Genomic DNA, 56,205 nt, shown 5'->3' with positions numbered 1-56,205 from the left:
CGAGGCGGCGGACCAGCTGGTAGTCGGGCCCCGGGGCGTAGAAGCCGGTGCAGGAGACCGTCACCACGTGGGTGACGTCCTCGGGGGTCATCGACGCGGACGAGAGGGCGCGGCGGGCCGCCTCCGTGAAGAGCTCGGGAGCGCGCTCGGTGTAGACGGCGTTGCGCGCGGCCGTCCCCGGGTCGAGCACCAGGCCGCTCCCCGCGTCGTAGAAGACGCTCGCACCCTCCCGCTCGACCCGGTCGAGCTCGTCGACCACCGTGCTGCGGGTGTCGATCCCGGACGCGTCGAAGGCCGCGCCGATCAGGCGGGACCCGAGCCGGGTCATCGCGGGCTGGGACGCGAAGAGGTCGCGCACCTCGGACTGGCGCAGGACCGTGGTCGGCACCGCCGTCTCGATGCTGCGGATGTGGACACTCACCCGCAGGAACCTATCGCGGAATCCTGCGGGTGAGCGGTGCCCTGGAGCGTGATCAGAGGATCGGCTTCCCGCCGGTGACGGCGATCGTCGACCCGCTGATGTAGCTCGCCTCGTCGGAGGCGAGGAGGACGTAGGCGGGGGCCACCTCGGCCGGCTGCCCGGGGCGGCCCAGCGGGACCTGCTCGCCGAACTCGGCGACGGCCTCCTCCGGCATGGTCGAGGGGATCAGCGGCGTCCAGATCGGGCCGGGCGCGACCGAGTTGGCGCGGATGCCCTTCTCGCCGAGCGCCTGCGCGAACGAGGCGGTGAGGCTGAGGATCGCCGACTTCGTGGCGGCGTAGGGAAGCAGCTGGTACGACGGCTGGTCGGACTGCACCGAGCTCGTCGCGATGATCGACGCGCCCTCCTTCAGGTGGGGCAGCGCCGACTTCACGAGGTGGAAGTAGGCGCTGATGTTCGTCGCGATCGTGCGGTCCCACTCCTCGTCCGGGATGTCGGTGACGCTCTCGCGGCTCATCTGGAAGGCGGCGTTGCTGACGAGCACCTCGAGGTGGCCGAAGCGCTCGACGGTCTCGATGACGACGGCGCGGCAGTGCGCCGGGTCCTGCAGGTCGCCGGGGAGGAGCAGCGCCTCGCGGCCGGCCTCCCGGACCCACTTGGCGGTGTCCTCGGCGTCGTCGTGCTCGTCGAGGTACGAGATCGCGACGTCGGCGCCCTCGCGCGCGAACGCGATCGCGACGGCCTTGCCGATGCCGCTGTCGCCGCCCGTGATGAGGGCGACCTTGCCGCTGAGGCGGCCGGTGCCGCGGTAGGTGGTCTCGCCGTGGTCGGCCTTCGGCGTCAGCTCGGCCTCGGTGCCGGGCGGTGTCTGCTCGGGGGATTCCGGAGTCATGACTCTCCCTCTCGTGTCGTCGGTCGGTGCCTCCATGCAAGCGGGTGGGAGGGAGGGGGCGCAGGGGGTTGACGACCGGACCGCTCCGTCCTGTCGTCAAGCCCGCGACACCGAGGGCTCCCTGGGTCTTGACTGAGCGTGTCGCCCTTCTTCGGGGCGCTCGGCCAGGAGGTTCGACATGAGCACGACAGACAGGGATCCGGCTGACGGCGGACTGCCGCGACGGGCAGAGGGCTCGGCGGCGGGCGGCACGGCGCGCATCGACTCCGCGGGGGATACGGGAGCGGCTGCGGCGACGGACCGCTCCGTGACTCCGGACCGCTCCGCGACTCCGGACCGCTCCGCCTCCTCGGACCGCTCCGCGACTCCGGGCCGCTCCGCCTCGACGGACCGCTCCGCCTCCTCGGACCGCTCCGACTCGGCGCACTCGGCCCCCGAGCACCGCGCGCCCGTCGACCCCGACTCCGCCGAGGCGAAGCAGGCCCGTGCGGCCGCGCGCAAGGACATCCACCAGCGCGAGCGCGACCGCTTCGGCGGCTTCAAGATCGGCTGCGCCTTCTTCGGCTGGCTCGCCGCCACCGGACTCGCCGTCCTCCTGACCGCCCTCGTCACCGCGATCGGGGCCGCCGTCATCGGCACCCAGGACGTCACCGGCGACCTCGCGGCCGACCCCGCCGCGTTCGGCTGGGCGGGCGCGATCGCCCTGCTGGTCATCCTCCTCGTCGCCTACTACTGCGGCGGCTACGTGGCAGGCCGCATGGCCCGCTTCAGCGGAGCGAAGCAGGGCGTCGGAGTGTGGGCCTGGGCGGTCGTCGTCGCGATCGTCGTGGGGATCGTCTCGGCGATCACCGGCGGCAGCCAGGCGCTCTCCGCGGTGAGCGGCTTCCCGACGATCCCCCTGGACGCCGGCGACGCCACGGCCGCGGCGGTCGTGACGGCGCTCGCCGCCCTGGTCGTCGCGCTGGTCGGCGCCGTGCTCGGCGGTCTCGCCGGCATGCGCTTCCACCGCCGCGTCGACCGCGAGGGCCTCTCCGGCCTCTCCGTCTGACGCTCCCGTCCCTCCTCTCTCCGCGAGACGCCGCTCCGGTACGCCACGCACGCCGTGCAGCGCACCGGAGGGGCAGCTCCCGGAGGGGAGGTAGGGTCCTTCGCGTGACGGGGGAGCGAGGGACGCGGCTGGCGGGCGAGCTGCGGGAGTGGGACGCGGGCGCGCTCGCGGACCTGCGGGACGAGTACCTGGCGTTCCTCGAGCAGCGCGGCGAGTCGGCGCTCGAGCGCGACGGCGGCCCCGAGCACGTCACGGCGAGCTGCTTCGTGCTCTCGCCGAATCTGGCGCAGGTGCTGCTCTGCTTCCACCGCAAGGGCCGGTTCTGGGTGCAGCTCGGCGGTCATGTCGAGCCCGGTGACGACTCCACGGCCGACGCGGCCCTCCGCGAGGCGCAGGAGGAGAGCGGAGCGGCACGGCTGCAGCCGCTCGGCGTCCTGCCCCTCGACCTCGACCGGCACGCGCTCGGCGACGGCTTCGGCCGCTGCTCCCGCCACTGGGACGTGGGCTACGGTGCGATCGCCGATCCTGACGCTCCGGTGAGCGTCAGCGACGAGAGCGACGACGTGGCCTGGTGGCCGGTCGACGCGCTGCCCGCCGAGGTGCCGCCGGGGTTCGCCGAGCGGCTGGCCGGGGCGCTCGCCGCGGCGCGTCTCCTCCGCGGTGCGGGGTCGCTCGGCGGCTGATCGAGGCCCGCCTCCACCCACTCCGCGTCCCGGCAGCGCGCCTGCGACGAGTCCTCCCCGTGACTCCGGCGCCGTGCGGCACGATGGGGCGATGAGCAGCACCGCTGACCCCGTCGTCGTCCTCGCCGGTGCGAGCGGATTCCTCGGGACGGACCTCACCCGCCGCTTCACGGCAGACGGCTGGACGGTGCGGAGGATCGGCCGCTCCGGGCCGGACGCGCGCTGGGGCGACACCGCCGGCATCACCCGGGTCCTCGACGGTGCGCGCCTCCTGGTGAACCTGGCCGGCAAGAGCGTCGACTGCCGGTACACCGCGGCGAACCGCGCCGAGATCCTCCGCTCGCGCGTGGCGACCACCGCGGAGCTGCACCGCGCGGTCGCGGCGGCCGCGACTCCTCCTCCGGTCTGGATGAACGCGAGCACGGCCACGATCTACCGGCACGAGGAGGAGCGGGCGAACACCGAGGACGAGGGCGTGCTCGGCGAGGGCTTCTCGGTCGACGTGGCGCGGGCGTGGGAGTCGGAGTTCTTCGCCGGGGAGACGCCCGGCGTGCGGCGCGTGGCGCTGCGGATGTCCATCGTGCTCGGAGACGGTCCGGCGACGGCGATCCTGCTGCGGCTGGCGCGGCTCGGGCTCGGCGGTCCGCAGTTCGACGGGCCGTGGCCCTCGACGCGCGCGCGCCGCGAGGCCGGCGTGCACCACGAGCACCGGCGCACCCGCGGCCGTCAGCACTTCAGCTGGATCCACGTGGAGGACGTCCACCGGTCGATCCGCTTCCTCGAGGAGTCGACCCTCGACGGGCCGGTGAACCTCGCGTCGCCGAATCCGAGCGACAACACCGAGCTCTCCCGGCTGCTCCGCGCCGCCGTGGGCCGCCGGATCGGCGTGCCGGCCCCGCGCTTCGTCCTCGAGCCCGCGACGCTCCTGCTCCGCACCGAGTCCGAGCTCCTGCTCAAGTCCCGCTGGGTCGTGCCCGCCCGCCTCGAGGACGCCGGCTTCACCTTCGCGCACCCCCACCTCGCCGAGGCCCTCCGCACCCTGGCCTGACCCGCCCCCCGCGAGGCGACCGACCTCCGCCGCGAGCCCGTGTCGCGGAGGTCCGAGTCCGAGCGCGGATCCACCCCACCCCGGCCACCCTCGAGGCGTCGACCGGAACGCGTGCCGAGCGTGTCGGACGCGCCGATCGCTCCCCGAGACCCGGCCACTCTCCCAGCCGACTGCGCCACGCCGCGCGGGGAGCGGCGTGGCCGACAGCACGTCGGAGGTCGCGCTACTGCGCGACCTTCGCCGCGATGTCGCTCCGATACAGCCCGCCGTCGAGGTGGATCAGGTCGAGCGCGCGGTACGCCCGCTCCCGCGCCTCGGCGAAGTCGGCGCCGCGCGCGACGACGTTGAGCACGCGGCCGCCGGTGGCGACGAAGCTCCCGTCGACCAGCTGGGTCGCCGCGTGGGCGATGGTGACGCCGGGGACGTCCGCCGCCGCGTCGAGTCCGGTGATAGTCCGTCCGGTGACGGCGTTCTCGGGGTAGCCCTCGCTCGCGAGGACGACGGTGACGGCGACCTCGTCCGTGAACGCGGGCCACGGGACGGAGGCGAGCGCGCCGGTGGCCGCCGCGTGCAGCAGCGCGGACAGCGGGGAGGCGAGGCGGGGGAGTACGACCTGGGTCTCGGGGTCTCCGAAGCGGGCGTTGAACTCGATCACGCGCAGGCCCGCGTCGGTCACGATGAGGCCGCAGTAGAGGAGTCCGACGAAGGGGGTGCGCTCGCGCTCGAGCTGGCGGATGGTCGGGATGGCGACCGTGTCGATCACCTCGTCGACGAAGGCGCGCTCGCTCTCCCAGCGGTCGGCGAGCCAGGGGAGCGGGGAGTAGGCGCCCATGCCGCCGGTGTTCGGCCCCTCGTCGCCGTCGCCCAGGCGCTTGAAGTCCTGCGCGGGGGAGAGAGGGACGACGTCGTGGCCGTCGGAGAGGAGGAAGAGGGAGACCTCCTGGCCGGCGAGGAACTCCTCGATGAGGACGTCGCCGGACTGCAGCCAGAACTCGGCGTGCGCGATCGCGGCGCTGCGCGACTCCGTCACCAGGACGCCCTTGCCCGCGGCGAGGCCGTCGGCCTTGACGACCGAGGGGAGTCCGTACTCGTCGATGGCGCGGGTGGCGTCGACCAGGGTGGAGACGCGGGTCGCGCGGCCGGTGGGCACGCGGGCCATGTCCATCACGCGCTTCGCGAAGGTCTTCGAGCCCTCGAGTGCGGCGGCGGCCCGGTCGGGGCCGAAGGTGGGGATGCGGCGCTTGCGGAGCGCGTCGGCGACTCCGGCGACCAGGGGCGCCTCGGGGCCGATGACGACGAGCTCGATGCCCTGCTCCACCGCGAAGTCGCTGACCAGCCGGGGGCTGTTCGTGTCGAAGTGGATGACCTCGACGTCACGCGCGATGCCGGCGTTGCCGGGCGCCGCGATGATCTCGTGGTGCTCCTCCTCCGCGAGGAGAGCCGTGATGATGGCGTGCTCACGGGCACCCGAACCGAGGACGAGGATCTTCACCCTGACAGGATAGGGCGCCCCGCCCCGGGGCTGGTCCCTGTGACGTCCTCCTCCGCAGGGCGGCGCTGCGGACGCCGACACGCCGGGCGGAGCCGGCGGGAGGCCTCCGGGAGCGAGCGGCGGCGGCAGGATGGATGCATGGCCAAGGGCAGGATCGACGAGGCGAGCGGGCAGTCCGCGGTGCGGGCGGCGCTCGCCGGAGGAGCGGACCGGAACACGACGGCGACGGCGGTGCGGTTCCTCCTGCAGATCATCGAGACGAACGTCCCCGGACGCAGCGTCGAGGTGCGCGTTCCGCCGTTCGGCGCGGCCCAGTGCGTCGAGGGACCGGGCCACACCCGCGGGACTCCGCCGAACGTGATCGAGATGGACGCGGCGACCTGGCTGCCGCTCGCGACCGGCTCCCTGCCGTGGAGCGAGGGTCTCGCGAGCGGGCGGATCCACGCCTCCGGAGTGCGCGCGGACCTCACGCCGTTCCTCCCCATCCTGCGCGTCGGCTGAGCGTCGGCGAGTTAACTTCTCGTAAACGCGGCGGCGAGCCGTCGTCGGATCGTTTGACCTGGGGTCCGCCGTCGGGTTGTCTGGGAATAACCCCCTCACGCGGCACGAATCCTCTCCGGATCCACCGCTCGATGCTTGGAGTCCCCTTCACGATGCGCAGTACTTCCCCGGGCCGACGCGGCCTCACCCGACTCCTCTCCGCGACCGCCGTCGGCGCCGTCGCCGGAGCGGCCCTCCTCGGCGCCACGCCCGCCGCGGCGGCCGAGGGCGATGTCGCCATCGACATCCTCTCGATCAACGACTTCCACGGGCGGCTCGCCGCCGACCGCGCCGTCGCCGGAGCCGCCGTGCTCGCCGGTGCCGTCGACTCCTACCGCGCCGCCAACCCGAACACGCTGTTCGTCTCGGCCGGCGACAACATCGGCGCCTCGACCTTCGTGTCGAAGGTGCAGGGCGACATCCCCACGCTCGACTCGCTCAACGCGATGGGCCTCGACGTCAGCACGCTGGGCAACCACGAGTTCGACCAGGGCCGCGCCGACGTCGACGGCCGCGTCGTGGACGCTTCGGCGTTCCCGTACGTGAACGCGAACCTCTACGACACCGCGACCGGCGAGCGCGCCTACTCCCCGTACGTGATCACCGAGCAGGACGGCGTCTCCGTCGCCTTCATCGGCGCGATCACCGAGGACCTCGGCAAGCTCGTCAGCCCCGCCACGATCTCGACGCTCTCCATCGAGCCGATCGCCGAGAACGTCAACGAGGTCGCCGCGCAGCTCCAGGACGGCGACGCCGCCAACGACGAGGCCGACGTGGTCGTCCTGCTCCTGCACGAGGGAGCCGACGCCGACGCGGCCGAGCTGAACACTCCGGAGGCGGACCCCAAGTTCGGCGCGATCGTCAACGCGGTCGCCCCGAACGTCGACGCGATCGTCTCGGGCCACAGCCACCAGGAGTACGACGCGGGCATCGACGCGGGCCGGGCCTTCCCGACCGTCGTGTCGCAGACCGGCAGCTACGCCGAGAACATCGGCCGCATGTCCCTGACCGTCGACCCGGCGACCAAGCAGCTCACCTCGCTCACCAGCGAGGTCGTGCCGCTGACGAAGGTCGTCGACGACCCGACCTCCGACGACCCGGCCAAGACGATCGTCGTCGGCGCCTTCGAGCCCGACCCCGAGGTCGAGACCATCGTCGCCGACGCCCAGGCCGTCGCCGTCCGCGAGGGCAGCGTGAAGGTCGGCACCATCACCGAGGACATCTCGCGCGCCTACCGCCCGGACGGCACCACGACCAACCGCGGCTCGGAGTCGACCCTCGGCAACCTCGTCTCGGACGCCCAGCTGTGGGCCACCCGTGAGCTCGGCACGCAGATCGCCTTCTCGAACGCGGGCGGCCTGCGCGACGACCTGTCCTACACCGCGACTCCGGACCAGCCCGGCGACGCGGACGGCGTGGTCACCTACGCCGAGGCCTCCGACGCCCAGCCCTTCGCGAACACCCTGGTGACCCTGCAGCTGACCGGCGAGCAGATCTCCGACCTGCTCGAGGAGCAGTGGGTGGGCAGCTCCAGCCACCCGCAGCTGAACCTCTCCACCTCGAAGGACCTCACCTACGTCTTCGACGCGACGGCGCCCGAGGGCTCGCGCATCTCGCAGGTGTTCTTCCAGAACGAGCCGATCGACCCGGCCGCGACCTTCACCGTCGTGACCAGCAGCTTCCTCGCGAGCGGCGGCGACGGCTTCAGCACCTTCACCGAGGGCACCGGCACGGCCGACTCCGGCCGCATCGACCTGGACGCCTTCGTCGGCTACATCCAGGACCTCGGCACCGTCAGCCCCGACCCCGTGCAGCGCACGATCGGCCTGACCGACAACGTCCCGGACTCGGGCGAGTACGCGGTCGGCGACACCATGACCGTCGACCTCTCCTCGCTCCTGTTCAGCACCGGAGCCGCGGCCGACACCACCGTGACCGCGAGCGTCGACGGCACCGTCGTCGGCACCGCGACGATCGATCCGACCCGGGCCGTCACCGACGACTCGACCGGTCGCGCCTCGTTCTCGGTCCCGATCGACGAGAGTCTGGCGGGCGGCGCGCACACCGCGACGTTCGTGCTCGACACCACCGGCACCGAGATCAGCGTCGGCTTCGCCGTCGCGGCCGGTGCCGGAGCGGGCACCCCGACTCCCGGACCGACCACGGAGCCGACGCCTGCGCCGACCACGCCGCCCACCACGGGCCCCGCGCCGACGCCGACCACTGCTCCGGTCGCCGGCTCGCACCACCTCGCCGAGACCGGAGTGGACGCGACCCCCGCGTTCGCCGCCGGGATCGCCGCTCTGCTGCTCGGTCTGGGCATGACGGTCGCGCGCCTGCGCCGCCGCACCGCCGCGAAGTAGCCGCACCGCGCGCACGACGGGCCCTCGACTCCGGTCGGGGGCCCGTCGTCGTGTGCGGGGCGAGCCGATGGTCGACCCCCGGGAGCCGCGGCGGGGAGGCGCTCCCCGAGGAGCGGCACCAGCCCCCGGAGACGCGAGAACGCCGCCTCCCGGTCGGGAGACGGCGTCGGAACGCGATGAGGTGCTGTCGCGGAGCGGCGGGGCTCAGTGCTGCGCGGGGACCTGACGGTAGCCGTCGCGGCTGGCGACGAGCACCGTCGACACCGTGCCCCATGCGGCGAGGCCACTGAGGACGACGAGGATTGCGATGCTCATGAGTGTTCTGCCTTTCGTTGCGGCGGCTTCTGATCCATCCGCCGGGATGCTGTGTACAACGTCCAGTGTCCGGCCGCGTGTTCCGTAGGACAATCGAACTGTTCTTGCCCTGACGTGTAGTTTCTCTACATGGACGTGCGACGGCTGGAACTTCTCCGCGAGCTCTCGATGCGCCGCTCGATCACGGCCGTGGCGGAGGCGACGCACCGCACGCCCTCCGCGGTCTCGCAGCAGCTCAAGGTGCTCGAGCGCGAGGCCGGCGTGCCGCTGATCGAGCGCTCCGGCCGCGGCGTGGTGCTCACGGCGGCGGGACGCGAGCTCGCCCGGAGCGCCACCGAGATCGCGATCGCGCTCGAGCGGGCCGACGCCGTCTGGCAGACGTTCAAGAACAACCCGATCGGCGAGGTCACCATCGCGACCTTCCCCACTGCGGGCCAGATGCTCCTCCCGAACGCGCTGGTGGCGCTCCGGAGCGTCGAGGGGCTCGTCGTGCAGTGCGAGGACGCGGACCCCGGCACCGACGAGTTCGCCGACCTGACCGCCGACTTCGACATCGTGCTCGCCCACTCGCCCACCGGCAGAAGCGCCTGGGCCGGCCGCGGACTCGCGATGGCGGAGCTGATGATCGAGCCCCTCGACATCGGCCTGCCGGCCGGGCACCGCCTCGCGGACCGGGCGACGGTGTCGGCGGCGGATCTGGTCGGCGAGACCTGGATCGGCGTCCCGGACGGGTTCCCGTTCGAGCGCGTGATGCAGGACATCGAGACCGCGTCCGGCGAGGCGGTGCGGGTGGAGCAGCGCTTCGCGTCGACCCGCGTGACGGAGGCGTTCGTCGCGGCGGGCCTGGGCATCGCGGTGCTCCCGCGCTACACGGCGGGCGGCGCGGGAGTGGTGGTGAAGCCGCTCCGCGGGGTGAACTCCGTGCGGCACATCGTCGCGCTGATGCGGCCGGACCGGGCGGAGCGGCTCTCGGTCCGCACCGTCGTCCGCGAGCTGCGCGCGCAGGCGGGCCGGCTCGTGCACGCGCTCTGAGCGATCACGGTGCCGTGCCCTCGCCCGCGCGGGGGAGAATGGAGGCATGAGCGATCCCGCCCGCCCCGAGGTCACCCGCGAAGAGGTCGACGTCCGCCGCTCCCCGCGCGTCTGGCGCATCCTGACCCTCGGCGTCGGGCTCGGAGCGATCGCGGCCTTCGTGCTGACCTTCGCGCTGCCCGAGACGCAGGGCTTCTCCCGCGGGCAGGTCTTCGGCTTCAGCCTGCTGCTCTTCGTGACGCTGTTCGGCGCTCTCGCGGGGCTCGTCGTGGTGCTGCTCGACCGGGTCGTCGGCCGGAAGGTCGTCCGGACCACCGCCGAGCGGATCGTCGAGCGCGAGGACGCGGCCGAGGAGCCCGTGGCCGAGGAGGCCCTGCCCGACGTGCGCACGACGTCCGACGAGGACGACCCGCGGACGGGGTCCGACCGGGTCTAGCCGGCGGAGGCGGGCCGCATTGCGGCCGCGGCACTCCGCCCTGCGCTGAGTGTCCCGCCCGCGGCTCGCGCTCGCGGACGGGACCGCGGCGTCAGCGTCCCCGGCGCGACGAGGAGCGGCGGCTGCTGCTCGGGGTGGACGTCGGGCGCTTGGCGGCGGCGCGCTTGGCCTTCTGCGACTTCGAGATCTTCTTGGCCACGAAGGTGAGCAGGAACGGCAGGATTCGGTAGATCACGGGGGACTCCTCGGGTGCATGCGCGCGGGGCCGCGCACCCTCCGATCATGGAGCGGCGCACGGATCCGCGGCACCCGTTGCGCCGCGCCCGGCGCTGTGCAGAGCTCAGCTCAGCTGAGTGCGCTCCACCCAGTCGAGGTACTCCGGGGTGACGGTGCCCGTGACGTACTCGCCGGTGAAGCAGCTGGTCTCGAGGTCGGTGACGTCCGAGCCCTCGAGGATCGCCGCCTTCATGTCGGCGACCTCCTGGTAGATCAGCTGGTCGGCGCCGATCGCCTCCGAGATCTCGGGGATGCGGCGGTTGTGGGCCACGAGCTCCTGGCGCGAGGGCATGTTGATCCCGTACACGTGCGGGTAGCGCACGGGAGGCGCGGCGGACGCGAAGGTGACCGTGTTCGCGCCGGCCGCGCGGGCCATGTCGACGATCTCCTTGGAGGTGGTGCCGCGGACGATCGAGTCGTCGACGATCAGGACGTTCTTGCCCTTGAACTCGCTCGACATCGCGTTGAGCTTCTGACGCACCGACTTCTTGCGGACCGCCTGCCCGGGCATGATGAACGTCCGGCCGACGTAGCGGTTCTTGTAGAAGCCCTCGCGGTACTCGATCCCGAGCTTCTGCGCGACCTGCATCGCGGCGGGGCGGGAGGAGTCGGGGATCGGCATGACGACGTCGATCGCTCCGCCCGGGGTGTACTGCGCGATGGTGTCGGCGAGCCGGTCGCCCAGGCGCAGGCGCGCCTCGTAGACCGAGATGCCGGACATCACGGAGTCGGGGCGGGCGAGGTAGACGTACTCGAACGAGCACGGGATGAGTCGCGGATCCTTCGCGCACTGGCGGCTGGCCATCCGGCCGTCGGGGGTGATGAAGACCGCCTCGCCGGGAGCGACGTCGCGGACGATCTCGAAGCCCTGCGCCTCGAGCACGAGCGACTCTGAGGCGACGACCCAGTCGTCCGGCGCGCCGGTGTTGCTGCGGCGGCCGACGATGAGCGGGCGGATGCCGAAGGGGTCGCGGAACGCCAGCAGCCCGACGCCGGCGATCAGCGCGATGGTGGCGTAGGAGCCCTCGACGCGCTCGTGCACGCGGGCGACGGCGTCGAACACCTCGTCGGCGTCGAGGTCGCGGCCCGACATCGAGGCCTGCAGCTCGTTCGCCAGCACGTTGACCAGCAGCTCCGTGTCGGAGGTGGTGTTGAGGTGGCGGCGGTCGATGCGGAAGAGCTCCTCGGTGAGCTCGCGCGTGTTCGTGAGGTTGCCGTTGTGAACGAGGATGATGCCGTACGGCGCGTTCACGTAGAACGGCTGGGCCTCCTCCTCGCGCTCGGCGTTGCCCTTCGTCGCGTAGCGCACGTGGCCGAGGCCCATGGATCCGAGCAGCGAGCGCATGTCGCGGGTGCGAAACGCCTCGCGGACCTGTCCCGCGGCCTTCTTGATGTGCAGGGTGCTGCCGTCGGCGGTCGCGATGCCGGTCGAGTCCTGGCCGCGGTGCTGCAGGAGGGAGAGGCTGTCGTAGATGGACTGGTTGACCGGTCCGGAGGACACGATCCCAACGATTCCGCACATGCCGGAGGGGCTCCCAAGGGGATAGCAGGGGGGTTTGACGGTCCATCCTGGCACGCGGGGGACTCATCCCCTAATGGTTCGCCGTGGGCGGATCCGTGGTCGCGGGGGTGCTCAGGGCGGCGTCGACCGGCGGATCGGCCGGGCGGTCGGTCGGGGAGCCGCGCGGCCGCTCAGCTGCTCGGAGCCGTCCAGGCTCCGGCGAGGCTGCGGTCCAGGACGCGGCGCCAGCCCTGCGGAGCCGCGGACTCGCGGCTGGTCGTGCCCGCCATCCAGAGCAGGGCCATCAGGTCGTCGTGGGTGAAGTCGGGGGAGAGGGATCCGTCGCGGTGGGCGGCCTCGACGAGATCCCGGCCGAGCTCGATCGAGCGGTCGCAGGCCTCGATGAGGGCGACTGCGTCGGGGAAGCGGCGCAGCATCGCGTCGTTGAGGGCGGGGTCCTCCAGCTGGAGGTCGATCATCCCGGAGACGAAGCGCTCCAGGCGTCCGCGGGAGGACCGCTCGGCGAGAGCGCGCTCGGTCAGGCCCTTCAGCTTCTCGCCGGCGACGGCCGGGACGACGGCGTCGATGAGCTCCTCACGGGAGCCGACGCGGTTGTAGAGGGTGCCGATGCTCACGCCGGCGTGACGGGCGATGTCCTCGAGGGGGGCGGCGAGGCCGCGGGAGCCGAAGACCTCGAGGGCGGCGGCGTGCAGCTTCTCGACGTTCCGCTGCGCGTCCCGGCGCAGGACCTTCTGCTCGTCCACGCGATCCTCCCGATGATCTTGAGGTGCCACTCAACTTATGGTCCAATGAGTCTTGAGGCTGACCTCAACTTAGCAGCCCCGCTCATCGCGCCCCGGGGCGCACGACGACAGGACCTCCCATGCCCCTTCTCACCGTCGTCGGCGCGGGCCCCGGCCTCGGCCTCGAGATCGCCCGCGTCTTCGGCCGGGCCGGCTTCACCGTCGCCCTCGTCTCGCGGAACCAGGAGAAGCTGGACGGCCTGGCCGCCCGCCTCGCCGAAGAGGGCATCGAGGCGACGGGGTTCGCCGCCGACATCGCGCAGCCCGAGACCCTCACCGCCGCGCTGCGGGCGATCCGTGCCGACCTCGGTCCGATCGACGTCCTCGAGTTCTCCCCCGCCGACTCCGCTCTCACCCCGGTCGGCGTCCTGGACGTCACGCCCGAGAACCTGCAGCCGCAGATCGACTTCTACCTCGGCGGCGCGCTCCGCGCCGTCGGCGAGGTGGTTCCGGGCATGATCGCCGCCGGCAGCGGGACGATCCTCGTCACCACCGGCGGCGGCTCCGTCGCCCCGCACGCGGCGCTGGCGAACATCAACATCGCCGCCGCGGGCCTGCGGAACTGGGTCCTCAACCTCCACTCCGCGCTCGAGCCCCGGGGCGTCTACGCCGCCCACGTGGCGATCACCGCGCTCATCGACGGCGGCCACCCGGACGCGGCGGCCGAGGTCATCGCCCGGTCCTACCTCGACCTCCACCGCAGCCGCGACCGCGCCGAGCTGCACTACGTGGCCTGGGACGCGTGACCGCGGGCGCGGAGCGGGAGCCGCCGGTGCGGCGGACCCGGATCCGCGCCGCGGCGGGAGAGGGCAGTCGGTAGGGTCGTCGCGTGAGTGATGAGACGAGCAGCTACGCCCGCGCAGGAGTCGACACGGCGGCGGGGGACCTCGCCGTCGAGCTGATGAAGTCGGCGGTGTCGGCGACGCACGACAGCCGGGTCCTCGGCGGGGTCGGCGGCTTCGCGGGCCTCTACGACGTCTCCTTCCTCCGCGACTTCCGAGCCCCCCTCCTCGCGACCTCGACCGACGGCGTCGGCACCAAGGTCGCGCTCGCCCAGGCGATCGACAAGCACGACACCATCGGGCAGGACCTCGTCGGCATGGTCGTCGACGACATCGTCGTGGTCGGCGCCCGCCCCTTCTTCATGACCGACTACATCGCGTGCGGCAAGGTCGTCCCGGCCCGCATCGCCGACATCGTCGCCGGCATCGCGCGCGCCTGCTCCGAGACGGGCACCGCGCTCGTCGGCGGCGAGACGGCCGAGCACCCGGGCCTGCTCGGACCCGACGACTACGACGTGGCGGGCGCGGCGGTCGGCGCGATCGAGGCCGACCAGGTGCGCGGCGCCGACCGCGTGCGCGACGGCGACGTCGTGGTGGCGATGGCCTCCTCCGGACTGCACTCGAACGGCTACTCGCTCGTGCGCCACATCCTCGCCGAGCGCGGCATCGGCTTCACCGACCGCTCCGAGGAGCTGGGCGGCGTGGTCGGCGAGGTGCTGCTGGAGCCGACCCGCCTCTACACCCGGCCCCTCCTCGACCTGCTCGACGACGTCGAGCTCGGCCCGGCCGTCCACTCCATCAGCCACGTCACCGGCGGCGGGATCGCGGCGAACCTCGCGCGGGTGCTGCCGCGCGGCTCCTGGGTCGAGGTCGAGCGGGCGAGCTGGAGCCCGTCCGACGTGTTCCGCGCGCTCGCCGGGATGTCCGGCGCGACGCTCGAGAGCACCGAGGGCACCTGGAACCTCGGCATCGGCATGTTCGCCGTGGTCGCGGCGGAGGCGGCCGACGGCGTGATCGCACGCCTCGAGCGCTCGGGCGTCCCGTCGTGGGTCGCGGGCCGCGTCTCGACGGCCGCGCGCGGGTTCGAGGGCTTCGAGCAGGGCGCGAAGGGCGTCGACGGCGGAGCGGTCCGCCTGGTCGGGTCCTACGCGGGCTGATCCCCGGAGGCGCCGCGGATCAGCGCGGTACGGCGTGCGCGCGCTCCCAGGAGTGCTCGTGCCGGGTCAGCAGCCACGAGCCCGCCGCGCAGAGGGCGCAGGCGGCCGCGGTGGCGAGCAGGGCGGTCGCCCAGGTCGGGGCGTCGCGGCTGACGAGCAGGTTCGCGGAGGCGACCAGCACGCCGAGGCCGGCGCCCGCGCTGGTGCCGAGCACGAACGGGCCGTCGCGGCGGCTCGCGACGCGCACCGCGACCATGCCGGCGACCGCTCCCGCGCCTCCGACGACTCCGATGCCCGCGCCGGAGGCCGCTCCCATGAGCAGGCCGAAGCTCACCAGCCCGGGCGGTCCGTCGGCGGCGAGGACGCCGGGCAGGTAGAGGACCAGGGCGACGGCGGCGCCGACCGCGCCGCCCACCAGGATCGCGCCGACCAGCAGGGCGGCGGTGACGTAGCCGACCCGCGCGACAGGCCGCGCGGATCCTCCGGGTTCGAACATTCGCGGCTCCATCGACGCGGCCCGCGGGGCAGCGGGCGGTCCTCGGACAGTACGCCCGAACGCCCCTCGGCGGAACCGTCGTCGGGGATCGGCGGGGCTAGCGCCGGAGGGTCTCGCTCGGGAGCTCGCCGAACCGCGTCGCGTAGTGCTGGGCGAAGCGGCCGCCGCTGATGAACCCCCAGCGTGCGGCGACGTCGCCGACCACCAGCGAGCCGATCGATCCGGCCGAGAGCTCCTCGTGCGCGCGCTCGAGGCGGACGTCGCGCAGGTAGTGCCGCGGGGTCTCGCCGAAGGCGCGCTGGAACGCCAGCTGCACGCCGCGGACCGTGAGCCCGGCCGCGTCGGCGATGTCGGCCACTCCGAGGGGCAGATCGGCGTTGGCCTGCACGAACTCCACGGCCCGGCGGAGGCGCCGCGCGCTGACCGAGGGCGGCACGGCCGGCAGCGGGGCGATGCGGTGGGCGAAGGTCTGCAGGGCGGCGAGCGCGGCGATGCGGGCGACGCCGTCGCGCTGCAGCACGGTGGGCGTGTGCGCGGAGGCGAGGGTGTCGCGCAGGAGCCGGATCGCCGCCCACCAGGCGGTCGTGTCGCGCGCCACAGGGGCGAACCGCAGCGGGCCGGGCTCGGTGCCGTGCAGCTCCGCGGCGATCGCCTCGAGGTGGGCGGCCTCGAAGTGCACGAGCGCGTCGCGGTACTCGAGGGCCTCGAAGCCGAAGGGCCGGCCGCTCGGGAACATGGCCGGGCGGCCGACGACGAGGCGGTGCTCGTCGCGCCCCAGATCGAGGGAGGCGCGCCCGGCGGTCAGCCAGAGGGCGACGTAGACGTCGCTCGGGGCCACCGTGCCGCGCACGCGGCCCAGGAAGGAGGCGGAGTGGAGGCTGACGGGCCCGGGCCCGGTCGTCGTGTAGCGGAACGCGAACGGCACGACCGAGCGTTCGGCCCGGAAGCCGGAGCCGTTGTACGAGCCGGCGTAGAAGTCGCGCGCCTCGTCGAGGTCGTTCCCGCGACGCTCCGACTGCCACACGGGCAGCCGTGCGGACGGGGAAGTGCTCATCCAGTCAGTGTCCCAGGGGGCACCGACATTCTGCACTCAGTGGCGGAAAGCGGGAGAACGTGCTCAGCCGAGCGACCCGCGCTCCAGGTCGGGTCCCTCACCCGCCGGATCCCCGTCCGCACGCGAAACGGGGCCGCCCCGAGGGAGCGGCCCCGATTCACGGGAGGAGTCACGCACGCTTCTGGTGCGGCTCCTCGACGAGGTCCGTGTCGTCGCCGTCGTCCTCGGCGTCGATCCACTTCGAGTAGTCCGGCTCGTCCGGGTGGCTGAGCTCGCGCTCGAGCGCGCTGTAATCGACCGCCGGGCTGAACGACTTCAGCTCACGGGCGATCTTGGTGTTCTTCGCCTTCTGACGGCCGCGCCCCATGGGTGACCCCCTCACGATGACAGGCCAGACGGGCAGTGAGCCGGCTGGGGAAAAGAGCAGACAGGGAAAGTTGAAATCTACGCGGTAGTTTAGCAGACGGGGGACACGCCACCCCGGGCCTCGATCTGCCGGACGGCCGCCCATCCTCGACCGCGTCAGGAGCACCGTGGACAGCGTCGCCCCACCGCGTCCCGTCGTGGTGATCGGCGCGGGCCAGGCGGGTCTGTCCGTGGCCTACTACCTGCGCCGTCTCGGCCTCGTCCCCGGGCGCGACCTGATCGTCCTCGACCGCGGTTCGGAGCCCGGCGGGGCCTGGCAGTTCCGCTGGGAGGCCCTGCGGCTCGGCTCCGCGCACCGCGTGCACGATCTCCCGGGCATGGAGCGGATGGGGCTGTCGTTCCGCACGGCCGATCACCGGCGACCGGCACGGGACGTGGTCCGCGAGTACTACGGGCGCTACGAGGAGGAGCTCGGTCTCGAGATCCGCCGTCCGGAGTCGGTGCGGCGCGTCACGAGTGCGACGCCGCACGACACGGGGTCGCCGCTCGTCGTCGAGTCCGACCGCGCGGTCGAGCGCGCGAGCCTGCTCGTCAACGCGACCGGCACCTGGGGATCGCCCTTCGTACCGCACTACCCCGGGCGCGACCGCTTCCGCGGCGTGCAGATCGACCCGACCGAGTACGTCCGCGCCGAGGACTTCGCCGGGAAGCAGGTGCTCGTGGTCGGCGGCGGCACCTCGGCGATCGGCTTCCTGCTGGAGCTCGAGCGGGTGGCGCGCTCACTGACGTGGGCGACGCGGCGACCGGTGGTCTACCACGACGGCGAGCAGCTGGCGATGGAGTCGGCGGTGGAGGCGGTGGCCGAGCAGGACCGCGCCGCCCGCGCCGGGCTGCCCCTCCCGAGCATCGTCGGCGGCACGGGCGTGCAGCGCACCCGCCGGGTGGTCGCCGGGATCGAGCGCGGGCTCCTGCACGAGCGGGGGATGTTCTCGTCGATCGAGGAGGAGGGCGTGCGCTGGCCGGACGGCTCCTTCACGCGCGCCGACGCGATCATCTGGGCGACGGGCTTCCGGCCGGAGCTGCGCCACCTCGCTCCGCTCGGGCTGCGCGAGCGCGAGGGCGGCATCGCGGTCGCCGACGGAGCCTCGCTGACGGATCAGCGCGTCTTCTTCGCCGGCTACGGCCCGACGGCCTCGACCATCGGGGCGAACCGCTCGGGCCGGCGCATCGCGCGCGCGGTCGTGGCGCGCCTGCCCTGAGCGCGCCTGCCCTGAGCCGGCCTGATCTGAGCCGGTCCGCCCTGAGCGGCGCGGCGCCTCAGATCCTGCCGTCCCAGTCCACCGGCACCACGGAGCCGCGGTAGCGGATCCCGTCCACGCGGATCGGCCCGGCGAGCGCGGGCGAGAGCGGCGCGACGACCAGGGTGTCGCCTCCGGGAGCGAGCCCCAGCGCCGCCGACAGCACGGCGACGGAGGCGGCCGCCGACCAGGCCTGCGGTCGGCAGGCCGCCGGGTACGGCACCGGCGCGTGCACCTCGGCGGCGGGGTCGCCCGAGTGCAGCTCGGGCATCCGGTAGCCGAAGCCCTCGGCCGCGGCGATCAGTCCGCGCGAGAGGGTCGTCGCCTCCGCCCCGAAGCCCTCCCGGGCGAGCCCGGTGACGGCGATCGCGGTGTCGTGGGCCCAGACGGAGCCGCCGTGGTACGACAGCGGCCAGTAGCCGCCCGAGCCGGTGTCCAGGGTGCGCAGGCCGAAGCCCGAGTCGAGCCCGGGGGAGACCAGCAGCTCGGCGACCCGGGCGGCGTGCTCGGGGGAGAGGATGCCGGTGCCGAGGAGGTGGCCGAGGTTGCTGGTGATCGTGTCGACCGGGCGCCCGGCCGCGTCGAGCGCGATCGCCGGGTAGCCGCCGTCGGCGTCGTCGATCCAGAACGCCTCCGCGAAGCGCGCCTTCAGCGTCGACGCCGCCTCGCGCCACTCCGAGCCGTCACGGCCGAGGTGCTCGAGCAGCGCCGCTCCGCCGACCATGGCCTCGTGGGCGTAGGCCTGCACCTCGCAGAGCGCGATCGGACCCTCCGCGAGCGTGCCGTCGCGCCACTGGATCGAGTCGCCCGAGTCCTTCCAGCCCTGGTTGGCGAGGCCGTGCCCCGTGGTGTCGACGTACTCGAGGAACCCGTCGCCGTCGGAGTCGCCGTCGTCGCGGAGCCAGCGCAGCGCCGCCTCCAGAGCGGGCAGCAGCTCCTCGACCTCGTCGTCCGGGAGCCCCCAGCGCCAGGCGTCGTGGAGGAGGCAGACCCAGAGCGCGGTGGCGTCGACCGTGCCGAAGTAGAGCGGGGGCAGCGAGACGCCCTCGCCGGGGATCTCGAGGGTCGTGGCGCGCAGCTCGTGCATGATCCTGCCCGGCTGCTCGGCGGTGTCCGCGACGTGGCGGGTGCCCTGCAGGCCTGCCAGGACGCGGAGGGTGGAGGCGGCGATCCCGGTCCCGAGGGGGAGGAGCATCCGCGCCGCCCAGATCGAGTCGCGGCCGAAGAGGGTGAAGAACCACGGCGCTCCCGCGGCGAGGAAGGGCTCGCCGGGGCGCTCCACGGTGACCATGCGCAGGGCGTCGAGGTCGTCGAGCGCGGCGCGGCACCAGGAGGCGAGGCGGGAGTCGCCGGTCTCGAGCGCGGTCCCCGCCCATTCGGCCGGTCCGGACGCGGCGGCGACCACGGCGGAGGCGTCCTCCGCGGCGACGCTCCACACGACCTCGACGCTCCCGCGGGCCGGGACCACGACGCTCCAGGTGAGCACCGTGCCCGAGATCGAGGCGCCGGGCGCGCGCAGCTCGGCGCGGACCGGGCCGTGGGTCCAGTCGAGGCCGCCGTCCACCAGAGCGGTCGCGAAGGAGGGCTCGTCGCGGAGCCCCGCCTTCACCACGTGCACGAGCGAGAAGTCGGGGTCGAGGGTCAGCTCGACGGTGGTCGCGACCTCGTCGGGCAGCGCCGACTCGAGGCGGATGCTCTCGCGGACGCCGCCGGCGGAGACCTCCCGCGAGCGGACCACGCGGATCCGCGGGTCCGCGGCGGCGTCGTCGAGATGGCGGGCGAGCGCGGTGAAGCGGGCGGAGGAGGCGCCGTCGCGGCCGGTCGCGATCGCCTCGAGCGCCGCGCCGCCCACCCGGAGGGAGGCGCCCGCGAGCACGCGCACGTCGCCGAGGTAGAGCCCGTGCACGGGGCGGGAGCCGACCTCGCCCGCCTCGTCCGACCACAGCTGCACGGGTGCGCGGAGCAGGACGAGGGAGTCGTGGAGGAGGGGCTGGCGGGGCGGGGTCTGTCGGTCGTCGCGCTCGGTCGTCACGGTCGACTCCTCACTGGATCGTCGGTGCTGGGGGCGTGCCGCCGATCGTCCTCTGCCGGCCCCGGGAGTGCCGGAGCGTGGCGGACGGTTGACAGCGGCGTCGTCGGAGGTAACCTTACCGAAGGATTTGATCGATCAAACCGGTGGATCCGGCCAGGTTGGAACGATCAAGAGCACGTCGAGGAGGACGCATGGCACTGCCGACCGTCGAGGACGTCGCCCGTGCCGCCGGCGTCTCGCGCCAGACCGTGTCGAACGTGCTCAACAGCCCGCACATCGTCCGCGACAGCACCCGCGAGCGCGTCGAGAAGGCGATCGGCGACCTCAACTACCGGCCGCACGCCTCGGCCCGCCGCCTCCGCACCCGCAAGTCCGGCACCATCGGCGTCCGGATGGACCGCGTGCTCGACGGCATCTCCGGCAGCCTGCTCGACCGCTTCCTCCACGCCGTCACCGAGCAGGCCGACGCGCGCGGCATGCGCATCCTCCTCTACACGGCGAAGAGCCCGGAGGAGGAGATCGAGCGGATCGGGCGCCTCCGCGACGGAGCCGACGTCGACGCCTTCGTGCTCACCTCCACCTTCTACGGCGACCCCCGGACCGCCTGGCTGATCGAGCAGGCCGTGCCCTTCGTCACCTTCGGCCGCCCCTGGGGCGTCGACGACCGCAACGACCCGCAGCACCTCTGGGTCGACGTCGACGGCGCCGCCGGGCTCGCCCAGGCCACGGCGCACCTCGCCGACAGCGGCTGCTCCCGCATCGGCTTCCTCGGCTGGCCGAGCGGATCCGCGACCGGCGACGACCGCCGCAGCGGCTGGGAGCGGGTGCACCGCGAGCGGTTCCGCGACGCGCCACTGCTCGCCGCCTCCTCCGAGGACGACGTCCAGCAGGCCCGGATCGCGGCCATCGAGTTCCTCCGCTCGACCCCGGAGCTCGACGGGCTGGTCTGCGTCTCCGACTCGCTCGCGCTCGGCGCCTCGATGGCAGCCGTGGCCGTCGGCCGGCCCTCCCTCCCGATCGTCGGCTTCGACAACACCCCCGTCGCCGCGGCCGTCGGCCTGCCGAGCATCGAGCAGGACCTCGACGCGGTGGCCGCGGGCGCGCTCGAGCTCCTGCTGGGCGAGCGCGGCGACGACGTCGTCCACCGCTCGCTCGCTCCGGGCGAGGCCCACCGTCTGATCGAGCCCCACCTCGTGCTCCGCACACCCCTCCACCACCCCGCCGACTGAGGCGCCGTCACTCCGACCGGCGCCCCTCCCCACGAAAGGCCAGACCATGACCCCCACCCACCGCGCGGCACGCTGGGGTGCCGCGATCCTCGCCGGAGGCCTGCTGCTTCCGCTCGCCGCCTGCTCGAGCGGCTCCGACTCCGGTGGCGCGGGCGGCGACTCCGCCCTCACCGTGATGATCGGCTCGTCCGGCGACGCCGAGACGACCGCCGTCACCGACGCCGTGAACGCCTGGGGCGAGCAGAACAGCACGACGGTCGACGTGGTCGCCGCCAGTGACCTGACGCAGCAGCTCGGCCAGGGCTTCTCCGGCGGCAACCCGCCCGACCTCTTCTACATGAGCTGGGACCAGTTCCAGACCTACGCGAGCAACCGCTACCTCGAGCCGTACGCCCAGGACGCCGGGAACGCCGACGCCTTCTACCCGGCGCTGCGCGACGCGTTCAGCTACGACGACCGGTTTTACTGCGAGCCCAAGGACTTCTCCACGCTCGGCCTCGTGATCAACACGGACCTCTGGGCGGCGGCCGGCCTCACCGACGCGGACGTCCCCACCGACTGGGCCTCGCTCGAGTCGGCGGCGACGAAGCTGACCGCGAACGGAGTGACCGGGCTCTCCTTCGGCGCCGAGTACGCGCGCATCGGCACCTTCATGAACCAGGCCGGCGGATCGCTCCTCTCGGAGGACGGCACCACCGTCACCGCGGACACCCCCGAGAACGTCGCGGGCCTGACCGAGGTGAAGACGCTGCTCACCGACGGCGTGCTGAAGTTCCCGGCCGCGCTCGACTCCGGCTGGTCCGGCGAGGCGTTCGGCAAGGGCGCGGCGGCGATGGTCATCGAGGGCCCGTGGATCAACGGAGCGCTCGCGGCCGACTACCCCGACGTGAACTACCGCGTCGCCGAGCTCCCCGCCGGCCCCGGCGGGAAGTCGACCTTCACCTTCAGCAACTGCTGGGGCATCCCCGTCGGCAGCGCCACGGCCGAGAAGACGGAGTCGCTCGTGTCGGCCCTGACCTCGGACGAGCAGCAGCTCGCCTTCTCGGACGCCTTCGGAGTCATCCCCTCCACCGAGACCGGAGCCGCCGAGTACGCGACGAAGTACCCCGAGAACGCCGCCTTCGTCTCCGGCAACGACTACGCGGTGAGCCCCGTGGCCTTCGCCGGCGCGGCGACCGTCATCACCGACTTCAACTCGGCGCTCGAGGGCCTCGCGACCGGCGACCCGGAGTCGATCCTCGGCGACCTGCAGACCAACCTGCAGGACGCGCTCGACACCGCGAACGCGAAGTAGCCCGGCCGGGAGGCGGCGGACCCGACCGCCGCCTCCCCGTGCCCGACCGGCACGCCCCACCCCGCGCACGTGAGTCGAAGGAGACGCATCGATGAGCACCACCGCCGCCCCCCGGAGCCGCCGCTCCGGCATCCGCGGGCACGAGGCCCGCTACGGCTGGCTCTTCACCCTCCCGGCGATCGTCGTGATCGGCGTGTTCCTCGTCGTCCCGATCGGCCTCGCCCTCTGGGTCAGCGTCAGCAACTGGAACGGGCTCGGCTCGCCCCTCGGGCCGACCGCGCAGTTCGTCGGAGCCGACAACTACCGCGCGGTGCTCACCGACTCCGGCCTGGCGCAGAAGGACTTCGGCACCGCGATCCGAAACAACGTCTACTACGTGCTGCTCGTGGTGCCGCTGCAGACCGCGCTCGCACTCTTCCTCGCCGTGCAGGTGAACCGGCGGATCCTGCGGGGCCGGGGCTTCTTCCGCACCGCCTTCTACTTCCCCTCCGTCACCTCCTCGATCGCGATCACCGTGATCTTCCTGTTCCTCTTCTCCGCCTCGGGCGTCGTCAACGCGGTGCTCGGCTGGTTCGGCGCCGACGGGCCGACCTGGATGGCCGACCCGACCGGTGTCCTGCACTCGCTCCTGGGCGCCGTCGGCGTCGACGGCTCCGGGCCGCTGGCCGCGGGCGCCCCGCTCGGCCTCACCTGGTGGGACTGGCTGTCCGGCCCGTCCGTCGCGATGTGCGTGCTGATCACGATGGCGATCTTCACCACCTCGGGCACGTTCATGCTGCTGTTCCTCGCGGCGCTGCAGAACATCGGCGCCGAGATCGACGAGGCGGCGCTCATGGACGGCGCCGGCCCGCTCCGGAAGTTCTTCTCGGTCACTCTGCCGATGCTCAAGCCCACGCTCTTCACCGTGCTGACCCTCGGACTGATCGGCACCTGGCAGGTGTTCGACCAGATCTACCTCACCGGAGGAGGGGCGCCGGGCAAGACGCTGCTCACCCCGGCGTACCTCGCCTACGAGTCCTCGTTCACGGATCTCCGCTGGGGTCAGGGCGCCGCGATCGCCTTCATCCTCTTCTTCATCATCGTCGTGCTGACGCTCCTGCAGCGGGCGCTCCTCCGCGAGAAGGGGGAGCCGCGTCGGCGCCCCCGCCGCGCCGCCCGCGCCGACGCCGCGACGACCCTCACCACGGGAGGCATCCGATGAGCACGCTGACCGAGCCCGGCACCCGCGCCCCCGAGAGCCCCGAGCCCGCCGCACCGGTGCCGCACCGCCGCATCCGCCTGGGCGCCCGCGGCCGCGCGTCGCTGATCGGCGGCTACCTGCTGCTGATCGCGCTGGCGCTGGTGTACATCTACCCGTTCCTGATCTCGGTCGCGTCGTCGTTCAAGTCGGACGCCGACGCCACCGCGAACCCGCTGTCGCTGCTGCCCGCGACCTGGTCGTTCGCCTCCTACGAGCGGCTGTTCACCGACGTCCCGCTGCCGCTGTGGACGCTCAACTCGGTGATCGTCACCGTGTTCGTCACCGTCGGCCGGGTCTTCTTCGACTCGCTGGCCGGCTACGCGCTGTCGCGGCTGCGCTTCCGCGGACGGGGCCTGCTGTTCGCGCTGTTCATCGGAGTGATGAGCGTGCCCGCGGTGGTGCTGCTGATCCCGCGGTTCCTGATCCTCAAGCAGCTCGGCCTCTACGACAGCTACGCGGGGATGATCGTCCCGCTGATCGTGGACGCGGCGGGGATCTTCATCATGAAGCAGTTCTTCGACTCGATCCCGCTCTCCATCGAGGAGGCCGCGCGGATCGACGGGGCCGGAGTGTTCCGGACCTTCCGCTCGATCGTGGTGCCGATGGCGCGTCCGGCGATCGTGACGCTGTTCATCCTGTCGTTCCAGGGCTCGTGGAACGAGTTCTCGCACTTCGTGGTGTCTCGGCAGTCGCCGGAGCTCAACACGCTGACGACCGGAGTCGCGTCGCTCGTGTCGGGGCAGCTGGGCACCGGCAACCAGTACCCGCTGCAGCTCGCGGCCGCGGTGCTGATGTCGATCCCGGTGGCCGTCCTGTTCTTCGTCTTCCAGCGGCGGATCATGAACACGACCGAGGGCGCGGAGAAGGGCTGACGCGGGGGCTCCGGCTCCTGCTGAGCGAGCATCGCGCGTGGGTGACCGGTTCCTGCTGATCGAGCAGCGCACAGGGCGCGTATCGAGATCCGTGTCCGTGCGACGGGCCTCGATACGCCCCTGCGGGGCTGCTCGACCAGCATGCGGGAGTGCCGCCGCTACTTCGCGAGGAACTCCAGGACGACGCGGTTCCACTCCTCCGGGTGGCTCACGGTCACTCCGTGCGGGGCGCCGTGGACGACGTGCAGCTCGGAGCCGGGGATCGCCGCGTGGGTGCGGGCGCCGGAGCCCTCGAACGGAACCGTGCCGTCGCCGTCGCCGTGGATGACGAGCGCGGGCACCGACACGTTGGGCAGGTCCTCGCGGAAGTCGGTGGTCGCGAACGCCGTCATGCAGGCGAGGGCCGCGTGCTTGGCCGACTGCTTCGCCAGAGCGATCGCCTCCTGGCGCTGCTCCTCCGTCACCTTCAGCACGCCGTCGACCGAGAAGAAGTCGGTGGTGAACTGGTCGTAGAAGTCGTCCTCGCTCTTCGTGAGGCCCGCGGTCATCTGCGCGGCCTGCGCCTTCTCGAGCGGGCCGTCCGGGTTGTCGTCCGTCTTCATCAGGTACGGCGGGACGGCCGAGGCGAAGACGACGCTGTGCAGGCGATCGGCGCCGTACTTCGTGAAGTAGCGGGCGACCTCGCCGCCGCCCATCGAGAAGCCGACCAGGGTGACGTCCTGCAGGTCGAGCTCGGTGAGGAGGGTGTGCAGGTCCTCGGTGAGCGTGTCGTAGCTGTAGCCGGTGAGCGGCTTGTCGCTGCGCCCGAAGCCGCGGCGGTCGTAGGTGACGACGCGGTAGCCGGCCTCGGCGAACGCGGGGACCTGCTCCTTCCACGACTCGCCCGAGAGGGGCCAGCCGTGGATGAGGACCACGGGGCGGCCCGATCCGCCGGTGTCGTCGACGTGCAGGTCCGTGTCCTTGAAGAGTCCGTGGTGGGCGGTGATCTCGGCCATGGCGAGTGCTCCTTCCGGCGCCGACGATCGGCGTCACTTGATGTTCGAGGACGTCCCTGCGAGCGGATGGCCGGGGCGGGGAGGGTTGACAGCTCCTGTCACTCCGCGACGACGGCCGCGGCGAGGCCCCGCAGCGCGGTGTGCAGCCCGGGGCTCATGGGCAGCCCGGCGTCGAGCACCGCGTTCGCGGCGGCGACCAGCACCGGTGCCGCGGGGGAGGAGACCACGGTGAGGCCGGCGGGCGGATCCGCGTCGCCCGGGGGCCGCACGACCAGGACGAGCCGGGAGCTGGGAGCGCTCGTGCTGATCGTCGCTCCCGATCGGGCGGGCAGCACCGCGAGGGTGCCGCGGCCGACGAACTCGCGCTCCTCCCGACTGGTGACGGTGAACGCGCCCTCGAGCGGGAGCAGGAGCACCACCGACCCCGGGTCGGCGCGGGGGCTCGGGCGGAAGTCGATCGTGCCGGCCGTGTGCCAGATCCGCCGGAGGAGCACGCCCTCGGCGGCGGCCTCCTGACCGGTGACGGCGAAGGCGGGGTCGGGCCCGGCCTCGGCGTGGCGGGCCCGCAGCCAGTACCGGGCGGAGTCGCCGCGGAGGGGCATCGGGCGGATCAGCGGATCGGACACGGCGGCTCCCGAGGAACGCGGACCTGAATCGGCCGAGACAGTGAGGAACCATCATCCTAGGAGCGGCGGGAGGCGTCGTCCCCGGAGTGGCGCGTCCTCACATGCGGATGCCGCCCCGGCCGCGCTGAGCGCGACGCCGGAGCGGCATCCGAAGAGTGGTGCGGACTACTGGAATCCGCCGCCGCGGTCCTCCGGGTCCTCGATCGGGTCGGAGTCGGGCGTGTCGATCGAGTAGGTCACGTGGACCGCCTCGCCGACCTCCTTGGCGGAGACGGCGTTGTAGACGAGGTGCGTCTCCTGGCCGTCGACGGCGGCGTAGACGTCGACCTCCTTCTCGTAGCCCCCCTCGGTGCTGACGCGGTTCTCGGTCTGGCCGTCGAACGGCCCACCCTGGAAGAAGGCGAGGTAGCTCTCGCCCTCGGCGAGTGCGCGGATGTCGTTGCTCATGCCCCCAGGTCTACCACTCGGCGCCTCCCCGCCGCTCGGCCTTGCGCTCGGCGGGCGGAGGAGGGCCGGGGCGGCGGCGGCCTTGCCTCGAGGCGGCGGCACTGCTCGACGGGATCGCTCCGCACGCGCCGTCAGGGCACGTGCCGCTGCGTGATCGAGGCCGTCGGCCCGCTCAGCGCGATCTCGGCGAGCGCGCCGTTGACCAGGGGCATCTGCGGCGGCTGGTGCCCGGTGTCGACGTCGAGGATCACCGGCACGCCGAGATCGCCGAGAGCGCGCCGCACCGCGTCCTCCTGGCTCAGCTCCGGCAGGGACGCGCCCGCGGTCCGGCCGATCAGGACGCCGGTCGCCTGCTCGAACCAGCCCGCGAGGCGGAGGGAGGTGAGCATCCGGAGCACCGAGACGGAGTCGGACCCGGCCGCCTCCAGATAGACGACGGTGCCCTCCGGCGCGTGCCGGCGAGCGAAGCCCGGAATGTCGCCGTAGGGCGTGCCCGCGAGCAGGGACACCGTCTCGAGGCATCCGCCGATCAAGCGGCCGGACATCGCCGCGTCCGCTGCCCCGTCGAGCGAGCGCCAGCGGGTCGGCTCCTCGTAGGCCCGATCGCGGTCGAGCGGCTCGTCCGCCCACGCACCCCACGGACGGCTCCGGCGTCGCGGCGCGGCGTGCTGCGTGAACGCGGCCCCGGGCTCGAGGCCGGCGACCTCCGTCCAGCGGTGGAACCCGACCGGCAGCTCCCACGGCTCGTCCATCAGATTGGCGCCGTGGATCGTCGCGAGCCCGGTCGTCGTCGTCAGGGGCAGGAGCAGCGTCGAGACGTCCGACCAGCCGACGAACCAGGGCCGGGCCTCCGCGAGGGCGTGCCAGTCGAGCCTCTCCAGCAGCTCGACGGCGAGCTCGCCGCCCCATGGAGGAAGGACCGCGTCCCCGCTCCGGAAGGCGTCGTGCAGGTCGGCGGCCCGATCCGCGGCGGACGCCGGAACGAGTCCGCCGAGGAGGGCGTGCGGCCGGACCCGGACGTCGTATCCCGCCGAGCCGAGTCGGCGCGCGGCGTCCTGCAGCCGGTCGTGCAGGTACGCGGGGACTCCCATCGAGGGCGCGGGCACCTCCACCCGGCCTCCGACGCGGAGGGGTGCGGGGTACGTGATGCTCGCCATCCGACGACGCTAATGCCCCTCGCGGCGACCGGCTTCGGATGCCCGGTCCGGCGAGTACCTCCGCGCCCTTCCTGCCCCGACTCGCGGGCGGCCGCTGAGCGCGATCGCGAGAGGGGTCGGCGCGAGTGCCGCGCCGCCCACCCGCCCACTCGTGCGCAGCGCCGCCCGCCGGGAAGAAAGATGGGGCCAGGAGGCGCACCGGAACGTGACGTCCCGGTCTCGCGCAGGCGTCTCGGCTCCGCTGCTGCCTGCGGCGATCAGCGCCACGCGGCGCCTTCAGCTCGTGAGGCGGCCGATCTCATCGTCGGAGAGGAGGCGGTCGGAGTAGAGCACGATGCGAGCCGCGGGGTCGGGGCTGTGCGCGTCGGGGCCCTCCCACCTCCGGTCGAGACCGAGTCGAGCGACCGTGCGGTGCGATCGCTCGTTGTGTTCCGCGACGACCGCGGTCACGGGGAGCTCGGGTCGGAGCCGCCGCGCCCGCGCGATGCCTGCGGAGGCGACCTCCTGGGCGTACCCCCTGCCCCAGTGGTCCGGATGGACGGTGAACGCGACGTTCCAGGCCGTGTCGGCGAGGAGGGTGCAGCCGCCGATCCCGATCGCACCGTCCGCGCCGCCCTCGGGACTCCGCAGCCGGACGACCCAGCTGCTGAGGTCGTCCCGTTCCCGCTGCGCCGTCCGGTGGGCGAGCACCGCCCGGGTCTGCTCGACGGAGCCGTGTCGGAGGAGGGGGTCGCCCGCCGCGATCCGCTCGTCGGAGTACAGCCGCCACAGCTCGTCCAGATCGCTCTCGGCGGGACGGAACAGCCGGAGCCGCTCGGTCGTCTCGTCGGGGCGATCACCGGCGCCGATGCTGCTGCCGCTCGCTCGAGGCGGGACTCGGGGCCATCGGGGCGGTCGCCGAGGAGTGAGGCGAGCGCGGTGACCGCGCCTGGACGTCCACCCGCTCAGCCCGTGATCAGGCCGGTGAGGCGGTCGGCGGCGGCTCCGACGGTCGAGACCGCATTGACCGTGACGAGGCAGGCGATTCCCCAGAACCAGGTGCGACCGGGTGCCCCGGCGCTGCGCCGCTCGAAGGCGAGCCACCAGGCGCCGACCACCGAGACGCACGCCGCGACCACCGAGCCGAGCGCCATGCGGACGTACTCCTCGGGACCGGGGGAGGACCAGGCCGTGGTCGCGAGGACGATGAGCAGCGGGACCACGATCATGCCCAGCGCGCCGAGCAGCACCGCGTGGAGGTGACTGCGGGGAGGGGCCCCGGCCGTCGTCGTCGCGGTCCGCGTCCGTGTCGTGTCCATGCCGCGTCCCCCGTCGCCGCGGTCCGGTCCGCGCTGCCCCGACGCTATCCGCTCGCCGTCCCGCCGTCACCCAGCACCTCGAAGTGGGCCGCGTGCCCGGGTGGGGTCAGCACCGCGCCGCCCCGGCCGAACGCCGAGAACGTAGGATGTCCGGGATGACGATCGGACGCCGCCTCTTCCTCTCGGGAGCCGCCACGGGAGTCGGGCTCCTGGCCCTCGCGGGCTGCACGCCGTCGCGTCCGACGCCGACCCGCTCGGTCACGAAGGCCCCCGTGCCCACGCCGAGCACCACCGCCGTCCCCGCGCCGGCCGCCTTCGTGCGCTCCGCCTGGGCCGAGGATCCGTACGCGCTCGGCTCCGTCTCGTACCTGCCCGTCGGCGCGACACCGCAGCACCGCACCGACCTGGGCACCGCGGTCCTCGACCGCGTCTTCCTCGCGGGCGAGGCCACCGACACGGAGGCGCCCGGCACACTCCAGGGCGCCTGGAGCTCCGGGGTCCGCGCGGCCGCCGAGATCAGCGCCGTCGCCGACGAGGGCGAGCGGATCGCGATCGTCGGGGCCGGCCTCGCCGGAGCGGTCGCCGCGCGGCGCCTGTCCGACGCGGGCTTCGACGTCACCGTGGTCGAGGCGCGCGAGCGCACCGGCGGCCGCATCGCCACCGCGACTCCGGACGGCTGGCCGATCGCCGTCGAGACCGGAGCCTGGGCCCTCACCGGCGCGGGAGCCGCCCTGCGCGAGAGCATCGCGGACGCGGGCGTCGTCACGACCGCGGTCGACCTCGCCGACGTCCGCTCGAGCGACGCCGGCGGCGCGGCCCTCGACACCGGCACCACGGGCGCCGACGCCCTGACCCGTGCTCTCGAGTGGGGAGCGGAGCAGCCGGAGGACCTGGCGCTCGCCGAGTCGTTCGCCGGCTCCGGAGCGCCCGACCCCGCCGAGGCCGAGCCGGGCTCCGGCGACGGCGACGCCGCCCGCGTGGCGGCGCACCTCGCCGGGACGACCGCACTGCGCACCGGCGCCGCTCCCGAGGAGCTCTCCTCCTGGTACGGACTGGGAGACGCCTCCGCCGCCACGACCGCGGAGGAGCTGAGCGACGACTCCGGCGACGCGCTGCTGACCGACGGGCTCGCGCCCCTGGTCGACACCTTGCTCGCTGACGTCGAGGTCTCGCTGCGCGCCGTGGTGAGCGGCATCGGCTACACGGAGACCGGCGTCAGCATCCGCCTGGGCACCGGCGAGTCGTTCACAGCCGACCGGGTGCTGGTCACCGTGCCGATCGGGGTGCTCCAGACGGACGCGATCGCCTTCGACCCGCCGCTCCCGTTCGCGCAGCGCGCGGCCGTCGCGGCCCTCGGCTCCGGTGTCGTCGAGACGCTGTGGCTGCGCTTCGACGAGGCGTTCTGGGAGGCCGACGCCCCCGCGCGCTGGTCGCTCGTCGGCTCCGAGGCGGGCATCACCGAGTGGCTCAACCTCCAGCCGTCGACCGGCGAGGCGGTGCTCGTCGGGCTGGTCGGAGCGGATCAGGCCCTCTCGCTGCAGGACCTCAGCGACGACGAGCTGGTCACCCTCGCGCAGACGGCGCTCGAGCCGTTCGCCGTCGTCCCCGGCTGACGAGCTCGCGGAGCCGCGCCAGCGGCCCCCGCCACTCCGACGCGTGCGCCGCCCCGAGCGGCCGCACCCGGCTGAGCGCGAGGACGAACGCGGCGATGCCGGAGATCAGGCTCAGCACGATCACGTCGTAGAGCACGAACATCACGGGTCCGTCGACCTGGCCGGGGTCGAGGAAGAAGTACGGGTACCAGCCGATGAGGGCCCCGCGGACCAGGGTGATGACGCCCCAGACGATCGGGAAGCCGAGCACGGTCAGCGCCCCGCGCCAGGCGACCGGGCGGCGGCCGGGTCCGAGGATCCAGTCGAGGATCGCGAGCGTCGGGATCACGAAGTGCAGGAGCGCGCTCGACCAGGGCACGTCGACCCGCACGCCGCGGTTGTTGGCCTCGACCGCGATCAGCCCGAAGACGATCCCCGACACGACCATGTAGGTGAGCACGAGCGCCCGCACCGTGCTGAGCCAGCGCGGCTCCCGCTCGCGCGCAAGGGCGACCAGGCCGGACAGGCCCAGCACCACGACCCCGGCCATGTTCGACTGCGTCGTGAAGTAGGCGAAGAAGTTGTCGATCTGGAACGCGCGGAAGCCCAGGGTGTAGAAGAAGTCGCCGACGAGTCCGACCGCGCCCAGCCCGGCGAGGGCCAGGCGGAGGATCGCGAACGCCTTCCGCACACCCGCTCCGATCCGTCGCCGCTGGGCCCGGAGGGCCGGACTTCCGGACGATTCTACGGTCGCCGCGCTCGGAGCTCCCCGAGCGCGCGGCTCCGCCGGACGGGGGAGGCGGGCCCCGCGGAGGCGATCTAGCGTGAGGGATGGCGCGCGCACAGCACGGGAAGGGTTCGGGTCGGATCTCGTCGGAGGAGGCGTCCCGGCGCTGGAACGCGGTCACGGGTCCGCTGTTCCTCGCGGCGGGAGCGGTCTTCGCGGTCCTCGGGAATCCGGTCTGGCCGGTGTTCCTCGTCCTGGGGATCACGTTCCTCGGGCTGCCGGCCCCGGGAGGCCGACGAGCCGGAGCGGAGCGCAGGAGCCGGACCGCGATCGGTGACGCGCGCTTCGCGACGCGGACACTCGCCGGTCGCGTTGCCGGGATAGCGTGCGTGTCATGCCCTTCACGCCGAGCCACGCCGTCGTCGCGCTCGCGTTCTCGAACGGCCGGATCCCCGCCGCGGCCGTGGCCATCGGCGCGATGGTCCCGGACATCGGCATGTACCTCCCGATCGCCGTCGCCCGCGAGTCCACCCACTCCCTCCTCGGCGTCGTCACCGTCGACCTGCTGCTCGGGATGCTCGGCCTCGCGCTGTGGAGCGCGGTCGTCGCTCCGGCCTGGCGCGACCTCGCGCCCGCGCTGGTCCGCTCGCGCCTGCGTCCCCGGCGCTCGCCTCCCCGCGGGGCCGCCGCATGGATCCGCGTGCTCGTCTTCGCGGCCGCCGGCATCGCGATCGGAGCCGCCAGCCACGTGATGTGGGACGGCTTCACCCACCGGGGCGGCCTCTTCGTCTCGGCGATCCCGCTGCTGCAGAAGGAGCTCGGGCCCTTCCCCGGCTTCCGATGGGCGCAGTACGCGAGCGGTGTGCTCGGGCTGCTCGGGCTCGGGATCGGCGCGGTGGTCTGGTACATCGGTCGCCGTCCCCGGAAGCTCCGCTCCGACGGCCGGCAGCCGGTGCGCATCGCGGCCGCGGCCGTGGTGCTCGCGGCCGCGGTGGTTCCCGCCGGGATCGTGCTGGCGGGTGCGGGCATCGATCCGCTCGACGCCGCCTACCGGGCGCACGTGGTGCGGGCGGCGATCCTGCTCGTGGGCGGCGGCGCGGCGGCCGCGGTCGCCGTCGCGGCGGTCTGGTGGCTCACCGGCCGAGGGGTGCGCGGGGCCGTCGTCTGAGACGGCGGAGGACGAGCCTGTCGTCTCAAGGGAGCACGGGCATCCGTCGCGAGGAGGATGCGCCGGTGCATAGCCCACCGATAGCGTCGGACACGGCCCGTTGGGGCGGGCCGCCTTCGGGGGAAGGCACTAAGGGGAAATCGGGGGCTCGCGGCACACGCCGCGGGCCCTCTACCCGTTTCCGGGCCGCTGCCGGCAGCTCCCGTCGCCTCAGCGCCGCTTCGAGCGCGGCCGGTTCTGCGCGGCCGGGCGCTGCGGGATGCGCGGAGCGCCCTCGCCGGCGGCACCCTGGGGGAGCGAGGACGCGGGCGGGATCGGGCGGCGGGTCACCGGGCGCACCGGCTCGCCGCGGCGCGTCTGGCCGGGGATCGGCCGGGAGCGGCGCCCGTAGATGAGCTCGGACGAGTCGAGCAGCCACGGGACCAGCGCCACCGTCACTCCGTGCACCAGCAGGAGCTTCTGGCGGATCCGCCGCGACTTGTGGTTGTGGAGGAACGCCTCCCACCAGTGCCCGACGATGTACTGCGGCATGTAGACGGTGGTGATCTCGGAGCCGTGCTCGAGGCGGTGGGCCTTGATGTACTTGATCAGCGGGTACGAGATGTCGCGGTAGGGCGAGGCCACGCAGCGCAGCGGCACCTCGATGTCCATCTGCGCCCAGTCGGCCTTCAGCTGCGCGGTCTGCGCGTCGTCGATGGAGGAGTGCACCGCCTCCAGCGTCTCGTGCCGCGCCGCGATGGCGTAGTCGAGCGCCTTCAGCGTGGGCTTGTTCATCCGGCCCACCAGCACGATCGCGTGGTCGCCGTTGGCGCCGAAGGTCGTGGTCGGGTCGACCTCGATCTCCTTCTCGACGTCGCGGTAGTAGCGGTAGACGCCGGCCATCAGGACGCCGAGGATCGGCATCACCAGGTAGACGAGCCAGGCGCCGTGGGTGAACTTCGTGATCGTGACGACGACGAGCACCGCGAACGTCAGCGTCGCGCCGAACAGGTTGATGGCCAGGCTCGTGTAGACGGTGCGCGAGCCCTCGCCGTTGCGGATCATCCGCACCCAGTGCTTGACCATGCCCGACTGCCCGAGCGTGAACGAGACGAAGACGCCGATGATGTACAGCTGCACGAGGCTCGTGAGCGAGGCCTGGTAGACGAGCAGGATGATCGCGGCGACGAGCGCCAGGATGATCACTCCGTTGGAGTAGATGAGGCGGTCGCCGCGGGTGTTCAGCGACTTGGGCGCGTAGCCGTCGCGGGCCAGCACGGAGCCCAGCAGCGGGAAGCCGTTGAACGCGGTGTTCGCCGCGAGGAGCAGGACGGCGGCCGTCGCGGCCTGGATGATGAAGAACAGGATCGTGTTGTTGCCGAACGTGGCGGCGGCGACCTGCGCGATCACGGAGCGCTGCGGGGTCGTGGCGCAGTCGGCGAAGCCGACCAGGTGGCAGGCGTTCTCGGCGTAGTGGACGTTCGAGAGCAGGGCGAGGGCGGTCAGGCCGACGAAGAGCACGATCGCGATCGTGCCCATCGCGACGAGGGTGCGCTGGGCGTTCTTGACCTTCGGGGCGCGGAACGCGGGCACGCCGTTCGAGATCGCCTCGACGCCTGTGAGCGCCGCGCAGCCGCTGGCGAAGGAGCGCAGCAGCAGGAGGACGACGGCCGCCTGCGTGAGCTGCTCGCCCTGCACGGTGAAGCCCGCCGACTCCGCGACCGGGGTGTCGCCGAAGGCGGTGCGGACCAGGCCGACGACGACCATGACGAAGACGCTCGCGACGAAGAGGTACGTCGGGACGGCGAAGGCGCGGCTCGACTCCGAGACGCCGCGGAGGTTCACGGCCGCCAGCAGCACCACGAAGAGGATGGCCAGCTCGACCCGCAGCGGCGCCAGCTCGGGTACTGCGGAGATGATGTTGTCGACTCCGGAGGCGACCGACACGGCCACGGTGAGCACGTAGTCCACGAGGAGGGCGGCGGCGACCGTGAGGCCCGCGGTCTCGCCCAGGTTGGTGCGGGCGACCTCGTAGTCGCCGCCGCCGGACGGGTAGGCCCGGATCAGCTGGCGGTAGCTCAGCACCACCACGACGAGGAGGACGACCACGCACGCGGCCACCCAGGGGGCGAAGGTGAGGAAGGAGAGTCCGCCGAGCAGCAGGATCATCAGCAGCTCCTGCGGCGCGTAGGCCACGGAGGAGAGCGGGTCGCTGGCGAAGATGGGGAGCGCGAGCCGCTTCTGCAGCAGCTGTCCCTCGAGCTTGTCGCTGGGGAGCGGCTCGCCGATGAAGAAGTGCTTGGCGGTGCGCAGCTCGGTCGCGTCGGCCGATGATCCGTCCGCGGCGGACGGGGGGCCCTCGTGTGTCACGAGCGATGACACTACTCCGTACGAGGGGGCAGTCAAGACGGCCGGGAGCGGGCCGAGCGGAGGCTGATCCCGCGCTGTGACCGGGAGTTTCCCGGTGCGGCGGGGAGCGGCGGCCGGCGTGCTCGCGGCCGACGCCCCGAGCGGGGGGTCAGCGGCCGTCGCGGGTCGCGGCTCCGATCAGGCCGGTGAGGCTGTCGCGGAGCGCGATGAGCTCCTCGAGGGGGACGTCGAGCCGCTCCACGATCTGAGGAGGAACCTGCAGGGCCTGCTCGCGGAGGGCCGCTCCGGAGGGGGTCAGCGCGACGTCGAGGCGGCGCTCGTCGTCGCTGCTCCGGGCGCGCGTGACGTGGCCGCTCGCCTCCAGGCGCTTCACGAGCGGGCTGAGCGTGGCCGGCTCGAGGCGCAGCGCGGAGCCGAGGTCGGCGAGCGAGCGGGGGCTCCGCTCCCAGAGCGCGAGCATCACGAGGTACTGCGGGTGCGTGAGCCCGAGCGGCTCGAGCACGGGGCGGTACAGCCCGATGACGGTGCGCGCCGCGACGGCGAGGGAGAAGCAGACCTGGTTCTGGAGGGCGAGCGGGTCGGTTTCCACGGCGTCATCCTCTCATCGTGCCCTGATGGTTAGTACACTAAGGATATGACGCGGAAGAAGACCGGCTCCCTCTACCAGCGCTTCAACGCGCGGCTGTTCCCCTGGATCGGCCCGCCGCCGCTCGGCCCGTACGACCAGCCCGAGCAGGAGGCGCCCGCGGGGCAGGCATGCCCGCTCTGCGGCCGGCCGATGTCCGAGCACGTCATCGATCGCTCCGGTCCGCGCACCCAGCTGTACTGCCCGAGCGACCCCTCCTGAGTCGCACGCCCCCGTTCGGGGGTCGGGGGCTTCGGGCGGCGGGGGCGGATGATGAGCGCATGTCCCGTCTGAGCCCCACCGCCGCCCGCGTCGTCCAGTACAGCCGTTTCGGCGACGCGGACGTCCTCGAGATCGCCGAGGTCGAGCGGCCGAAGCCCGGGGCGGGCGAGGTGCTGGTCGAGGTGCTCTCCGCCGGGGTGAACCACATGGAGGCGTTCATCCGGCAGGGCCAGTTCGACTCCGACCACTCCGCGGCCTTCCCGATGCGCCAGGGCACCGACTTCTCGGGCGTCGTCGTCGCCCTCGGTGAGGGCGTCACCGACATCAAGCTCCGCAGCGACGTGGTCGGCCACGCGCTCGTCGGCTCCCACGCGACCCACGTCGTGGTGCCGCGCCGCAACCTCGTCGCCAAGCCCGCCTCCGTGAGCTGGGAGGTCGGCGGCGCGCTGTTCCTCGCCGGAGTGACCGCGTGGCGCGCGCTGGAGGCCACGCATGTGGGACCCGACGACACCGTCCTCGTCTCCGCGGCGGCCGGAGGAGTCGGCAGCCTCGAGATCCAGCTGGCGAAGCTCCGCGGCGCGACGGTGATCGGCACCTGCGGCGAGCGCAACTTCGACTACCTCCGCCAGATCGGCGTGAAGCCGGTGGTCTACGGCGACGGGATCGCCGACCGCATCCGGGCCGCGGCGCCCGGCGGGGTCACGGTGTTCCTCGACAACTTCGGCGGGGAGAACGACGCCCTCGCCGACGAGCTCGGCATCGCGGCGGGCCGCTTCCACTCCAGCGACGACCGCAAGGAGATCGAGCTGCGCGCCGTCTGGCCCGACGCCGAGACCGCCCAGCGCGACACCGAGATCCTCGGCGAGCTGGTCGGCCTCGTCGGCGAGCAGAAGCTGCGGGTGCTCGTCTCGGGCTTCTACCCCTTCGACCAGGTGCAGGACGCCTTCGACGACCTCGAGAAGCGCCACTCGCGCGGCAAGATCGTCCTCGGCATGAACCCGGTGGACCCGGCGAAGGTCACCAAGGCGCGCGACATCCACGAGGCCGGCCGCTAGCCGCACCCTCCCGGCGGCTGTCCGGGCTGCTCTCCGGGCGGCCACAATGGGGCCGTGGCGCGCGGACGCCCGGGAGGAGTGACGCGATGGAGGAGCCCGTCGTCGCGATCGTCTGGATCGTCTCGTTCGTGGTGGTGACCGTCCTGGTCACCGGGCTGTCGGGGCGGGTGAACTGGTCCGCTCCCGTGGCGCTCGTCGCCGTCGGGGCTCTCGCCTCCTTCGTCCCCGGGATCCCGGAGGTGGTGGTCGAGCCGGACGTGGTGCTGTTCGGGATCCTGCCGCCGCTGCTCTACGCGGCGGCGATCCGCACCTCCGTCCTCGACGTCCGCGCTCGCGGCGACAGCATCCTCCTGCTGTCGGTCGGGCTCGTCGTCTTCACGGTCGCGGTGGTCGGCGCGGTGGCCTGGATGGTCGTCCCGGCGATCACGGTCGCCGCGGCCCTCGCGTTCGGCGCGATCGTGGCGCCCACGGACGCGGTGGCGGTCACGGCGATCGCGGGGCGGCTCCGCCTGCCGCGGCGCATGCTCACGGTGCTCGAGGGCGAGAGCCTCCTCAACGACGCGACCGCGCTGGTGGCGCTGAACGCCTCCCTCCTGGCGATCGTCAGCACGGTCACTCCCGGGCGCATCGCGCTCGACTTCGTGCTGGCCGTGGCGGTGGGCGGCGGGGTCGGGATCGGCATCGCCGTGCTGCTCGGGTTCGTGCGCAAGCAGGTGCAGTCGTCCGTCCTGGACACGAGCCTCTCGCTGGTGACGCCCTACGTCGCGTTCATCCCGGCGCAGCTGCTGCACGGCTCCGGGGTGCTGGCGGTCGTGGTCGCGGGGCTCTACCTGGGCTACCGGGCGCCGGTCATCCAGTCCGCGCAGGCGCGGATCGCGGAGTCGCTCAACTGGCGGACGATCCAGTTCCTGCTCGAGAACGCGGTGTTCCTCTTCATCGGGCTGAGCCTGTCGTCGGTGGTGGAGGCGACGGCCGACTCGGGCATCGGGGTCTGGCAGACGGTCGGCATCGGCGCGGCCGTGCTCGCGGCGCTGGTCGGGAGCCGCGTGGCCTGGATGTGCATGACGACGCTGCTGTTCCGGCACGGTCCGCGCCGGCTGCAGCAGCGCGGGTGGACCTGGCCGACCGCGATCGGGGTGTCGTTCGCGGGCATCCGCGGCGTGGTCACCCTCGCCGCCGCGTTCCTCCTGCCCGCGGAGACGCCGCAGCGCGCGTTCCTGCAGTTCCTCGCCTTCATCGTGGTGGCGGGGACGCTCGTCGAGGGGCTCGCGCTCCCGCGGCTCGTCCGCGCCCTGAAGCTGCCGGCCCCGAACGAGATGCAGGAGCACGTCGAGAAGCAGATGCTGCTCGCCGAGGCGCAGGCCGCCGGGCTCGCCCGGCTCGACGCGGAGCCGCAGGACGGAGTGGAGGACCGCGTGCTCGACCGGCTGCGGCGGAACGCGACGTTCCTCGCTGACGCCCTGGAGAACCCGCCGGAGGGCGAGGGCGTGGAGCCGCTCCCGCAGGCCTACAACCGGCTCCGGCGCGTGATGATCGCGGCCGAGCGGGAGGCGGTGCTCCGCGCGCGCTCCGAGGGGCGGTACCAGGAGCCGGCGGTGGTGAGCGCTCTGGCGTTCCTCGACGTGGAGGAGGAGGCGCTGGCGGTCGGGCGGCAGTAGCGCCGGGAGGGCGGGGACCCCGGGCGGGATTCCCGCCCTCCCGGCGGTGCGGTGTCCGGGCTCAGCCCAGGGTGGAGCGGACCGAGGCGCGGGCCTCGTCGAGCGCGGCGCGCAGGGCGTCGACGCTCGCGGTCGTCACGGATCCCGAGGAGGCGGCGGTGCGCAGCTCCGCGCGCAGCTCGTCGCGGAACTCGGTGAGCAGCACCTCGGCGTCGCGCAGAGCGATCCGCGAGGCGGTGCGCGCGTCGGCCGAGGCCGGTGCGGCCTGCTCCGGCGCGGGCTGCTCGGAGGGGGTGCCGGACGTGTCCTGCGGGCGCGGCTCCTCGGCGGAGTGCTCCGGTCGGCGTCCGGGCTCCCGCGAGTCGCGCGCAGCGCTGGCCAGGTCGGCGCGGAGGCTCTTCATCGCCTCCGCGACGCCGAGGCGGACCTCGTCGGCGAGCCGGCGGACGGAGTCGGTGAGCTCCTCCTCGATGTCGCCCAGGTCGGTCGCGCGGTTCGCGAGCTCGGCGCGGCCGGCGTCGGTGATGGAGTAGACGGTCTTGCGGCCGTCGGCCTCCTTCGTGACGAGTCCCTCCTCCTCGAGCTTCGCGAGGCGTGGGTAGACCGTGCCGGCGCTGGGCGCGTAGGTGCCGCCGAAGCGCTCGCTGAGCGCCTGGATCAGCTCGTAGCCGTGGCGCGGCGACTCGGCGAGGAGGTTGAGCAGGTAGAGGCGCAGGCGGCCGTGCGCGAAGACGGGGCTCACAGCGAGCTCCCGTCCATCGGGCGGCGGCCGTCGGCGGGGCCGGCGCCGGGGGAGCCCCAGCCCTCGCCCACCGAGGCGGAGGACGCGGCGACGGACCGGCGGACGACGACCACGTCTCCCGAGACGGAGTTGGCGGCGACGTCGACCCACTTCGAGTCGAGCGAGCCCGTGGTCGAGGTGAAGCCCCGGCCGAAGGTGCCCTTGACGACGGAGCCGTCGAGCTGGAGCGTGCCCGAGACGGTGTTGATGCGGTAGCGGGCGCCGAGGCCCTCGTCGACGCGGATCGTGAGGTCGCCGCTGACGGTGTTGGCCTGGATCCGGTCGGGGGTGCCCTCGGCGTCGACGAACACGCTGCCCGAGACGCCGTCGACGGTGAAGCGGGTGAGCTCGCCGGTCGCGGTGACGTCGCCGGAGACGGTGCGCGCGGTGACGCGGCCGGTGTGGCTGCGGACCGAGAGCTCGCCGTGGACGGTGTTCACCTCGATGTCGCCGTGCAGGCCGTCGACGACGATGTCGCCGCCGACCGTCGAGACGCGGGCGTCGCTGTGGAGGCCCGAGACCAGGCCGTCGGCCGAGACGGTGTCGAACTTGAGGTCGACGCCGCGGGGGACGAGGAGGCTGATGTCGGCGCGGTCGCCGCGGCGGCCGAGGCCCTTCACGACGTCGACGATGGTGTCCCAGCGGAGCTGGACGTGGTCGATCTCGAGGCGGTCGCCGTCCATCGAGACCTTGAGCGGGCGGCCGTCGACGCTGTGGACCTCCACGCGGGCGGTCGGCTCGTCGTGGGCGATGACGTCGATCTGGCCGCCGACGAGGGCGACCTTGACCGAGCGGACGACGTCGAGGTCGATGACCTTCGTCTCGCCGGCCTGTACGAGCCATTTCTCGAGGGACATGAGCTCCTCCTCCTGCACCGGGGTGCCTTTCTGAAACGCGATACATCGCGAGTGGACGAGAGTCACGATATATCTCGATCGTAACGGTCGGCAACGGCGCTCGGCCGGTTCCCAGCGTCGAGCGGTCGGGACCGGGGGCGGGGCCGCGGCGCGGCGAGGCCGGGGGCCGGAGCCGGCGCCGCCGTCGAGGGGGTGAGGGCGCGGCGGGCGCCGTGGTAGACCGGGCGCATGGACCCGATAGCGGCACTCGAGGAGATCGCGGCACTGCTCGAGCGGGAGCGGGCCTCCCGCTACCGGGCGAAGGCGTTCCGCCGGGCGGCCGCGGTGCTGGAGGGGATGGCGTCCGCCGAGCGGGACGACCTCGCCCTCGTGCGGCGGGCCTCCGGGATCGGCGACACGACCTTCACGGTGATCGAGCAGGCGCGGTCGGGCCGGGTGCCCGACTACCTCGCGGAGCTGCGCGGCTCGGCTCCTCCGCCCGCGAGCGCCTTGCGGGGACGGCTGCGCGGCGATCTCCACAGCCACAGCGAGTGGTCCGACGGGGCGACGCCCGTCCTCGCGATGGCGGACGCGGCCCGCGCGCTCGGCCACGAGTACCTGGCGCTCACCGACCACTCGCCGCGGCTCCGGGTCGCCCACGGTCTCAGCGCGGAGCGGCTGGAGGAGCAGCTCGCCCATCTCGCGGGCCTCGACACCGGGCCCCTGCGGCTGCTCAGCGGGATCGAGGTGGACGTCCTCGAGGACGGCGCGCTCGACCAGACGGACGAACTGCTGGACCGCCTCGACGTGGTCGTCGCGAGCGCCCACTCGAAGCTGCGGCTGCCCTCCCGCGAGATGACGGCCCGGCTGGTCGCGGCGGCCTCGGATCCGCGGACCGACGTCCTCGGCCATGTCACGGGGCGGCTGGTGTCGGGCGAGCGCGGCACCCGCCCGCCGTCGACCTTCGACGCCCGGGCCGTGTTCCGGGCGTGCGCCGACCACTCCACCGCGGTCGAGATCAACGCCCGCCCCGAGCGCGAGGACCCGCCGGACGAGCTGATCGCGGTCGCGCTCGAGGAGGGCTGCCTGTTCTCGATCGACAGCGACGCGCACGCTCCGGGCCAGCTGGGCCTGCTCGACTACGGAGCCGAGCGGGCGGAGCGGCTCGGCGTCCCGGAGGAGCGGATCGTGACCACCTGGCCGGTCGAGCGGCTCCTGGAGTGGACCCGCGGCTGAGGATCCTCGCGCGTTGCGCAAACGAACTGCGGCCATCACCCCCTTGACAGGAGGCCGTACCGCGGGAGGAGATCCGACGCAAGTGGCGAAATCCCAGCCGCCCACGCGGCATGCTCGGTACCGGTCCGCTCCTCCTGGGCCGCTCCAGCGGTCGGGAGTCGCGCTCCGTCGCACTCTCCGCTCCGACAGACCAGGTGAACCATGGCCACGCAGACCGCTCTCGACGCCGTGCGCGCCGCTCCCACTCTGCTCGAGGCCGTCCGGATGGCGGACGAGCTGACGGTCGCCGCGGTGAGCGACGGTGGTGGCCGCGCGGTGCGCCTGCTCACCCGCGCAGCCCTGGACCCCTCGGACCAGCTCACTGCGATCGCGGCCGTGCACTCGCTCGCGCAGGTCTTCGACGAGGAGGCCGACCTCGCGCTGCTGATGCTGCTCGAGGACGAGCGCCCGTACCTCCGCGAGCACGCCGCCTGGGCCTTCGGCGGGCGCCTGCCCCGCCCCGCCGCGCTCGGACCGCTGCTGCGCCTGGTCCGCGACGGCGGCTTCTCGGGCATGCTCGCGCAGCGCACCGTCCTGCTCTGGGCCTCCTCGACCCCCGACCTCGTCGCCGTCGCGCTCGAGGGCGCGCTGCTCGGCGAGCGCGAAGCGGCGGCCCGGGCACGGCTCGTCGAGACCCTGGGCCTCGTGCCCGGCACGATCGCCGAGCGCACCCTCCTGCACGTGGCCGCCGATCGCGCGGAGGGGCTGGAGGCGCGGGCCGCCGCGACGGACGCGCTCGGCGAGCGCGGCTCCGACGACGCCGAGCTCCTGCTCACCGGCCTGGCCGAGGAGGCGGCGCCCATCGGGCCCCTCGCCCGGCTCGCCCTCGGCGACCTCGCCCCCGCACCGGCCGTGGAGGCAGGGCCGACGGTCGCGCAGCTCTTCGTCCACGCCGACATCGACGGCACCCTGACGCGGGTGGGCGCCGGCGACAACGGCGGTATCGCGACCCTGCTGGTGCGCCTGGGCGACTCGCTCGTCGAGCAGGAGGGCATCGACCGGGTGCTCACGCTCTCGCGCGGGACTCCGGCCGAGGCCGAGCGCGCGCTCGGCGAGCTGCCCGACTCCGGCCACGGCTTCGCTCCGGTCCCGTTCGTGGGGCCGCCCGTGGCCATGCCTCAGGCGTGGAGCCGTCGCATCGCCGCCGAGCGCGGCATCCGCCGGATCCTGCGCGCGGCCGGCCGGGTCGACGTGCTGCACCTGCGCATGGCGGACGTCGGATCCCTCGCGGCGGCCGCGGTCGCCCGGGAGCTCGAGATCCCCGTCGTGTTCACCCTCGCTCCGGACCCGCACGCCCTGATCGCGGGCCTGGACGCCTCCGGCGCCCTCACCCGCGCGGACTTCGGTGAGCGCGACGCCGCCGAGCACTTCTGGTTCCGCGTGCGCCTGGTGCAGCGCCTGGCCGCCGACGCCGCGCACACCGTCCTGTTCCCGCGGGAGGAGCTGGCGGCGACCATCCGCGAGCTGATCGGCGTCGACATCACCGCGCACCCGGAGCGGCACACGATCGTCCCGGAGGGGATCGACGTCGGCCTGGTCGAGCGCGGCGAGGCGGCCGCACGGGCCTCCGCCGCCGGTGAGCCGGTCGCGCTGGACGAGGGCGGGGACCTGGCCTCGCTCGACCTCCTGCTGGAGGAGCTGCCCGAGCACCGCCGCGGCCTCCCGCTGCTGCTCAGCGTGGGCCGCCTGCACCGGGTGAAGGGGATGGCAACGCTCGCCGAGGCCTGGGCGTCCGACCCCTCGCTCCGGGAGCGCGCCAACCTGCTCCTGGTCGGCGGCGACCTCGCCGACCCGAGTCCTGACGAGCGCGAGCAGCTCGACCGCATCCGCGCCGTCGCGTCCGACGGGCTGCTCCTGGCCGGCCACCGCCCGAACGGGACCGTGGCCCGCTGGCTCGGCGCGATCCGGCACGGCCGACCGGGGCTCTCTGCTCCGGGAGGCGCCTACGTCTGCGCGAGCGTCAAGGAGGAGTTCGGCATCGCCCTCCTCGAGGCGCTCTCCGCAGGACTGGTCGTCGTCGCTCCGGCGACAGGCGGGCCCGCGACCTACGTCGAGGAGGGGGAGACCGGCTTCCTGGTCGACACCGCCGACCCCGCGGCGCTCGCCGCCGGCGCCGCCGCCGCACTGGATCTCGCAGGAGGGCCTCTCGGCGAGCACGCCGCGGCCCGCGGGCGTGCGATGGTCGCCGAGCGCTACACGGTGCAGGCCATGGCTCATGCCCTCTCGGGCGTCTACGCGCACGCGACCGCGGACCAGGAGCGTCCTCTCCGCTCGCCGCTCGTGCTGGGGGCCTCGTGACCCTGCTGATCATCAGCCCCGACTACGCGTCGCACCTGCTGCCGCTGGCGACCCTCGGCACAGCGTGGCAGGAGGCGGGCGAGCGCGTCGTCGTGGCGACCGGCGACGCGACGCGCTCCATCGTGGACGGCTTCGGATTCGAGCACATCGCGCTCCGGCTGGGGCGCGGCTCCAACCCGGGCACGATCCGCGCGGAGGAGCAGGCGCCCGACGAAGGCGCGTCCCTCCGCGGCTTCTTCGACGCCACCCGGCGCGGGATGGTCCCGACCCTCGCCTACCAGGCACGGGAGCGGCTCACCGACCTGCTCTGGGATCCGGCCGGCGTCGCCGCGCGCCTGCGCGTGATCCTCGACGAGGTGCAGCCCGACGCGATCGTGGTCGACCACCTCGCCTTCACCGCGCGCGTGGCGCTGAAGGCACTCCGCGTGCCCTACGGCGACGTCGTGCTCGGCCACCCCAGCGCGCTCACGGTGCCCGGCGAGGTCTACGGCTTCCCCCCGGTCTGGCCGGACGCCTTCGCTCCGGAGCCGGACGACCTCGATGCGCTCCGCTCCCTCTGCGAGCGTGTGCGCGACTCCTTCACCTCGGAGTGGAACGCCGCCCTCACCACCCTCGACCCCGGGGCGGCGCCCAGCGCCGACGCCTTCGCCGAGAGCGGCGACGTCCTGCTGCTCAACTACCCGGGCGAGCTCCACGACTCGGCCCGCACCGCTCAGCTGCCGCCGCACGCGTTCCTCGGCTCCGCAGTCCGCGAGGAGCCCGACGACGCGGAGGTCGAGGAGTGGCTCGCCGCGTCCGAGGATCCGGTCGTCTACGTGAGCTTCGGCAGCTTCCTCTCGGTGCGCGACGACGTGCTCGCCCGGGTCGTCGAGGCCCTGGCCGGCGTCGAGGTCAGGCGCAGGCCCGTCCGGGTGGCTCTCGCCTCCGGCGCGACCGAGCGCTCGGCTCTGGGCGAGATCCCCGAGGGCTGGCTGGTCCGCGGCTTCCTGCCGCAGGTCGCGCTCCTGCGCCGGGCCGTGCTCGCGGTCAGCCACGGCGGCAACAACAGCGTCACGGAGGCGATGACCGCGGGCGTGCCGCTCGTCGTCCTGCCGTTCTCGACGGACCAGTTCGCGGGGGCGGCCGCGCTCGAGGACGCCGGGTTCGCCGCCGTGCTCGACCCCAACGCCGCATCAGCGGGAGAGCTCGCGGAGGCTGCGCGGCGGATGCTCGCACTCGACGCTCCCGCCCGGGAACGGCTGACGGCGCTCGCCGAGGGCCTCGCCCGCGAGACGGGGCCGCAGCGGGCCCTCTCCGCCCTGAGCGGAGCGACCGTCCAGCGCTAGCCTGGGCCGATGGTCGAGCCGACACCCCGGGACGCGCCCCTGCGCGCCGAGCGGGACGCTGGGCGGGCGGAGCCGATGCTGCGCGCTCTCGGCGCGTTCGGGCGCTTCGAGGGGATCGTCCCTCCGCTGTTCGAGGCGGCCGTGCGGATCCTGCACCCCTCCGACGACCCGCCCCGGCGCTGGCGCGAGGTCGCCGAGCGGGAGGGGACGCTCCTGCATCCGCTCGCGCAGTGGTACTCGCTCACCGGCGAGCATCCCGACGAGTACCCGGAGCCCCGCCTCGGAGTGCTCCCGCTCGACGAGCTCGCGGCCGTCGCCGCCGTGCTCGCGGAGCACACGAGCACCCCCGACGACTGCCTCGCCGTGTTCTGGGAGGGGTTCGGCGTGCTGAGCGGCGGGTCGCGGATCCTGATCTCCCGCGCGGACGCCTCGGACGAGCTGCCCGAGTGGATGAGCGACACCCGGCCGACCGGCTGGGAGCACCCCGAGACCGCCGCCGCGGCGACGGTCGAGCTGCCGGGGCGGGAGGGGCCTCTGCTCTCGCTCGACGTCAGGGTGCTCGAGGACACCGCGTGGGCGCGTGCGGCGGGCTTCGCCGACGCCTCCGGGCTCGTCGTGCAGACTCCGCTCGCGCTCTGGCCGGAGGACCGGGCCTGGTACCTCGCGAGCGAGGTCGACTTCGACTCGACGCTGATCGGCGGCTCGCGCGCCCTCGTCGACGACCTGCTGCGGCTCTCCGCCGCGGGGCGCATCGAGGCGCTCCTCCTGCCGGATCAGGTGGACCTCACGAGCACCGGTGACCGGCTCAACCCGAGGCGGCGGTGACGGGGTGAGCGACGAGGACGACGAGCGCTGGCTCGTGGTGAAGGGCCGCCGATGGCGGCGCACCGACCCCTCGCTGCCGGAGGACGTGGTCGCCGGCCTCACCTCGCACCTCGGGCGCGGGCGCTCGGGAGTGCGCTCGGCCAGGATGCACGAGGACGCGGAGGCGGAGGCGCTGGCTCGCAGGAGGGTCGGGCTCGCCAAGCACGGGCTGGGCGAGCGCGGACCGGCATGGTGGGACGAGCCCGAGGCCGATCGTCTCGAGCGCGCCCGCGAGGCGCTGCGGGCGCTCGAGGAGCTCGACGCTCCGGAGGACTGACTCGGCTTCTGCATCCCCCGAGCGTGCTCGCCGGGCGAGGCGGGCGGGGAGTGCCCGAGCGGATCCGGGGAGAGCGCGCGGAACCGCGGCCTGTGGAGGAGGACCGCCCCCGCCGAGGCCGCCCGCCGAGCCCGCCCGCCCCTAGCGGAACCTCACCACGAAGCCGTCCTCCGGCCCGGTCGGGAAGCTCTGCAGGCTCACGCGCAGATCCTGCCCGTCCTCGACGTCGTACGGGTGCCCCGCGGCCAGGAGCTCCAGCGCCGCGGACAGCAGGTCGACGGTCGCCGGCTCGCCCGGGCACCGGTGGTCGCCTCCGTAGTGCCCGCCGCCCTGGGCGATGAAGCCGTTGCGGTCGACCGGCGACCGGAACCGCTCCGGATCGAAGCGGCCCGGCGCCTCCCAGTGCGAGCCGTGGTCCGTCGCGTAGAGGTCGAGCAGCATCCACTGCCCTGCGGGAAGCGTCTCGCCGCGGAAGTCCAGCTCCCGGCGGGCCCTTCCTCCGACCATCGGGAAGAACGGGTAGAAGCGCCGCACCTCGTTCGCGAACGCGACGCGCTCCTCCTGGTCGGCGAGCCGCTCCCGCCACTCCGGATGCCGGTGTAGCGCGAGCGCCGCCAGGACCACGAAGCGCCCCACCGCGACCGTGGGCCGCAGCAGGTTGATCAGCTCCACCGCGGCGACCTCGACGGGGAGGAGGCCGCCGTCCTCCTTCTCGTGCGCGATCCGGTGCAGGGGAGTCGGGGAGGGTCCGGCCGTCCGGTTCGCCTCGATCAGGCCGCGCGCCCACCGCTCGGTCGAGCGGCGGCGGAGTCGCGCGGCCCAGTTGGGCGGGCCGAAGCGCCCGGCGTTGTCGATCATCGCCCGGAGCTCGTCCGTGCGCCGCAGCACCTCCTCCTCGTCGGCCTCGATGCCGGCCCACGACAGGACCGCGCGGCCCAGGACCTCGGCGGCGACGTCCTGGAGGCGGACCCGCTCGCCGGTCAGCCGGGCGGCGGACGCCTGCCACTCCCGCGCGAAGGCCGAGACCAGCCTCGACCGCTGCTCGGGCGTCTCCACCAGATCCAGGAACATCCGCTTCCGCCTCCGGTGCGGCTCGTCCTCGAGGGTCTGCACGCTGCCCTCGTCCTGCAGGAGGTGCAGCACGGAGCCGGGCAGCGCGCCCTCGCGGTCGAAGCGCCCGCCCTCGTAGAAGAAGCGCGCCGCCTCGATGCCGCGCGCCATGATCACGGGCCGTCCGAGGATCCGGGTGCGGAACGCGTCCGCGCCCACGTCGTCGAAGCGCCGCGTCCCGAAGAGGTAGCCGTCGGCGAGGACGGCCATGCTGCTGTCGATCGCGGGGAGGACGGGGATCGAGGCGGCGATCAGCCGGCCGATCCCTCGGTGTCGTCGCCCTCGGCCTGCGAGGGCTTGTCGACGCCCGCGTCGTCGACGTGGTCGTGGTTCTGCGGGTTCTCCTGCGGCTGCTCGGTCCGGTCGGTCATGGTGCTCCTCTCGCGTCGGCGCGGTGCGCGCCTCGCGGCCACGGTAGGAAGAGCGCGGCGGAGCCGGGTACCCCGTTGACTCGCGGGGGAGGGGCGGGCAGACTCCGCCGCCCTCAGCGCCTCCGCAGGAGGACCGGCGCGGTCGCCCAGACCACGGCGAGCAGCAGCAGCACGCCTCCGCCCGCCCAGAGGCCTGCCGGCCCGCCCAGCACGACGTCGAACACGAAGCCCACGACTCCGACGAACAGCAGCGATCCCGCCGCGAGGCACACCGTGACCACCCGGTTGCCGAACCGCACCAGCTCGGCCTTCCTCCGCCGCTGGAACAGCAGCCGGTGGGCGATGACGGGCGCCAGCGCCAGGATCGTGACGCACGCGGCGAGCAGGACGAGCACGAGGTAGAGCGCCACGTCGGGCGGCGCGAGGTCGGCGAAGCGCTGCTGGAAGCACAGCGTCAGCAGGAAGCCGCCCAGGATCTGCGTGCCGGTCTGCACGACCCGCAGCTCCTGCAGGATCTCGTTCCAGTTCCGGTCGGATCGCTCCTCCACCGTCTCGTCGCGACCGGAGTCGGGGGCGGAGGGGTCGACGGGTCGGTCGCTCATGGAACGAGGGTAGAGCTCAGGCGAGCAGGGACTCCGCCAGCGAGATCGCCCCGCGCACCCCGGACTCGTCGCCGAGGGCCGGGCGCACGATGCGGATCCGCCCGCCGCCCGTCCCCGTCGCTCCGGGCGCGCCCATCAGCCGCTCGACCTCGGCCTCGACCGCGGGGACGAGCCCCGGCGTCTTCGACACGCCTCCGCCGACGACCGCGAGCCGCACGCCCGCGACGTAGGCGAGCGTCGTGACCAGCTGCGCGAGGTAGTAGGAGCTGAAGCGGAGGTTCGCGGCCGCCTCCTCGGTGCCGAGGCGGGAGCCGTCGACGCCCCAGCGCGCCGAGATCGCGGGACCGGCGACAAGGCCCTCGAGGCAGTCGCCGTGGAACGGGCAGGTGCCGGCGAAGCCGTCCTCGGGGTGGCGGCGGGGCAGCAGGTGCGCGACCTCGGGCCAGCCGCTGCCGGCGAGGAGCCGTCCGCCCGCGATCACGCCGCCGCCGACTCCGGTGCCGACGGTCAGGTAGACGAAGTCGTCGACTCCGGCCCCGGCGCCCCAGCGGGCCTCGCCCAGGGCGGCTCCGTTGACGTCGGTGACCAGCGCGAGCCGGGCGCCCGGTGCGGCCGCGCCGATCGGGCCGAGGACGTCGGTGCCCTCCCAGCCGAGCTTCGGCGTGGAGGTGAGGTGCCCGTAGGTCGGCGAGCCGGGGTCGATGTCGAGCGGGCCGAAGGAGGCGACGCCGACCGCGGCGACGGTGCCGTCGACTCCGTGGCCGCTGACGAAGCCGGCCAGATCGGCGAGAGTCTCGGCGGGCCCGCGGGTCGGCAGGGTCGTCGTCGCGAGGATCCGCTCGGGATCAGCGGCGTCGGCGACCGCCGCGACGACCTTCGTGCCCCCGGTCTCGATGCCGACGAGGAGGGGACGGTCGGCGGTGGCGCTCATGGATCTCCAGGGCTCGTGCGGTGCGTCTCGGGTCTCAGCAGGCGGACAGCGAGCGCACCTGCGCCGACAGGGTCAGGGGGCTGCCGAGGAGCAGCACCTGATCGAGGTCGTGGCCCTGCATCTTCACACGGGTGCTGCGCGGCAGGCAGGTCGGCTCGCTGAGGTAGAGCGGGGCGCCCTGCTTCGCGGCGACCGGGCCGACGGCCAGCGCGTCGGCGAAGCCGGTGGCGGTCGCGAGGTAGACGGTGTCGCCCAGCTCGGACGGCGGGAAGACGTCGTTGAGGTGTCGGCTGGTGTCGTGGCGGTCCGTCCCGGCGATGCGCGACACGGTGTCGGCGATCTTCGCGGCGCGCAGGTCTGCCTCGACGGCGGTCGAGATCGACGGCGCGCCGCCGAGCAGCTGCACGGAGGAGGGGTCGAGTCCGGCGAGGGTGTCGCGGGTCGGCTGGTCGAGGCGCGAGCGGGCGCCGTCGACGAGGAGGACGGGCTCGGCGCGGCGGCCGGCGATCGGCGCGACCGAGAGGGCGTCCGGGAAGTTGGTGCCGGTCGCGACGAAGACGTTCTCGTAGCTGCCGTCCGGGAAGGCGTCCTCGACGATCCGGCGCGAGGTGTCGTAGCGGTCGACGCCCTCGATGCGCTCGGTCGGGATCCCGAGGGCCTTCACCTGCTGGAGCACCGACTCGCTCACGGAGAGGGCGCTGCCGACCACGACGATCCGCTGCGGGGCGAGGCGGCGCAGCTCGGCCGCCACCACGGCGGGCAGGACGCTCGGGTCGGTGAGCAGGAGGGCGCCGCCCTGCTTCGCGGCGGCGGGGCCGGCGCTCAGCGCGTCCGGCCAGTTCGCTCCGCTGGCGAGGTAGACGACGGGGGCGCCGTCGGCGAATCCGGAGGCGGTCACCGCGACGGCGGTCGCGTACCGGTCGGTCCCGGCGAGGCGGGCGACGTCGGAGGAGTAGGCGGACGGGAAGAAGTCGATGCCGCTGCGGCCGCCCGGCGGCACGGAGACGACCGCGCGCTCGTCGAGGCGGGCCAGGCGCGAGAAGTACTGGTCGTCGTAGGCGGGGTACCCCGGCTCCACGAGGCGCAGGAGGTAGTCGCCGGCGGGCAGGGCGAGGTCGCCCGTGTCCCACGCGCGGGCGGCGCCGGGGGCTCCGGTGACGGGGACGGTGTCGAGCAGCGAGTACGTCCCTCCGTCGACCCACCAGGCCTGCACGTCGAAGGAGGGGGAGGAGACGCCCGGGACCGCGTCGGCGGTGACCGATCCGGACAGCTCGGCGCTGCGCAGGAGGGAGATGGCGACGGACTCGTCGGTCCCCCGGGTCGTCCTCGCGGCCTCGGCGACCGGGGTGTCGCCGAACCAGGTCGGGTACCAGTCGTCGCTGCCGATCAGGTTCGCGCGGACGGTGAGGGGCTCGCCGCCGGGAACGGGGAGGGAGAAGTCCGCGCCCGTGTTCGCCTGGGCGACCACGTCCCCTTCGGCGTCCTCGACCTGGACGTAGAAGTACGGGTTCTCGGGGGCGGGGTGCTCCTCATCGGCGTCGCGGAGCGCGATGGTGCCGGACAGGACGACCTCGGCGGCCGCCTCCTGCGCGGCGCTCGCGCCCGGGAGATCGGGGGCGGCGACGGCCGGACCGGCGGCGAGGCCGGCCAGCAGGAGAGCGGAGACGCCGATCGCGGCGAGGGGGCGTGCGGGCACGGCGGGCCTTTCGGCAGGATCCGCGGGAGGCCGCGGCGGACACGGTGTCTGAATGCTAGCCGCCGCCCGCCTCCGGGCGAGGGCGGGTGTCGGCGGGATGGGCCCCCGTCCGGGGGACGGTGGTGGTGGATTCCCGGGGCCGCCGGAGGAGTCCGCGCGAGCAGGCTCCCCCGGCGGCCCGGGTCGGATCCCCTACTTGACGACCGCTGCGGTGGCGGCGGAGGTGCGCGTCGCCGTCGTGTAGTCGGCCTTCTTGCCGGTGACGGTCACCGTGATCTTCTTCCCCACCGTGGCGCTGGTCGGCTTGTAGGTGGCGGAGGTCGCCCCGGAGATCGCGGTGCCGTTCGCCTTCCACTGGTAGGTGAGGGCCACCGGCGAGGGACCCCACGTGCCCGGCTTGGCGGTCAGGGTGGATCCGACCTTCGCGGTGCCGGTGATCGTCGGGGTCGCGGCGGAGAGGGTGCCCGCCACCACGGCGCTCGTCTTCGCAGAGGTCTTCGTCACGGCGGTGAATCCGGACTTCGACCCCGTGACCGTCACGGTGATCGCCTTGCCGAGAGTGGCGCCGGTCGGCGTGTACGTCGCAGACGTCGCCCCGCTCAGAGCGGTGCCGTTCGCCTTCCACTGGTAGGCGAGGGCGACGGGGGAGGGGCCCCAGGTGCCGGGCTTCGCGGTGAGGGTCGAGCCGACCTTCGCCGTGCCGCTGATGGTCGGCGTCGCGGCGGTGATCGCGCCGCCGGTCACGGCAGCGGTCCCGGAGGAGACGCGTGTCGTCGAGACGTAGCCCGACTTCGAGCCCGTGACGGCGACGGTGATCACCCTGCCCGCGTCGCCCGCGACCGGACGGTACGTGGTGCCGGTCGCCCCGCTGATCGCGGTGCCGTTCGCGCGCCACTGGTACGCGAGGGCCACGGGGGAGGGGCCCCAGGTGCCGGCGCTCGCCGTGAGCGTCGAGCCGACTGCGGCGGTGCCGGTGACGGTCGGAGTCGCGGCGGTGAGGGCGGTGCCGCCGATGCGCACGACGGTCGAGATGGCCTCGCTCTCGCCTCCGGCGTTGATCGCGCTGACGCTCATCGTGTAGGCCGCGCCCGCAGCGAGATGCGTGAACGTGAAGGAGCGGGCTGTGGCGGCAACGGTCGTCGACCACGGTCCGGCTCCCGCGTTGTCGACGCCGTTGCGCGAGACGCGGTAGCCGGTGACGCCCGGGTTGCCGGGCCAGGTTGGAGGTGTCCACGAGATGGTCGCGGATCGCTCGCTGTCGTTTGTTGAGCCGGTGACGCGGGTGGGGGCGGACGGAGCTACATACGGGTCGGCGGTCTGGACGAAGGTCGTCGGGGAACTGCTGCCGAGCGCGTTGATGGCCTGGACGGTGAAGGAGTAGGACGTATTGGGCCGGAGGTTCGTGAAGGTCTGCGAGCGGCGGTCGGCCGAGACGACGGTCGACCAGGGGCCGCTACCGGACGCGTCGGTGCCGCCACGGCCTACTCGGTAGCCGGTGATGGCGCTGCCCCCGTCGTAGTACGGTGTGTTCCACTCGATCGTGATGGACGTTCCAGTGGAGTAGGCGTCACGTCCGCTGGGCGAGTTCGGTGCGGAGATCTCGGCTCCGAATGTGGCGCAGGACGCGGGGGAGTCGGAGTATGTGCCGTACTCCGACTCGTAGCTCCTCTCACTCACTGACGAGGCCCAGACGCAGAAGACATAGCGATGGATGGGCAGGTACGGGAAGTTAAACGCTGTGTCCGTCGATGCGAGGTGCCCGTCGAAGCGGCCTTCGTCAGAGGGGTCGTCTGACGACTCCAGATCGTCGATCGTGTAGTGGTATCCGTCGAAGTTGCAGGTTTCGCCGCGAGCAGACGGCCGCTCCCACCGGGCGGTAGCGAGGTAGGCGGACGGGTCCGCCGCGACCCGCAGATCCCCTGGTGCCGGGACGTCCCAGAAGTGGAGGAACGAGGTCTCGCTCGGCGCGCTCTGAGTGGACGATGCTGCAAGCGCAACGCCGTCGGAGCCGCCGATGAAAGGGGCCCGGAGATCAGAGACGCTGGATACCTGGAAGAAGTACTCGTCCTGACCCCGAGGAATGTCGATCGTGGTGGACGCGGTCTTCCCCGTCTCAACGAGTCTCACTGAATAGTAGTTCCCGTAGTTCTCCTGGTCGTAGTAGTTCGTGTAGCGGCCGTACACGTGGATCCGATATCCGGCCGTCGCCGACGCGGACGGCGTCCAGGAGACGGTGACCGCATCGGTGCAGTCGTTGTCGGTCACGGTCACGTTCGTCGGCGCAGCCGGCGAGCCCGCGGCCTGGGCCGGGGTCGCGACGAAGAGGGAGAGGAGCAGGGCGAGGAAAAGGGAGACGCTGAGGGTCTTCGTTCGCATGGAGGAGGGCATCCGGATTCGTCGGAGCGAGAAGGCCGACGACTGTCGGGCCGGAGGAATCGTCCCATGCCGCTTATCGCTGCACTAAGTCCCCCATTCAGGGCGGAATTCGACGGATTCGACAGATGTCATCAGCGCGATGACAGGCGAGAGGGAGAAGGCCTTCTCCCCGAGAGGCGCAACGACGTCCCTTCGAAAGCCCCTGCCTGAGAGCGAGAGAAAGGAGCCGCGACGGCATCACGGCGCCCCGCGCGAGAGCCGCGGCGGTTTCCCGCGCCGCACCGGCCGTTCACGCGCGTTCCGTGCGCCTCACGGCGAGAACCGCACGATCGGCGCGTGCAAGACTGGGCGCGAGCGTGCTCCATCCTGTCGCGTCATGCGCGGGGCACGGAGCCACTGGACCCGGTCCGCTCATCCGCATCCTTTCGCAGGAGGACTCGAATGACCGATACCGCCGTGCTCGCCGAGGCACCCGCCCGAACCGCCGTCGCGAAGACGATCCTGATGTGCCGTCCCGAGCACTTCACCGTCGTCTACCGCATCAATCCGTGGATGGACCCGCAGGTCCCCACCGACACCTCCCTCGCCGTCCGGCAGTGGCAGACCCTCTACGACACCTACGCCGACCTCGGCTTCACGATCGAGCTGATCGAGCCCGAGGCCGGACTGCCGGACATGGTCTACGCGGCCAACGGCGGATTCGTGATCGACGGCATCGCCTACGGTGCGTCCTTCACCTACCCCGAGCGCCAGCCCGAGGGCCCGGCGTACATGGACTGGTTCCGCTCGGCCGGCTTCGACGTCCGCGTCCCCGAGGAGGTCAACGAGGGCGAGGGCGACTTCCTCCTCGTCGGCGAGCGGATCCTCGCCGGCACGGGCTTCCGCTCCGCCTCCGACTCGCACGCCGAGGTCGCCCGCGTCTTCGGCCGCGAGGTCGTCACGCTCGAGCTCGTGAACCCGTCGTTCTACCACCTCGACACCGCGATCGCCGTGCTCGACGACACGAACATCGCCTACCTTCCGAGCGCGTTCAGCGAGGAGGGCAACCGCACCCTCCGCGAGCTCTACCCCGACGCGATCCTCGTCTCGGAGGAGGACGCGTCCGTGCTCGGGCTCAACTCCTTCTCCGACGGCCTCAACGTCGTCATCGCGTCCCGCGCGACGGGCTTCGAGCGCCAGCTGCGCGAGCGCGGCTACAACCCGATCGGCGTCGACCTGTCGGAGCTGCTGCTCGGCGGCGGCGGCGTGAAGTGCTGCACGCTCGAGCTGCGCCGCTGACCCGCTCCCCGTGGTCGGCGACGCGCAGCGCCGACCCACCCTCCACTGTCCACGATCCGTCGCACTCGACGCCGAGTGCGACGACTCCTGGAGAGTCGATCGTCCCCTCAGGAGGAACGACATGAGCATCACCGACACCGACACCGCCCGCTCCGCCGCCCTCATCGCCGCGGAGGAGGAGCACGCCGCCCACAACTACCACCCGCTGCCCGTCGTCGCGGCCACCGGCGACGGCGCCTGGATCACCGACGTCGAGGGCGTCCGCTACCTCGACTGCCTCGCCGCCTACTCCGCCGTGAACTTCGGCCACTCGCACCCGGTGCTGCTGGAGGCGGCCCGCGAGCAGCTCGGCCGCGTCACCCTGACCAGCCGCGCGTTCCACAACGACCGCCTCGGCCCGTTCGTCACGGCGCTCGCCGCGCTCGCCGGCAAGGACATGGTCCTGCCGATGAACACGGGCGCGGAGGCGGTCGAGTCGGGCATCAAGGTCGCCCGCGCCTGGGGCTACCGGGTCAAGGGCGTCGCTCCGGGCCGGGCGAACATCGTCGTCGCGGCGGGCAACTTCCACGGCCGCACGACCACGATCATCTCGTTCAGCGACGACGCGGAGGCGCGCGACGGCTTCGCCCCGTTCACGCCCGGATTCCGCACGGTCCCGTTCGGCGACGCGGAAGCCCTCGAGGCCGCGATCGACGACGACACCGTGGCGGTGCTGATCGAGCCGATCCAGGGCGAGGCGGGCATCGTCGTGCCGCCGGCCGACTACCTCCCGGCCGTCCGCGAGATCACCGCGCGCCGCAACGTCCTCTTCATCGCGGATGAGATCCAGTCCGGCCTCGGCCGCACCGGCGCCACCTTCGCCTGCGACCTGGTCGGAGTCGTCCCCGACGTCTACCTGCTCGGCAAGGCGCTCGGCGGCGGCATCGTCCCCGTCTCGGCCGTGGTCGCGGACGCCGACGTGCTCGGCGTCCTGCAGCCGGGCCAGCACGGCTCCACCTTCGGCGGCAACCCGCTCGCCGCCGCCGTCGGCCTCGCGGTCGTCGAGATGCTCGCGACCGGCGAGTACCAGGCCCTCGCCCGCGAGCGCGGCGCCCAGCTGCACGCCCGCCTCGAGGCGCTCATCGGCCGCGGAGTGGTCGCCGTCCGCGGCGCCGGACTCTGGGCCGGCATCGACATCGACCCGGGGCTCGCCTCGGGCCGCGCCGTCTGCGAGGCCCTGATGGCCCGCGGAGTGCTGGCCAAGGACACGCACGGCTCGACGATCCGCCTGGCGCCGCCGCTCGTGGTCACCGCTGCCGAGATCGACTTCGCCGTCGACGAGCTGGAGGCCGTGCTCGAGTCGCTGCGCTGAGGCGCACCGTCCTCCCTCCGCGAGGTGCCGCTCCGGTCCGCGACACGCCGTGTCCGGCGTGCCCGAACGGCATCCCGCGGGAGGGGGAGGGACGTGTTGAGACGGGACGTCTCGACGTCGCGGCAGGCCGTCGCCGCTCTGCGATACTCGCGCGATGAGCACACCTCTCCGCCCAGCGGCGTGTCCGCGGCTCGGCTGATGCGGTCCCAGATGTTCCCTGCGCCACCGCCGGCGGCGAGAGCGAG

General features: G+C 73.4%; 52 protein-coding genes (1 of these 52 only partly in view). 26 read left to right on the top strand and 26 right to left on the bottom strand.

Annotation, left to right across the window (positions count from 1 at the left end):
• Nucleotides 1–421: the 5' portion of a type III polyketide synthase gene (locus C5D09_RS11235; protein ID WP_104269337.1), read on the bottom strand. It extends 695 nt beyond the left edge of the window; the window shows 421 of its 1,116 coding nt (coding positions 1–421); the start codon lies at nt 419–421; its stop codon lies beyond the left edge, outside the window.
• A gap of 52 nt (nt 422–473) precedes the next feature.
• Nucleotides 474–1,313: an SDR family oxidoreductase gene (locus C5D09_RS11230; protein ID WP_104269336.1), complete on the bottom strand. Its 840-nt coding sequence runs from the start codon at nt 1,311–1,313 to the stop codon at nt 474–476.
• A 178-nt stretch (nt 1,314–1,491) separates the two neighbouring features.
• On the opposite strand from C5D09_RS11230, the gene C5D09_RS11225 reads away from it, so the two are divergent.
• The 3 genes from C5D09_RS11225 (at nt 1,492) to C5D09_RS11215 (ending at nt 4,092) form a co-directional block, all read left to right on the top strand.
• A complete protein-coding gene (locus C5D09_RS11225; protein ID WP_219813069.1) occupies nt 1,492–2,361 on the top strand; it encodes a hypothetical protein in 870 nt (289 codons plus the stop codon).
• Nucleotides 2,362–2,465: 104 nt separating this feature from the next.
• Nucleotides 2,466–3,044, top strand: a complete 579-nt coding sequence (locus tag C5D09_RS11220) for an NUDIX hydrolase (RefSeq protein WP_258063678.1) — start codon at nt 2,466–2,468, stop codon at nt 3,042–3,044.
• A gap of 91 nt (nt 3,045–3,135) precedes the next feature.
• A complete protein-coding gene (locus tag C5D09_RS11215; RefSeq protein ID WP_104269334.1) occupies nt 3,136–4,092 on the top strand; it encodes an epimerase in 957 nt (318 codons plus the stop codon).
• 223 nt (nt 4,093–4,315) lie between these two features.
• On the opposite strand, the gene purD is transcribed toward C5D09_RS11215, so the two are convergent.
• A complete protein-coding gene (purD, locus tag C5D09_RS11210; RefSeq protein WP_104226811.1) occupies nt 4,316–5,584 on the bottom strand; it encodes a phosphoribosylamine--glycine ligase in 1,269 nt (422 codons plus the stop codon).
• A 138-nt stretch (nt 5,585–5,722) separates the two neighbouring features.
• Between purD and C5D09_RS11205 the strand changes: the two genes are divergently transcribed.
• The 4 genes from C5D09_RS11205 to C5D09_RS11190 all read left to right on the top strand — a co-directional run bounded on the left by C5D09_RS11205 (nt 5,723) and on the right by C5D09_RS11190 (nt 10,270).
• Nucleotides 5,723–6,085 carry a sterol carrier family protein gene (locus C5D09_RS11205; protein ID WP_104223770.1) on the top strand — a complete coding sequence of 121 codons (363 nt, stop codon included), beginning with the start codon at nt 5,723–5,725 and terminating at the stop codon, nt 6,083–6,085.
• A 152-nt stretch (nt 6,086–6,237) separates the two neighbouring features.
• Nucleotides 6,238–8,487 carry a bifunctional UDP-sugar hydrolase/5'-nucleotidase gene (locus C5D09_RS11200; RefSeq protein WP_181065537.1) on the top strand — a complete coding sequence of 750 codons (2,250 nt, stop codon included), beginning with the start codon at nt 6,238–6,240 and terminating at the stop codon, nt 8,485–8,487.
• A gap of 444 nt (nt 8,488–8,931) precedes the next feature.
• Complete coding sequence (locus C5D09_RS11195) at nt 8,932–9,834, top strand: LysR family transcriptional regulator (protein ID WP_104223768.1); 903 nt, start codon at nt 8,932–8,934, stop codon at nt 9,832–9,834.
• A 46-nt stretch (nt 9,835–9,880) separates the two neighbouring features.
• Nucleotides 9,881–10,270: a hypothetical protein gene (locus tag C5D09_RS11190; protein ID WP_104233832.1), complete on the top strand. Its 390-nt coding sequence runs from the start codon at nt 9,881–9,883 to the stop codon at nt 10,268–10,270.
• A gap of 91 nt (nt 10,271–10,361) precedes the next feature.
• Here C5D09_RS11190 and C5D09_RS17525 read toward each other — a convergent pair whose 3' ends face one another.
• The 3 genes from C5D09_RS17525 to C5D09_RS11180 form a co-directional block, all read right to left on the bottom strand.
• Complete coding sequence (locus C5D09_RS17525; protein ID WP_159940146.1) at nt 10,362–10,505, bottom strand: hypothetical protein; 144 nt, start codon at nt 10,503–10,505, stop codon at nt 10,362–10,364.
• Nucleotides 10,506–10,610: 105 nt separating this feature from the next.
• Nucleotides 10,611–12,068, bottom strand: coding sequence for an amidophosphoribosyltransferase (gene purF / locus C5D09_RS11185; RefSeq protein ID WP_104223766.1), 1,458 nt, complete (start codon nt 12,066–12,068; stop codon nt 10,611–10,613).
• 170 nt (nt 12,069–12,238) lie between these two features.
• Nucleotides 12,239–12,811: a TetR/AcrR family transcriptional regulator gene (locus C5D09_RS11180; RefSeq protein ID WP_104233833.1), complete on the bottom strand. Its 573-nt coding sequence runs from the start codon at nt 12,809–12,811 to the stop codon at nt 12,239–12,241.
• Between the two features lie 119 nt (nt 12,812–12,930).
• Here C5D09_RS11180 and C5D09_RS11175 point away from each other — a divergent pair, with 119 nt between their 5' ends.
• Complete coding sequence (locus C5D09_RS11175; protein ID WP_104269332.1) at nt 12,931–13,596, top strand: SDR family oxidoreductase; 666 nt, start codon at nt 12,931–12,933, stop codon at nt 13,594–13,596.
• Between the two features lie 83 nt (nt 13,597–13,679).
• Complete coding sequence (purM, locus tag C5D09_RS11170) at nt 13,680–14,789, top strand: phosphoribosylformylglycinamidine cyclo-ligase (protein ID WP_104269331.1); 1,110 nt, start codon at nt 13,680–13,682, stop codon at nt 14,787–14,789.
• Between the two features lie 19 nt (nt 14,790–14,808).
• On the opposite strand, the gene C5D09_RS11165 is transcribed toward purM, so the two are convergent.
• From C5D09_RS11165 to C5D09_RS11155, 3 genes are all read right to left on the bottom strand, one after another.
• Nucleotides 14,809–15,285 (bottom strand): hypothetical protein, encoded by a 477-nt coding sequence (locus C5D09_RS11165; RefSeq protein WP_104257887.1) that lies wholly within the window; start codon nt 15,283–15,285, stop codon nt 14,809–14,811.
• A gap of 97 nt (nt 15,286–15,382) precedes the next feature.
• A complete protein-coding gene (locus C5D09_RS11160; protein ID WP_104269330.1) occupies nt 15,383–16,339 on the bottom strand; it encodes an AraC family transcriptional regulator in 957 nt (318 codons plus the stop codon).
• 169 nt (nt 16,340–16,508) lie between these two features.
• Nucleotides 16,509–16,706, bottom strand: coding sequence for a DUF3073 domain-containing protein (locus C5D09_RS11155; protein WP_097167615.1), 198 nt, complete (start codon nt 16,704–16,706; stop codon nt 16,509–16,511).
• 166 nt (nt 16,707–16,872) lie between these two features.
• Between C5D09_RS11155 and C5D09_RS11150 the strand changes: the two genes are divergently transcribed.
• Nucleotides 16,873–17,964: an FAD-dependent oxidoreductase gene (locus tag C5D09_RS11150; RefSeq protein ID WP_104269329.1), complete on the top strand. Its 1,092-nt coding sequence runs from the start codon at nt 16,873–16,875 to the stop codon at nt 17,962–17,964.
• Between the two features lie 58 nt (nt 17,965–18,022).
• Here the strand turns inward: C5D09_RS11150 and C5D09_RS11145 are convergent, their stop codons facing one another.
• Nucleotides 18,023–20,035, bottom strand: coding sequence for a glycogen debranching N-terminal domain-containing protein (locus C5D09_RS11145; protein WP_104269328.1), 2,013 nt, complete (start codon nt 20,033–20,035; stop codon nt 18,023–18,025).
• Between the two features lie 191 nt (nt 20,036–20,226).
• On the opposite strand from C5D09_RS11145, the gene C5D09_RS11140 reads away from it, so the two are divergent.
• The 4 genes from C5D09_RS11140 to C5D09_RS11125 all read left to right on the top strand — a co-directional run bounded on the left by C5D09_RS11140 (nt 20,227) and on the right by C5D09_RS11125 (nt 24,670).
• Entirely contained in the window at nt 20,227–21,264 is a 1,038-nt protein-coding gene (locus C5D09_RS11140; protein WP_104247390.1) for a LacI family DNA-binding transcriptional regulator, read from the top strand.
• Nucleotides 21,265–21,310: 46 nt separating this feature from the next.
• Nucleotides 21,311–22,558, top strand: coding sequence for an extracellular solute-binding protein (locus C5D09_RS11135; protein ID WP_104269327.1), 1,248 nt, complete (start codon nt 21,311–21,313; stop codon nt 22,556–22,558).
• A gap of 91 nt (nt 22,559–22,649) precedes the next feature.
• Nucleotides 22,650–23,759, top strand: coding sequence for a carbohydrate ABC transporter permease (locus C5D09_RS11130; RefSeq protein WP_104238714.1), 1,110 nt, complete (start codon nt 22,650–22,652; stop codon nt 23,757–23,759).
• The gene (locus tag C5D09_RS11125) at nt 23,756–24,670 is read left to right on the top strand and encodes a carbohydrate ABC transporter permease (protein WP_104238713.1); all 915 of its coding nucleotides are present in this window, start codon (nt 23,756–23,758) and stop codon (nt 24,668–24,670) included. The genes C5D09_RS11130 and C5D09_RS11125 overlap by 4 nt, the downstream gene beginning before the upstream one ends.
• Before the next feature lie 158 nt (nt 24,671–24,828).
• Here C5D09_RS11125 and C5D09_RS11120 read toward each other — a convergent pair whose 3' ends face one another.
• The 6 genes from C5D09_RS11120 to C5D09_RS17845 form a co-directional block, all read right to left on the bottom strand.
• A complete protein-coding gene (locus C5D09_RS11120; RefSeq protein ID WP_104223760.1) occupies nt 24,829–25,665 on the bottom strand; it encodes an alpha/beta fold hydrolase in 837 nt (278 codons plus the stop codon).
• 98 nt (nt 25,666–25,763) lie between these two features.
• Nucleotides 25,764–26,291 (bottom strand): hypothetical protein, encoded by a 528-nt coding sequence (locus C5D09_RS11115; protein ID WP_104269326.1) that lies wholly within the window; start codon nt 26,289–26,291, stop codon nt 25,764–25,766.
• A 165-nt stretch (nt 26,292–26,456) separates the two neighbouring features.
• Nucleotides 26,457–26,738: an oligoribonuclease gene (locus tag C5D09_RS11110; RefSeq protein ID WP_104223758.1), complete on the bottom strand. Its 282-nt coding sequence runs from the start codon at nt 26,736–26,738 to the stop codon at nt 26,457–26,459.
• 131 nt (nt 26,739–26,869) lie between these two features.
• On the bottom strand, nt 26,870–27,895 hold the full coding sequence (locus C5D09_RS11105) for a S66 peptidase family protein (RefSeq protein ID WP_104269325.1): 1,026 nt from the start codon (nt 27,893–27,895) through the stop codon (nt 26,870–26,872).
• Nucleotides 27,896–28,171: 276 nt separating this feature from the next.
• Nucleotides 28,172–28,699: a GNAT family N-acetyltransferase gene (locus C5D09_RS11100; protein WP_258066986.1), complete on the bottom strand. Its 528-nt coding sequence runs from the start codon at nt 28,697–28,699 to the stop codon at nt 28,172–28,174.
• Between the two features lie 140 nt (nt 28,700–28,839).
• On the bottom strand, nt 28,840–29,193 hold the full coding sequence (locus tag C5D09_RS17845; RefSeq protein ID WP_258062734.1) for a hypothetical protein: 354 nt from the start codon (nt 29,191–29,193) through the stop codon (nt 28,840–28,842).
• Nucleotides 29,194–29,348: 155 nt separating this feature from the next.
• On the opposite strand from C5D09_RS17845, the gene C5D09_RS11095 reads away from it, so the two are divergent.
• Entirely contained in the window at nt 29,349–30,806 is a 1,458-nt protein-coding gene (locus C5D09_RS11095; RefSeq protein WP_181135037.1) for an NAD(P)/FAD-dependent oxidoreductase, read from the top strand.
• Here C5D09_RS11095 and C5D09_RS11090 read toward each other — a convergent pair.
• The gene (locus C5D09_RS11090) at nt 30,757–31,476 is read right to left on the bottom strand and encodes a Pr6Pr family membrane protein (protein WP_104233845.1); all 720 of its coding nucleotides are present in this window, start codon (nt 31,474–31,476) and stop codon (nt 30,757–30,759) included. The two genes, C5D09_RS11095 and C5D09_RS11090, sit on opposite strands and share 50 nt — an antisense overlap.
• A gap of 430 nt (nt 31,477–31,906) precedes the next feature.
• Between C5D09_RS11090 and C5D09_RS11085 the strand changes: the two genes are divergently transcribed.
• Complete coding sequence (locus C5D09_RS11085) at nt 31,907–32,680, top strand: DUF4184 family protein (protein ID WP_104260852.1); 774 nt, start codon at nt 31,907–31,909, stop codon at nt 32,678–32,680.
• A 210-nt stretch (nt 32,681–32,890) separates the two neighbouring features.
• Here C5D09_RS11085 and C5D09_RS11080 read toward each other — a convergent pair whose 3' ends face one another.
• Together C5D09_RS11080 and C5D09_RS11075 are read right to left on the bottom strand one after the other, a co-directional pair.
• On the bottom strand, nt 32,891–35,029 hold the full coding sequence (locus C5D09_RS11080; protein WP_374952928.1) for an APC family permease: 2,139 nt from the start codon (nt 35,027–35,029) through the stop codon (nt 32,891–32,893).
• Nucleotides 35,030–35,177: 148 nt separating this feature from the next.
• Entirely contained in the window at nt 35,178–35,618 is a 441-nt protein-coding gene (locus tag C5D09_RS11075; protein WP_104263100.1) for a MarR family winged helix-turn-helix transcriptional regulator, read from the bottom strand.
• A 45-nt stretch (nt 35,619–35,663) separates the two neighbouring features.
• Between C5D09_RS11075 and C5D09_RS11070 the strand changes: the two genes are divergently transcribed.
• The 3 genes from C5D09_RS11070 (at nt 35,664) to C5D09_RS11060 (ending at nt 38,589) form a co-directional block, all read left to right on the top strand.
• Nucleotides 35,664–35,876 (top strand): hypothetical protein, encoded by a 213-nt coding sequence (locus tag C5D09_RS11070; RefSeq protein ID WP_104223750.1) that lies wholly within the window; start codon nt 35,664–35,666, stop codon nt 35,874–35,876.
• A gap of 59 nt (nt 35,877–35,935) precedes the next feature.
• Nucleotides 35,936–36,931 carry an NADP-dependent oxidoreductase gene (locus tag C5D09_RS11065; protein ID WP_104238704.1) on the top strand — a complete coding sequence of 332 codons (996 nt, stop codon included), beginning with the start codon at nt 35,936–35,938 and terminating at the stop codon, nt 36,929–36,931.
• Nucleotides 36,932–37,017: 86 nt separating this feature from the next.
• Nucleotides 37,018–38,589 carry a sodium:proton antiporter gene (locus C5D09_RS11060; protein WP_104223748.1) on the top strand — a complete coding sequence of 524 codons (1,572 nt, stop codon included), beginning with the start codon at nt 37,018–37,020 and terminating at the stop codon, nt 38,587–38,589.
• A 61-nt stretch (nt 38,590–38,650) separates the two neighbouring features.
• Here C5D09_RS11060 and C5D09_RS11055 read toward each other — a convergent pair whose 3' ends face one another.
• Nucleotides 38,651–39,331 carry a PadR family transcriptional regulator gene (locus C5D09_RS11055; RefSeq protein ID WP_104226827.1) on the bottom strand — a complete coding sequence of 227 codons (681 nt, stop codon included), beginning with the start codon at nt 39,329–39,331 and terminating at the stop codon, nt 38,651–38,653.
• Nucleotides 39,328–40,227, bottom strand: a complete 900-nt coding sequence (locus tag C5D09_RS11050; RefSeq protein ID WP_258063310.1) for a hypothetical protein — start codon at nt 40,225–40,227, stop codon at nt 39,328–39,330. The genes C5D09_RS11055 and C5D09_RS11050 overlap by 4 nt, the downstream gene beginning before the upstream one ends.
• Before the next feature lie 228 nt (nt 40,228–40,455).
• On the opposite strand from C5D09_RS11050, the gene C5D09_RS11045 reads away from it, so the two are divergent.
• From C5D09_RS11045 to C5D09_RS11025, 5 genes are all read left to right on the top strand, one after another.
• Nucleotides 40,456–41,442, top strand: coding sequence for a PHP domain-containing protein (locus C5D09_RS11045; protein ID WP_104263102.1), 987 nt, complete (start codon nt 40,456–40,458; stop codon nt 41,440–41,442).
• Between the two features lie 201 nt (nt 41,443–41,643).
• Nucleotides 41,644–43,779: a glycosyltransferase gene (locus C5D09_RS11040; protein ID WP_104269322.1), complete on the top strand. Its 2,136-nt coding sequence runs from the start codon at nt 41,644–41,646 to the stop codon at nt 43,777–43,779.
• Entirely contained in the window at nt 43,776–45,104 is a 1,329-nt protein-coding gene (locus C5D09_RS11035; RefSeq protein ID WP_104269321.1) for a glycosyltransferase, read from the top strand. The genes C5D09_RS11040 and C5D09_RS11035 overlap by 4 nt, the downstream gene beginning before the upstream one ends.
• A 9-nt stretch (nt 45,105–45,113) precedes the next feature.
• Entirely contained in the window at nt 45,114–45,929 is an 816-nt protein-coding gene (locus C5D09_RS11030; RefSeq protein ID WP_146085631.1) for a hypothetical protein, read from the top strand.
• A gap of 4 nt (nt 45,930–45,933) precedes the next feature.
• On the top strand, nt 45,934–46,245 hold the full coding sequence (locus C5D09_RS11025; protein ID WP_104256066.1) for a biopolymer transporter Tol: 312 nt from the start codon (nt 45,934–45,936) through the stop codon (nt 46,243–46,245).
• Nucleotides 46,246–46,386: 141 nt separating this feature from the next.
• On the opposite strand, the gene C5D09_RS11020 is transcribed toward C5D09_RS11025, so the two are convergent.
• The 5 genes from C5D09_RS11020 to C5D09_RS11000 all read right to left on the bottom strand — a co-directional run bounded on the left by C5D09_RS11020 (nt 46,387) and on the right by C5D09_RS11000 (nt 53,331).
• Entirely contained in the window at nt 46,387–47,565 is a 1,179-nt protein-coding gene (locus tag C5D09_RS11020; protein WP_104269319.1) for a cytochrome P450, read from the bottom strand.
• A 274-nt stretch (nt 47,566–47,839) separates the two neighbouring features.
• The gene (locus C5D09_RS11015) at nt 47,840–48,328 is read right to left on the bottom strand and encodes a DUF6328 family protein (protein ID WP_104223741.1); all 489 of its coding nucleotides are present in this window, start codon (nt 48,326–48,328) and stop codon (nt 47,840–47,842) included.
• 16 nt (nt 48,329–48,344) lie between these two features.
• Nucleotides 48,345–49,259 (bottom strand): ROK family protein, encoded by a 915-nt coding sequence (locus tag C5D09_RS11010; RefSeq protein ID WP_104247415.1) that lies wholly within the window; start codon nt 49,257–49,259, stop codon nt 48,345–48,347.
• A 34-nt stretch (nt 49,260–49,293) separates the two neighbouring features.
• Entirely contained in the window at nt 49,294–50,955 is a 1,662-nt protein-coding gene (locus C5D09_RS11005; RefSeq protein WP_104269318.1) for a cell wall-binding repeat-containing protein, read from the bottom strand.
• Nucleotides 50,956–51,147: 192 nt separating this feature from the next.
• Nucleotides 51,148–53,331 (bottom strand): fibronectin type III domain-containing protein, encoded by a 2,184-nt coding sequence (locus C5D09_RS11000; protein WP_181135036.1) that lies wholly within the window; start codon nt 53,329–53,331, stop codon nt 51,148–51,150.
• Between the two features lie 441 nt (nt 53,332–53,772).
• Here C5D09_RS11000 and ddaH point away from each other — a divergent pair, with 441 nt between their 5' ends.
• On the top strand, nt 53,773–54,609 hold the full coding sequence (ddaH, locus tag C5D09_RS10995) for a dimethylargininase (protein WP_104256072.1): 837 nt from the start codon (nt 53,773–53,775) through the stop codon (nt 54,607–54,609).
• Nucleotides 54,610–54,730: 121 nt separating this feature from the next.
• On the top strand, nt 54,731–55,960 hold the full coding sequence (gene rocD, locus C5D09_RS10990; RefSeq protein ID WP_181067838.1) for an ornithine--oxo-acid transaminase: 1,230 nt from the start codon (nt 54,731–54,733) through the stop codon (nt 55,958–55,960).
• The last annotated feature ends 245 nt before the right edge of the window (nt 55,961–56,205 follow it).

Source organism: Rathayibacter sp. AY1C9 (genome assembly GCF_002932315.1).
Taxonomy (GTDB): Bacteria; Actinomycetota; Actinomycetes; order Actinomycetales; family Microbacteriaceae; genus Rathayibacter.
The sequence above is the reverse complement of the archived record's forward strand: the minus strand, read 5'-3'. Positions and strand labels throughout refer to the sequence as shown.

Excerpts from the sequence above, each read along its gene's own strand:
- C5D09_RS11230 (WP_104269336.1), bottom strand. The coding sequence starts at position 1,313 with ATGACTCCGGAATCCCCCGAGCAGACACCGCCCGGCACCGAGGCCGAG.
- C5D09_RS11225 (WP_219813069.1), top strand. The coding sequence starts at position 1,492 with ATGAGCACGACAGACAGGGATCCGGCTGACGGCGGACTGCCGCGACGG.
- C5D09_RS11215 (WP_104269334.1), top strand. The coding sequence starts at position 3,136 with ATGAGCAGCACCGCTGACCCCGTCGTCGTCCTCGCCGGTGCGAGCGGA.
- C5D09_RS11205 (WP_104223770.1), top strand. The coding sequence starts at position 5,723 with ATGGCCAAGGGCAGGATCGACGAGGCGAGCGGGCAGTCCGCGGTGCGG.
- C5D09_RS11200 (WP_181065537.1), top strand. The coding sequence starts at position 6,238 with ATGCGCAGTACTTCCCCGGGCCGACGCGGCCTCACCCGACTCCTCTCC.
- C5D09_RS11195 (WP_104223768.1), top strand. The coding sequence starts at position 8,932 with ATGGACGTGCGACGGCTGGAACTTCTCCGCGAGCTCTCGATGCGCCGC.
- C5D09_RS11190 (WP_104233832.1), top strand. The coding sequence starts at position 9,881 with ATGAGCGATCCCGCCCGCCCCGAGGTCACCCGCGAAGAGGTCGACGTC.
- purF (WP_104223766.1), bottom strand. The coding sequence starts at position 12,068 with ATGTGCGGAATCGTTGGGATCGTGTCCTCCGGACCGGTCAACCAGTCC.
- C5D09_RS11175 (WP_104269332.1), top strand. The coding sequence starts at position 12,931 with ATGCCCCTTCTCACCGTCGTCGGCGCGGGCCCCGGCCTCGGCCTCGAG.
- C5D09_RS11165 (WP_104257887.1), bottom strand. The coding sequence starts at position 15,285 with ATGTTCGAACCCGGAGGATCCGCGCGGCCTGTCGCGCGGGTCGGCTAC.
- C5D09_RS11160 (WP_104269330.1), bottom strand. The coding sequence starts at position 16,339 with ATGAGCACTTCCCCGTCCGCACGGCTGCCCGTGTGGCAGTCGGAGCGT.
- C5D09_RS11155 (WP_097167615.1), bottom strand. The coding sequence starts at position 16,706 with ATGGGGCGCGGCCGTCAGAAGGCGAAGAACACCAAGATCGCCCGTGAG.
- C5D09_RS11140 (WP_104247390.1), top strand. The coding sequence starts at position 20,227 with ATGGCACTGCCGACCGTCGAGGACGTCGCCCGTGCCGCCGGCGTCTCG.
- C5D09_RS11135 (WP_104269327.1), top strand. The coding sequence starts at position 21,311 with ATGACCCCCACCCACCGCGCGGCACGCTGGGGTGCCGCGATCCTCGCC.
- C5D09_RS11130 (WP_104238714.1), top strand. The coding sequence starts at position 22,650 with ATGAGCACCACCGCCGCCCCCCGGAGCCGCCGCTCCGGCATCCGCGGG.
- C5D09_RS11125 (WP_104238713.1), top strand. The coding sequence starts at position 23,756 with ATGAGCACGCTGACCGAGCCCGGCACCCGCGCCCCCGAGAGCCCCGAG.
- C5D09_RS11120 (WP_104223760.1), bottom strand. The coding sequence starts at position 25,665 with ATGGCCGAGATCACCGCCCACCACGGACTCTTCAAGGACACGGACCTG.
- C5D09_RS11110 (WP_104223758.1), bottom strand. The coding sequence starts at position 26,738 with ATGAGCAACGACATCCGCGCACTCGCCGAGGGCGAGAGCTACCTCGCC.
- C5D09_RS11105 (WP_104269325.1), bottom strand. The coding sequence starts at position 27,895 with ATGGCGAGCATCACGTACCCCGCACCCCTCCGCGTCGGAGGCCGGGTG.
- C5D09_RS17845 (WP_258062734.1), bottom strand. The coding sequence starts at position 29,193 with ATGGACACGACACGGACGCGGACCGCGACGACGACGGCCGGGGCCCCT.
- C5D09_RS11095 (WP_181135037.1), top strand. The coding sequence starts at position 29,349 with ATGACGATCGGACGCCGCCTCTTCCTCTCGGGAGCCGCCACGGGAGTC.
- C5D09_RS11085 (WP_104260852.1), top strand. The coding sequence starts at position 31,907 with ATGCCCTTCACGCCGAGCCACGCCGTCGTCGCGCTCGCGTTCTCGAAC.
- C5D09_RS11070 (WP_104223750.1), top strand. The coding sequence starts at position 35,664 with ATGACGCGGAAGAAGACCGGCTCCCTCTACCAGCGCTTCAACGCGCGG.
- C5D09_RS11065 (WP_104238704.1), top strand. The coding sequence starts at position 35,936 with ATGTCCCGTCTGAGCCCCACCGCCGCCCGCGTCGTCCAGTACAGCCGT.
- C5D09_RS11060 (WP_104223748.1), top strand. The coding sequence starts at position 37,018 with ATGGAGGAGCCCGTCGTCGCGATCGTCTGGATCGTCTCGTTCGTGGTG.
- C5D09_RS11050 (WP_258063310.1), bottom strand. The coding sequence starts at position 40,227 with ATGTCCCTCGAGAAATGGCTCGTACAGGCCGGCGAGACGAAGGTCATC.
- C5D09_RS11045 (WP_104263102.1), top strand. The coding sequence starts at position 40,456 with ATGGACCCGATAGCGGCACTCGAGGAGATCGCGGCACTGCTCGAGCGG.
- C5D09_RS11040 (WP_104269322.1), top strand. The coding sequence starts at position 41,644 with ATGGCCACGCAGACCGCTCTCGACGCCGTGCGCGCCGCTCCCACTCTG.
- C5D09_RS11030 (WP_146085631.1), top strand. The coding sequence starts at position 45,114 with ATGGTCGAGCCGACACCCCGGGACGCGCCCCTGCGCGCCGAGCGGGAC.
- C5D09_RS11020 (WP_104269319.1), bottom strand. The coding sequence starts at position 47,565 with ATGGCCGTCCTCGCCGACGGCTACCTCTTCGGGACGCGGCGCTTCGAC.
- C5D09_RS11015 (WP_104223741.1), bottom strand. The coding sequence starts at position 48,328 with ATGAGCGACCGACCCGTCGACCCCTCCGCCCCCGACTCCGGTCGCGAC.
- C5D09_RS11010 (WP_104247415.1), bottom strand. The coding sequence starts at position 49,259 with ATGAGCGCCACCGCCGACCGTCCCCTCCTCGTCGGCATCGAGACCGGG.
- C5D09_RS11000 (WP_181135036.1), bottom strand. The coding sequence starts at position 53,331 with ATGCGAACGAAGACCCTCAGCGTCTCCCTTTTCCTCGCCCTGCTCCTC.
- ddaH (WP_104256072.1), top strand. The coding sequence starts at position 53,773 with ATGACCGATACCGCCGTGCTCGCCGAGGCACCCGCCCGAACCGCCGTC.
- rocD (WP_181067838.1), top strand. The coding sequence starts at position 54,731 with ATGAGCATCACCGACACCGACACCGCCCGCTCCGCCGCCCTCATCGCC.